This is a genomic window from Corynebacterium halotolerans (assembly GCF_050107895.1).
Classification (GTDB): Bacteria; Actinomycetota; Actinomycetes; order Mycobacteriales; family Mycobacteriaceae; genus Corynebacterium; species Corynebacterium halotolerans_B.
This window is the reverse complement of sequence record NZ_JBNILW010000005.1, coordinates 168209-209229: the sequence shown is the minus strand read 5'-3', so window position 1 is coordinate 209229 and position 41021 is coordinate 168209. Positions and strand designations below refer to the sequence as shown.

The window sequence follows — 41021 nt, the reverse complement described above, 5'->3', positions numbered from 1 at the left end:
AGGTAGTCGTCGGTGGCGACGTACAGTGCTGTTGCGAGAGTGTTGAGATCGTTGTCCACAACTTCGATTCTTCAACACTCTCGCTTTGTCTTATGAGCAGCGACTCTCCCTGGAATCAATCATCTAGGGCGTGCCTCATGGTCGGGACTTCTCACCCGGTCAGATCCGCTTCGAGTTTTGGCCGGAAAGCCAACTCCGTGTCCGCAAAGACATCTATCTAACTTAACTAGGGATAAACGCTCATGGGGAGGACAGCGGGACTGTGCTGATGCCAGCTCTGCAGGTGGCTGGATGATTTCACCCCAACCCTGATGCCGTCCGCAGTCTTGAGATCATAGGCGTCCCACTCCTGCCGGACGCTGGTGCCCACACAATCCAGCGCGAGCCCCACCAGATACTCGGCCACCAGTCCCCGCATCGTATTGTCCAGCAGGTCCGAGGAGCTCCACCGTCAACAGCCGAGGACACTGTCGAGGGGGTAGCCGGCAGCGTCAACGATTGCCTCATTACCCGTTTTACGGGCGGTGGCGGGGGAATCCTGGGGAGCGGTTTCCGGGTGCGGCGTATCGGTCGTCATGTGGGCGAGCGTAATGGGGTGCGTCAGCCCCGTGGCCGGCCGCGGCGCACGCTCACCGTCTTGTTGCCCGGGATCCAGAAGCGCAAGGGGGCGTCGGCGTTTTTGGAGATGCCGATCCGCGGACCACGTACCCACTCGGGCTCTCCGGGCCGCGGGGAGAGCCGGAAATCCGGCCCGGTGACCGGGGAGAAGTTGTCCGTGAGCTGGAAATTCAACGCCTGGCCGAGGTTGCCCGGCCCCTGGGCCAGGCGAGCGAAGGGAACATCACCGCGGCGCTCCTGGGCGAGCTCGAGACCGTCGATCACCTCCCCGGCGCGCAGCAGGCACCCCTGGCCCACGCCTTCCGGCGCACAGACGATGTTGCCTGCGCGGTGGATGCCATAGGACAGGTAGATGTACATGTGACCGCCGGGCCCGAACATCGCCCGGTTCCGGTCGGTGACCCCGCGGTGGGTGTGGGCGGCGGGATCCTCGGCGCCGAGGTAGGCCTCCACCTCGGTCAGCCGGACGGTGACTCCGGCGTGGGTCAGTGTGCACCCCAGCAGCTGCGGGGCGACGATATCAGCGGTGGCGGAAAAATCGATCATCACCTCCGAGTCTATGGGGTGGGCAGGTATGCCGGTGAGGCCGGTGGTGCCGCAGAACCCCTTAACGTCATCCAGAAATGTGCTGTCCGTCCCATCGTGTGCCATGACGTAGGTACTCTGGGGATATCTTTAACACCTGCCTGCTCCAAGGAGGGCCGTCATGACCAGTCTTCTCTTCGATCTCTACGGGGTGCTCATGCGCACCCAGTCGGAGGAGGCGAAACGCCGGATCGAATGGGCGGTGGTCAGTGACGCATCAATCTGGTCCCATTACTGGGATCTCCGCCCCGCCTATGATGCCGGCCTGGTCAGCGACGTCAACTACTGGCAGCAGCTCCGGCTGCGTGCCGGCCTGCCGGACTTCGATATCGCCGAGGCGGTTGCGGCTGATGAGGCCAGCTGGTTGGAGCCGGATCAGGATATGGTGGATCTGGTGCTCAGCTTGATCGGATCCGGCTGCCACGTCGGTCTCCTGTCGAATATCCCGGCGGGACTGGCGGATCGGGTGCGGGCGGATTTTCCGTGGCTGCGCGAGTTTTCCGCCGTGACCTTCTCCTCTGACATCGGCGTGGTCAAGCCGGATGAGAAGGCTTTTCACGTCGCTCTGGACGCGATGGGCGCCAAGGCGGCGGACACCGTGTTCATCGATGACCGGTGGGAGAATGTCGAGGCCGCGGAGCAGCTTGGCATGCAGGGCATCCTGTTCGCCGAGATCGGCCAGGTGGAGATGCTTCGGAAAGAATTGAGCAGCAGATGACCGGACCGCTGATTCTCCCGTTCCAGGGAAAGCGACCGCGTATCCACACCACCGCCTGGATCGCCCCGACCGCCACCATCATCGGTGACGTGGAGATCGGTCCGCACGCATCGGTCTTCTACGGGGCGGTGCTGCGCGGGGACGTCAACCGGATTGAGGTCGGGGCGCGCAGCAATATACAGGACAATTGTGTGCTGCACGTGGACCGGAATGCGCCCTGCATCCTGGGCGAGGACGTCACTGTAGGTCACCTGGCGTTGGTGCATGGGGCGACCGTGGGCAGGGGAAGCTTGATCGGCATGAAATCGGCGTTGCTCTCCCGCTCCGAAGTGGGGCCCGGTTCCCTGATCGCCGCCGGCGCCGTGCTGCTGGAGGGCCAGGTCATCGCGCCCCGGTCGTTGGCGGTGGGGATGCCCGCGACTGTCCGGCGGGAACTGAGCCAGGAGCAGTCGGCGGCCTTCATCCCGCACGCGAGGCACTACGTGGATGTGGCCGCCCGACAGTCGGATGAGACGTTGTGTCTCGAGGATGTGCGCTTCGACTGAATGCGCTGCCGCCAAAAGGCTCTGCGTTCATTACGGGGACTGCTTGCGGGCAGGTGACCGGTGACGTTCGGCTGCCGCTTCGCCAGCAGTCCCGCCCGGCTCTGCGGGGCTACCTCAGGGCTGCCTGATTTCTGGTGTCAGCTTGAGGGGTTCCCGCAGCAGTTGGTCCAGGGCCGCGGCGCGTGCCACAGCGCGCACGATTTCACGGTGCGTGGGGATCATCCGCAGATCCAGTCCTCTCCCGGCTGCGTTGCGAACCACTTCAGCGAAGAGCTTCGGGGCGTGGGGGTCTCCGGTGAAGGCCGATCCGCAGATGACGAGTGTGGTGGGCCGGTGGATCGTGACCAGTTCCGCGGCCACGCGTCCCAGCAGCCGGGCGCGTTCATCCAGCAGCTCCCTGACCTGCGGTGTGGATTCTCCGGCGCGCACGGTGGCGTCCAGGGTGGGGAGATCGTGGCCCAGGTCGCGCAGGCGCCGCAAGAAGCCTTGTGTGCTCAGGGTTTCCTCGGTGGCGAGGCCGGTGGTGTTGAGCAGTTCGCTTTCGGCTTCCGGGAGAGGGGCGATGGAGTGCACTCCCACGTCATCGCCCAGGGCGGCGCCCAGTGTGTCATCGGCGAAGAGATTGAGGACGGGCTCGCTCTCCCCGGGGGCGGGCAGCTCCGTCGACTGCATCTCCGCCGCCAGGAGGGCGGGCACGGCGGAGGCCACGATGACGGGGACGGAGAACTGGTAGCGCAGCCGGTCGGCCAGATCCAGGTTGTGCCAGCCCAGATTCGGCGCGTCCACCACCCCTTCGGAGCTGACCCGTCCGGAGGAGGTCACGCCGACGCTGACCAGGGGATTGGCCAGACCATTGGTCAGCTGGTGGAGGCCGGCGATCACGTACTCCACGAAATCCTCCGGGCTGACGTCGGCGACGTTGCGGTTGACGTGACCGTCCCGGAAAGTGCGTCCCTTGGAGTCGTAGAGGGCGATGTAAGTGCTGGTGGTGCCGATGGCGACACCGGCGTGCAGCCACGGACTGGGGGCCAGTTCGACCGGGATGGTCGGCCGTCCCCGGCCCCGGGCGCTGCTTAAATCAGTACGTTCGTGGACCAGCCCGGTGTCTATCAGGGCGCTGACCGCCCGGGTGACGGTGGGCTGGGACAGCCCGGTGGCAATGACCAGCTCACTGCGGGCGATGATCTGCCTGGTGCGGATCAGGTGCAGGCATTTCGCCGCCGGTGTGCGGGGACGGCTGAATACCGCAGTGGAAGGCTGATTCGCGGAGGTTGACATGAGCTAGATCATAAGCCAGTTTAGACCATGCTGTCTAACTGAGGTGGAATATTGGAGACAAAGTAGTCTACCCGGGGTGGTTTTCCCGGCGTCCGGGCCGCTGGTAACGCCGGAAGGCCGGAACTGCCAGCAGTAGTACCGCGGTGAGGGCCACCACCAGCACGCCTCCCAGGAGAGTTGTCCAACCGGCGCCCAGCGGGGCGGCGGACCAGCCGTGCAGGACGTCGGCAAGCCGCGGGCCACCGACCACAATGACAATATAAATGCCCTGAATACGTCCCTGAACGTGGGCGGCAGCGGATTGCTGCAGGATTGCGGTCCGCAGCGAAGCGGAGAACATGTCGAAGGCGCCGCCGAGCACGAGCATGATGATCACCAGCCAGGCCCAGGAGGTCACGGCGCCGGGACTGAGCAGCACACCCACGCCCGCGCCGATCACCGCGACACCCCAGGCCAGTACGCAGACCATCACCGCCAGTCCCTGGCGCAGCACCCGGGAGACCCAACCGGAGAACAGTCCACCGAGTACCGCACCGGCGGCCATGGCGGAGTAGAGGAAAGCCAGCATCATGCCACCGTCCTCACCGCCGCCGAAACTGATGTCCGAGATCTCCGGGTAGAGTGCCCGGGGTTGGCCGAAGGTCATGGCGATCAGGTCCAGCAGCATCGCCACCATCAACACCGGCTGAGTCCACAGGTAATGCAGCCCGGCGACCACGGAACGAAAGCCGGCCTTGACCACCTCGCCGCTCGGGCGCAGGGTGGGCAGGCTGACTACCGCGAACAGGGTGGGCAGCAGGAACACCACGTCCACCAGGTAGAGCCAGGTGAACCCGATCAGAGGGATCATCGCCCCGGCCAGGAGCGGGCCGACGATCGCCCCGGCCTGCATCAGCATCATGTTCAGGGAGGAACCGGCGGGCAGCAGGTCCAGGGGCAGGATGGCCCGGAACACGGCGGTCCGGGTCGGCTGGTTCACCGCAAAAAACGCCTGCTGCAGGGAGAAGGTGGTCAACAGCAGCCACACGTTCGTATTGTCCAGTGCGCTGAGCGCCAGGAAGAGGGCGGTGGTGCCGATCATCCCCAGGGTGGTGCCGATCAGCACCTTGCGTTTGTCGAAGGCGTCGGCGATGGAACCGCCGTAGAGTCCGAAGACCACCAGCGGCACCAGGCCGAAGAGCCCCGTCAGTCCCACGTACGCGCTCGAGCCGGTGATGGCGTAGATCTGGGTGGGAACCGCCACCACGGTCAGCTGCGCGCCGATCACGGTGACGATATTGGCGGTCCACAGCCGCTTATAGGCGGGTACCCGCAGTGGCCGGGTGTCGGCGAGAATGTCTCGGAAGCTCACTTGAGGAGACTCTAGCCCCCGGTGACCGGGGATTTCCACCGCAGGAGCAGGACGTCTTGGCACGTGTCCCAGCTCACCAGGGCCAGCGCTCCTGATCGATCAGATGGACGGAGGTGGTCTCGAAACCATCGGACGTCAGGTGCACCCCGGCACCGCCGTAACTGATGGTCACCCCTTCTCCCCGCGTGTCCACCACATAGTGCTCCACCCTGGTCAGCGCCTCATCGGGCACCGTTCGGCCGAAGGGGATGTCTGTCGCGGCCGCTGCATCCACCCGCGTGCTGGCCAGCATGGTGGGCAGGAAGGAGATCTGGAGATAATTGGTGGTGTTCTCTACTGCGGTGTCTGTTGCCGCAGGATTCTCCGTGGCGGGGACAAAAGGTGCGGGGTGGGGCTGGAACCCGTACTCGGGGCCCACCCGGGGCCAGGTGGCGTCCCCGTTCAAACAGCCCACCCACCCCCAGCTGGGCTGGTCCGAGGCAAACTGCAGGACGCAGCGCAGTTCCCGGCCCTCAGCCAGGGGCACCCGGAAATTCGAGGCAGGAAACGGTGCCAGCTCATATTCCGCCTCGAAGGGCTTGGTGCGGACGTTTCCGCGCGGCAGCACCGGGGCGTCGGAACCAGGTGGCGGGGTGGTCAGGTCCAGCTGCGGGCGGGCAGCGGCATACTCCGCGTACCAGGTGGGGTCGTCCAGCTGGAGCTGGTTGTCCTCCCACCTCAGATGGAGGGTGCGCAACTCCTGGGTAACTACTTCGCCGGGTGGGGCGTAATGACCGAACGTGATCTCCAGGGTGTTGTCTGCGGTGCGACTCACCTGCACATTTTCCGCCATGGGCACCGGCAGTGGTGCCGTGATCAGCTTGTCCCGGTGGAAGAGCACGATGGCGTTGCTGGTGCCGGGGGCGGCGCCCACGTCTTCGGCGGGTGTGTCCGATTCCGTGGTGCCGGCCAGACGGATCCAGCTGAGATCGGCGCAGGGATCAAAGCTGTTGTCGGCGATGGTGAAGCGGTACAACGGATATCCCGCCCAGAACTGTTCCTCGGGGGCACCGCCATTCGCATTGATCGTGGGGATCTGCCGCAACGCGGTGTAGGGGCCGAAGGCGGTGGAAGCCAGGTCGAGGTCACAGCCGTCGTTGGGAGCGGGTTGGGACGTCCCGGGAACCCCCGGCTCCCCGGTGACGTCATCATGTGATCCCGGAACCGGTGCTTCGGCGGTGCCCGAACAGGCGGAAAGCAGTCCCGCTGCTATCACGGTAAACAGGGTGAACGCCGTGGTGGAGCCGCATGTCCGCATGAATGTCCTCCTGGTGGTGCGGCGCCCACGGGAAGGCCCTGGGGGCGGGCTCCGGGAGCTTCGGCCGGGCTGGGCCGACGCCACCGAAAAGTAGTGAACCTGTGCCCTGATTCTAATATGTTCCAGAGGGAAAATTTGGGCCCAAACGGATAATGCGGTTTCCCGGTCGGCCGGCGTCCCCGAGAACGGGGGAGCAGGACCCCCGTTCAGCCGCTGACCCTCTCTCCCAGGGCGTTGACCAGTGCCGGAAGGGCGGTGGCGGCGGTGGCCCGCCAGGACAACGTCGCCACACCGCTGAGGTCGGTGGTGGTGGGGGAGATCTCCAGGATCGGGGTGCCCCGCCGGTGTGCCAACAGTGGCAGGGAGGCCGCCGGATACACCACACCGGAGGTGCCGACGATGACCACCAGATCCGCCGAGTGCATCTTCTCCTCCGCGACCTGCCACTGGCGTTGCGGCAGAGGCTCCCCGAACCACACCACCCCGGGTCGGATGAGGTTGCCGCACAGCGGGCACGGCGGTGGCGACAACCGCGGCACCGCCTCCGCGGGGTACTCCACCCGGCCCCGCCACGGTCGGGAGCAGATCGTGCAGCGGTAGTCGAAGAGGCTGCCGTGCAGGTGGGCCACCGCCCCCACCCCACCACGCTCGTGCAGGTTGTCGATGTTCTGGGTGGTCACGTGCACCTCGGTCACACCTGGCAGCGTGGCCCAGTCGGCGATCGCGCGGTGGCCGGCGTTCGGCTCCGCCCGCAACGCCAGCTGTGCCCGCCACAGGTACCAGGCCCACATCGGTTCCGGATCCCGCGCCCAGGCGTCGATGCTCGCCATCGCCTGCGGATCCACCTTCGACCAGAGCCCGGTCCGGGCGTCCCGGAAGGTGTCCAGCCCGGAATCCGCGCTCATGCCAGCCCCGGTGAACACCTCGACGCTCCGGGCGCCGCGGGCCAGTTCCACGGCCCGGATCAGATCCTGGTCGAACTGCTGCGAGGTCATGACTCCGACGCTAGCTGGCCGTCCGGGCAGCTGCCAGTGCCCGTCTGCGGATGACCGGCAGCGGGATCGTCGGCCGCGGCGATGTCCGGTGTCACCATTAATATCGTGGCCATGACTGCCGCAGCGATTCCTGGACTGGATCTGATCCCGATGACCCGTGCCCATCGCGGACTGCGGGCGGAAGCCACCATGCGCAACGTCAACCGCACCGGGGACCGGATCGGAGTGGCGGATCTGGAACAGGAACCCTGGTCCCGCTACCTGGATTTCCACCCCGAGCGCGGGGACCACGGCTTCGTGGCCGCCATTGACGGTCATCCCGCCGGAGCGGTCTGGGTGGTGTTTGACCGTGGCTACGGCCACGTCGCCGACACCGTCCCGGAGCTGGTGATCAGCGTGGATGCCTCCCGGCAGGGCCAGGGCATCGGCAATGTGCTGCTGGAGCTGATGGTCACCCACGCCAAGGACTCCCGCTGGCCGGGCATTTCACTGTCCGTGGAGGAGACGAATCCCGCCCGGCGGCTCTATGAGCGGCACGGCTTTCGTCCGGTCCCGGTCGGCGGGCCGGTCCTGCACCCCGGCACGATGCTGCTGGACCTCGGCGGAGCCCCGGCTGGCGGCGCCGCCCACGAAGCCCCGGTGATCCGTGCGGTGGCGGTGTACTGCGGTTCCCGTGCGGGTTTCGACGCCGCCTACCTGGCCGACGCCGAAGAACTCGGCAGGGAACTGGCACGGCGGGACATCCGGTTGATCTACGGTGGCGGAAACGTCGGCCTGATGGGCGCGGTGGCGAATTCAGTGCTGAGTGCCGGCGGCGAGGCGGTGGGGGTCATCCCGCAGTCCCTCGTCAACCGGGAGATCGCGCACCACGGGCTCAGCCGCCTGGAGGTCGTGGACACCATGGCGCAGCGCAAGACCCGCATGGAAGACCTGGCCGACGCCTTCGTGGTGATGCCCGGCGGGGCGGGCACCCTGGAAGAGGCGTTCGAGGTGCTGACCATGCAGCAACTCGGGGAGATCGACGGCCCGATCGCGCTGCTCAACACCGTCGGCTTCTGGTCCCCGCTGGTGGACATGCTGCAGCAGATGAGCGACCAGGGTTTTCTGCGCCGGAAGTTCGTGGACGCCCTGGTGGTCGCGGATACGCCACAGGAACTCTTCGCCGGCTTCAGCGCCTGGCGCGACCCTGGCGATAAGTGGGACTGACCTGGGGCCGCGGAGTGGCTGCTTCGACTGGCCGGTGGGGAATGACGACTGCGTCATCAACCTTAAGTTTGCTTCCGGCGATATTATGGCCCACCTGTGACTTCATGGTTTTCTCTCGGGTGGATTAGGTGGTGGGGGCGGGGCTACACTCATCACTCATGAGTTTCGAGAGTTCCGAACAGCGGTCTCCATCCCTGCTGGACGCCAGCTGTGAGGTGTTCGTTCATGACATGGCGGCACTGTCACCCACCGATGCCACCGCCTGGGGGATCCCCGGTTTCGAGGGCGAGCTTGAGGATTTCTCGCCCGAGCACTGGGAGTCCGTCGCCGAACGCTGCCGCGAGATGGTCGCGGACATCGACGCCTTCGACGACAGCACCGACGACAGCGATGACGAGGACGACTTCGACGAGGTCGACCACGTCACTGCTGCCGTCCTGCGCGACCGGCTCTGCCTGATCGCCGACAAGCACCACCGCGGCGAGTACCTCCGCCTGCTCAACAACATCGAGTCGCCGGTCCAGACGATCCGCGACACCTTCCTGCTCATGCCCAGCGACACGGACGAGGAGAGGGACGCCATCCGGACCCGCCTCGGCAAGGTGGCCAACTCCCTGGAGGGCTACCGCGAGTCCCTGGCCGAGTCCGCCGCCCACGGCAAGGTGGCCTCCCACCGCCAGGTCGATGAGGTCATCTCCCAGTGCGAGGACCTGGCGGACAGCGGCTCCATGCTCGAGGGACTCGGGGTGGACCCGCGCGATGCGGAGGTGGCCGCCGCCAAGCGCGCCTTCGGTGAGATGGCCGACTGGCTGGGCGAGCAGCTCGCCCCGCACGCCTCCCACGAGGATGCCGTGGGCCGCGAACGCTACGAGATGTTCTCGCACGAGTTCGTCGGCGATGTCGTCGACCTGGACGAGGCCTACTGTTGGGGTCTGGAGCAGGTGCGCGACATCGCTGCCCAGCAGCAGGGGATCGCCACCCAGCTCTACGGCGAGGGCACCAGCGTGAAACAGGCGTACCGCAACCTCAACCACGAGGAGCGCTACCGCATTGAGGGCGTGGATGCGCTCCAGCAGTGGATGCAGGAAACGGCGGACAAGGCCATCGCCGAGCTGGATGGGAAGCACTTCACCATCCCCGAGGAAGTCAGGACCATTGAGGCGAAGATCGATCCGTCAGGGACCGGCGGCATCTTCTACACCCCGCCGAGCGATGACTTCGTCCGGCCGGGACGGATGTGGTGGTCCGTGCCGGAGGGCCAGACCGTCTTCCACACCTGGCAGGAGCTGACCACCGTCTTCCACGAGTCCGTGCCCGGCCACCACCTCCAGCTCGGCCAGACCCTGGCGGAGGGCGATGACCTCAACCTCTGGCGTCGCGTGGCCTGCTGGAACTCCGGGCACGGCGAGGGCTGGGCCCTCTACGCGGAGTCGCTGATGGCGGAGCTCGGCTACCACGAGGACCCGGGTACCCGCATGGGTCTGTTGGATGCCCGGCGCCTGCGCGCCGCGCGCGTCGTGCTGGACATCGGTCTGCACCTGGGCAAGAAGAATCCGGAGGGCACCGGTGTGTGGGACTACTCCTACGCCAAGTCCTTCCTGCGGGAGAACACGGCCATGGACGAAGCCAACCTGCAGTTCGAACTGCTGCGCTACCTCGGCTGGCCGGGCCAGGCCCCCTCCTACGCCATCGGCGAGCGGCTCTGGCACCAGCTGCGCCATGACGCTCAGGCGCAGGGTATGAGCACCCGCGAGTTCCATGAGCAGGCACTGAGCTACGGTTCCATCCCGATGTCCATTCTGCGTGAGGAGCTGCTGGATTAGCTGATCTCGGGCGCGTACTCGCCCCACCACGTGGCCGTCCATCAGCTCGGCAAGGCCCCGGGCAGCCTGCCAGTCCGAAGATGGCGGCGGCCCGGGGATCCGGCTTTCCGTCCGCGACCAGCTCGGTGAGCATCGTCTTCAGTTCGCCCCGTGCCGCCTGATCGCGGTGCTTGCTGTTGGCCCGCGCCCAGTGCGATCTCGTGCACGAAGGACCCGGTGGTGAGCGGCGCACGGCGTCACGATCCGGCCGTTCGGCCCCCGTCGCACCGGGAGCTTTCACCCAGCTCATGGTTGCGTGCCGACGCCGTCCCGATTACTCGTGCCCCGCGCGGCGCCGCCACCCTGGCGCCGGGGCCCGGTGGCGGGTGCTCAAGGTTTTCAGCTGTCACCCGGGGAGCGGGTGTGAGAAGCTGTCTGCATGAGCATCTCCTGGAACCGTTCCTTAAAGACCGGCCTGGCCACCGCTGGTGCCGCCGTCGCCCTGTCCATGGTCGTCCCGGCGACCGCCTCCGCTGACATCGTCGATGACGCCCTGGCCCGGATCCCGGCCGGCCAGATCTCCTGTGAGCAGGCCAAGCAGTACTGGACCACCGAGTCCGAGTACAACTCCTACCGCACCCAGGCACAGGCCGCGGCCCTGTTCCACCCGCGCGGCGGCGAGATCCGGGACGCGCTGGCCCGCATCGATGAAGCCGCCAACCGCTGCGGCCTCAAGGGCGGCGGCAACACCGGTGGCCAGCAGACCGGCGGCACCAACACCAACGGCGGTACCAACAGCGGTGTCACCGACAACGGCGGCCGAAACACCGGTGGCGGTACCGCCGTCCCGACCAACAACGGCCCGGTGTTCACCATCCCGACCCCCTCCGGCACTCCGACCACCGCCATCCCGGTCGCTGATGTGGCCACCATTGTCGTGCCCGATGTCCAGCAGATGATCGCCGACGCGCGCAACGGTAACCCGCTGGCGGAGCTGGCCACCGTCTCCTCCCGCTAGGCTCTACCGGGCCGGCACCGCCTCAGTTGGTTGGTGCCACAGGGACGTTCCCCCGGTGGGGGAACCCGGCACCTAATCGCGTTCCCGGGGATGGAACCAGCGGGCCAGCAGCCGGATCAGGTCGGGGAGTTTGCTGGCGATGAGGATCACGGCAACCAGCCGGATCAACTGGATGGTGACCACCACGGGGCCGGCGCCACCTTCCGCGGACAGTGCGAGCACGGTGTCCAGCGCCCCCGGGCTGGTGGCCAGGTAGGCCTCGAAGTAGGTGATGTCCAGCCAGTAGGTCAGCGGGATGGCGCTGAGTGCACAGCCGGCCATCAGGATCACGATGAACAAGATGGTGGCCGGCAGCTGCTTGGCGAACACCTTCAGTGCCGCCAGGGACAGGGCACCACCGCACATCCACCCCACGACAAGGAAAGCGAAGATGGTCATGGGCTCCGGAGGCGCCATGCTGTAGCCCTCGGGCAGGAGCAACCCGATGAGCACGGCCAGCAGCATCGGGGTGAGCACCCCCGGCGCGGGGATGTGGACCAGCTTGCCGAGCGGATGGGAGAACGTGGCCACCGCCAGGATCAGCAGCACCATCACCCACGTGCCGCCGGCAGTGTCCGTGACGGCGGCTCCGTCCCCACCCGGCGGGGTGAACAGTACCGCGACCAGGGGCAGGGTCACCGAAACGGACATCATCCGCAGGTACTGGGTGAGTGCCACGTAGCGGAAGTCGGCGCCGACCTCCTGTGCCAGCGGTGGCATCAGGGAGGCGCCCCCGGCCAGCATCGACAGGATGCCGGTCTCCGGGCTGATCTCCCGCTGCGACCTGGCCAACAGCAGTCCGCCGGTGATGCCGATCCCCAGGGTCACCACCGCCACCAGGAGGCCGGGGAGGAGGAACCCGGCGATCTGCCCGGGCGGAACCCCGATCAGCGGTAGACCGGCGAGAATGCCGATGATGCCGCGGCCGATCCGGTTGAGGTAACGGTTGAGCGGTAATTCCCGGTCCAGGATCAGGGCCGCGCCGCCGGCGCCGATGATGCCCGCCAGGATCCAGGCGGCCGGGACAGCGAGCGTGGTCAGTCCCCATCCGAGCAACACGGACAGCGGGGCGACCACCAGCCAGGTGAGGATCGTCTGCCAGGAGAGCCCACCCGTCTTCTTCACTCCACTAACCTCCCGACACCGTCCTCTACGTTCAGACCCTGCTCAGTGTATGCCTGATTGGGGTGGGGCCGGGAGGTCGCATCGCGGTCAGGACTGGGGATCTTCGATGATCTCGTAGGAGTCGGGTGTGATCAGGAAACCCGCGGTGGGCGTGTGGATGGTCGCCTGGTCCGGTTCCGTCAGATCCACGATGGCGTCGCCGATCTGGAGTTTCGTCCCACCTTGAACCGGATCGTAGGCCTCGGCGCGGGTGGCGGTGGGGGTGGGGTCGGCGGTGCCCCGGACGTGCAGGGGATCAGCGGTGAAGATGATCCGGGTGGCCTGAGGATGCTGATTGCTCAGCATCTTCCAGGTGGTGGGGAAGTCCGCGAAACAGTCCGCGACCGGGCCGCCGGGCTGCCCGACATCACAGAGCAGATTCTGGCTGTCGTTGATCGGCAGACTATAACGTCCCGCCACTAAGGTCTGGGAGACCTCGGAGAGGTTGTAGGTCGGGGTCGTCGGGGGACTGGCGATGTCGATCCGGGCCGGATTCTCCCGTGCTTCCGGCGGCAGCTCCGTCAGGTCGCTGCTCAACTGTTCCCCGTCCCAGGCGTGGATGCTCGGGAGGGTACCGCCGTCGGGACGATCAGAGATGAGGCGTACCGTGCTGTCGTCGACACGCTCAACCGATGCCACACTGCGCACCAGAAACGGCAGGGGCTCCGTGATGAGCTGGTCCCGGTGGAAGAAAACCACGGCTTCCCTGGAAGTGTCGGCGCCACCCCGTCCGGCGGTGCCGTCCAACGAGCCCTCCAGGACGACCCAGCTGAGATCTGCGCAGGGGTTGAACTGGTCTTCGGCGATGCTGAAGGTGTAGAAGGCCTCCGGATCCGCAGCGGTCTGGACCCGGCCGACAGCCGCGTGCGGGCCGAAGGCGGTGGCGTCGACTCCGGTGTCCGTCAGCGCACAGCCTTCGTCCGCGGCAGGTGGGACCGTGGGTGTGGCGGCAGAACTGGGCATCGGAGCGGTCGCCGCTCCCAGTGCCTCTGCCGCCGGCGGGACGCTCTCCTCCGGGGCGGTAATGGAACCGGTGGGATGGTCGTCCCCGGTGGCACCGGTGGCGGTGATACTTTCGTCGCCGGGGGAGACCGTGCCGCCGGCACAGGCGGTGAGCAGGAGGGTCGCCAGCACGGCGGGAGCGGTGGCACGGGTGCGGGCACGGAGACGTCTCATGGTTATTCCTTTCCCGGCATGAGGTGGAAGACCTGTCAAAGTCCGGAGAAACCAGTTATCAACAGGATACGCTGTATGCCTGAGTGGCTCATGGTACAAAACCTTTCGCTCCGCTGAAGGTTTTCAGGTTGTCGATTTAATCTCCGCCGGTCAGAAGGGTTCGGAACGGGTGCTCAATAACGGTCCGGTGACGGCACGGTAAAGGGGGCGGCATGGAGTTCGGATTGTTGGACTGGTCGGTACTCCTGCTGGGGGCTGCAGCGGCCGGATGGGTGGATGCGGTGATCGGGGGCGGCGGGCTCGTGCTGATCCCGCTGATCCTCGCGGTGGCCCCGCAGCTCGCGCCGGCTACTGCCCTGGCCACCAATAAACTGGCGGCGGTGTTTGGCACTGCTTCCGCAGCCTTCACCATGGTGCGGCAGGTGCGGCCGTCCAGGCGGGTGCTCGCGGCGTATCTTCCGGTGGCTCTCGGATGTGCCGGTTCCGGTGCCCTGGCCGCCAGTCTGATCCAGGCGTCGGTGATGCGCCCGGTGATCATCGTGCTGCTGCTCGCGGTGGGCTCTTTCGTGGCCCTGCGTCCGGGCTTCGGGGCCGGGCCGGAAGTTGCCGTGCCCAGCGGTTGGCGCAGGTGGGCGGCGTTGGCGGGGGTTGCGGTCATCGGCTTCTATGACGGGGTCTTCGGTCCCGGCACGGGCATGTTCCTGATCATGGCGTTCACGGGGCTGCTCAGCCAGAACTTCCTGACCTCCGCGGCGATGGCCAAGGTGGTCAACACGGCGACCAACCTGGGGGCCCTGCTCGTGTTCGCCCTCGGCGGCCACGTGCTCTGGTTGCTCGGGCTGTCCCTGGCGGTGGCGAATGTCCTGGGGGCCCAAATGGGGGCGAAAACTGTGCTGGGTGGCGGGATAACATTCATCCGCGGGGCATTAATTACAACAGTTGTCATTATGAGCGGTTACCTGCTGTACCAGCAGTTTTCGGGGTTGTGACTATATTGTGATCTGCATCTCTGCTGATCACAGTATTTGTTCAGGAAAACTTCCGTTCTGATGCAGAAACGTTTATTAGGGTGAAAGTCATGATCACAACGAAGAACCCGGGATCTGACTCGGTCGAATCGGAGCCTGATAGTCCGATAGATTCCGTGATTGCCGTCCGCCTGCCCGACGCCGATCTGGGGCAGCAGGAGCTGAGCGAGCTGGTGAGCGGGGCGGTAACCGCCACGCGGCTGCTCGCTCTGCCCGAACTCTACCTCTTCGCCTCCGCGGAGCAGCTGCCGGGACTGGCCATGGCTGCCGCCACAGTGGACGACATCCCCGAGGGTTTCCAGCTGTGTCAGCTGGACGCCGAGTCCGGGGAGATGGTGGATCTCCCGGAAAACGTCACCCCGCTCTCCGTGGAGTCGCTGATCCGGCTCACCCGTGCGCGCGAAGCCGCCTAACTGGCACGCGGCACACAACAAAAGACCCCGAACATCCGATCCGAAAGCGGATCCCGGCCGGCCTCGTGAAGCGGCCCCGGGATCCGCTCGTGTTTTCCGGATGCGGGCGCGTACCGGTGTAAAAGAGGGGGAAGTTCACCTCTTCCGCTTCGTCCGCGCCGTCGCCGTCGCCGACCACGGATCCTCCGGCCACGGATGCTTGGGATACCGGCCCCGCATCTCCGCGCGCACCTGCGCATACGGACCGGACCAGAAGCTGGCCAGGTCATCGGTCACCGCCAGCGGCCGTCCAGCGGGGGAGAGCAGGTGAAACTGCACCGCCATCCCCGCCAGCTCCGGGGACTCCGCGAGACCGAAGCACTCCTGGAGTTTCACCGAGACCACCGGCCTGCCGGAGGAATAGTCCACCCGGTGAGTGTTGCCGCTGGGCACCGTCAGCCGCGCCGGTGCCAGCTCCTCCAGCCGCGTCGCCTCCGGCCAGGGCAGCAGCCGCTGCAGGGCCGGGTGGAGGTCGATCTTCGTGGCCGGGGTGCCGCGCGCCATCGCAGCCAACTCCGGACCCAACCACTCCAGCGGATCCGCGGTGGCGACGTCCGGCCAGGGCGCGCCGAGCCGGACGTGCAGGAAATCCAGCCGTTGCCGCAGCGCCACGGCCTTGTCCGAGGGGGAGAACATCGCCAGTCCCTGCTCCCGGATGCCGTCGGCCAGGGCGGCGGCCGCCTGCTCCGGAGGTACCCGCACCGGTGTGGCGGACAACTCGATGGCCCCGGCCCGCCGGATCTCCCGGCCCCGCAGCCGACCGTTCTCGACGTACGCGGACAGGACCGTCTCCACCCCGACCGCGCTGAGTGCGGCCGCTTCACTGATCCGCGCGGCCGCCCGGATCAGGGCCCGCTGGCCGGCCCGAGTCACCTCGGCGACCGCCAACCAGGGCTCCCCGGTCAGGCCCAGATCCGCCGGCAAGACGGCGCGGGTGCCGCTGGCCAGCAGATACTCCTGACTGTCGGGATCGGCCAGGGTGGCCACCTGGCCGGGAAACGCCGTGGCCACCACCGCCCCGGGATCCACCCGCGCCGTGTCGTGGTCGGCCAGCCGACGCAACCGGGACACCTCCCGCTGGAAGGAGCGTTCACCGCGACGCTGTCGGACCTGGGCGGCGAGATCGCCCCGCGGCGAATCTGCGAGACACGCCACCACCTCAGCCGCCGCCGAGCCATGCTTCAGCAGCGCGGCCCCCAACGGTGGGGCCACCGGCAACCCCGCTAACCGACGTCCGGTCCCGGTCACCGTACCGTCCTCGGCGACGGCCCCCAGCGAACGCAGCACGGCCTCGGCGTCGGCCAGGGCCGGTGTGGGCGGGGCGTCGATAAGCGGCAGCCCCTCCCCGCGGGGTGTGCCCCAGCAGGCCAGCTGGAGGGCGGCCTGGGTGAGGTCCGCGGTGGCTATCTCCGGCGTGATATGCGGGCTGAGATGGCGGAACTCGGATTCGTGGAAGGACCGGATCACCCGACCGGGCCCCTCGCGGCCGGCGCGGCCGGCCCGTTGCTCCGCGGTGGATCTGGCCTCCGAGACCGTGACCAGACCGGACATGCCGCGGATGGCGTCGCGCCGCGGCACGCGCGACAGGCCGGAATCGACCACGATGCGCACCCCGGGGACGGTCAGCGAGCTTTCCGCCAGCGCGGTCGAGACCACGATGCGCGGACCTTTCCCGGGGCTCAACGCCGCGTCCTGCTCGCGGGCGGTCAGCCGGCCGTGCAGCGGCAGGACGGCGAGCTCACTCAATTCCCGGGCGGTGGCCACCACCCGCTCGATCTCGCGGACCCCCGGCACGAACACGAGGGCGGAGTCCCCGGACCGTTCCACCGCAGTGACCGCCTGCCGGGCCAGATGATCCAGGAAGGACCATTCCACGCCCCGGCGCCCCAGGCGCCCCTCGGCCGGGGCGTAGGTGATGTCCAGGGGATGGATCACGGCCGGGGTATCCAGTACCGGTCCATTCAGTAATTCGGCATAACGGTCCGCGTCCAGGGTGGCCGACATCGCTGCCAGGTGGAGGTCCTCCCGCAGTTCCCGCAGCTCAATGAGCATGCCCAGCACCAGGTCGGTGTCCAACTGGCGCTCGTGGACCTCATCGACAGCCACGGCCGCGACGCCCTCGAGGCCCGGATCCCGGAGCAGGCGGCGCAGGAGCACACCCGGGGTGAGAAACTCCACCAGCGAACCGTCGTGGTGCTCACCGCGGACCGAGAACCCGACGCGGTCCCCCAGCCGGGAACCGTCCAGCTGGGCCAGGCGCCGGGCCGCAGCCCGCACCGCCACGCGCCGGGGAGCCGTCACCAGCACCTTGCCGGCCGTGTGATTGGCCAGGGCCGGTGGAACCAGGGTGGTCTTGCCGGTGCCGGGCGGGGCCTGGATGACCACCGCACCGGTCCGGGAGACAAGTTCCGGCAACTGGCCGATGGTGTCAGCCACCGGCAGGCCGGCACCGATGCGCTCGAGATTGAAGGGGGAAGTGTTCATGACGTCCACCAGCGTATCCGGCGGGGTCGGCGGCGCGTGCGTGGCTGGTACGGGATGGCACCGGGAGAAGTTCCGGGGTTGGGGGAGACGTTGCGGCAGCAACTGCGGTGATATGCAATTTCCGTCATGTCGCGGCGATTCGCTCTAGGGTGGGGCTGGAAGCTGCCCCAGTTCGGCGCCCAACTCTCACCCGCATCCCGATTCGGAAGGCACGGTAGGAACCATCATGACCGGCTCCGCAAAACTACGTACCGAGCAGATCCTCGAGCTGCTCAGCTCCGGCTACCTCTTCACCTCACGGGTCCGCAGCAAGGCCAAAGTCGCCCCAGGTTCGGACGTCCCCGTCTCCATGCGGCTGCTGGGGAAGCGGGCGACACTCGTCCGGGGCGAGGAGGGTGTGAAACTCTTCTACGACACTGACCGGATGAGCCGGGCGGGTGCCATGCCGAAATTCATCCAGATCCCGCTCTTCGGCAGCGGAGCCGTCCACACCTTGGACGGCGAAGCCCACCGGGTGCGCAAGAATCAGCTGGCGGATCAGGCCTATGAAGACGAACCGGTGGCCCGCTTCCAGGCACTGGTGGCCGAGGAACTGGAAACCACCCTGGAACGCTGGCGGAACACCCCGGGCAACATCTATGACGATGTGGCCCTGACCTACGGCCGGGCGGCGTTGCGGTGGGCGGGTATTCCCGCATCCGTGCGGGACATGGAACGCCAGGCGAGGCGGCTGAGTCGGCTTCTCGACACCTTCGGCCGCCCCAAGACCAACCCTGTGGCCTGGTTCGAGCGGTTCCGCGTGGACCGCTGGTACAAACAGGTGATCACCGACGCCCGGGCGGGCACCATCGACGTCCCGGCCGGCTCCGCGCTGGCAGGCATGGCGCAGCTCAAGGATGAGAACGGCGAGCTGGTCGATGAACACACGGCGGGCGTGGAATTACAGAACCTGACCCGCCCGACGATCGCGGTCTCCCGCTTCGCGGCGTTCGCGGCCGTCGCCCTGGTGGAGCACCCCGAGTGGGCCGAGCGGATCCACGCGGCGGCCGGGACTGAGCTCACCGATATCCCTGAGGCCACGGCCTTCGCCCAGGAGGTCCGGCGCACGTATCCCTTTGTGCCGGTGCTCCCCGCCCTCGCGGACACCGACACCCAGGTCAGCGGCTGCCCCATCAAGAAGGGGCAGCGGGTGCTCATCGACATCCTCGGCACCAATACCGCAGAGAGTGAATGGCATGAGCCCGAGTCCTTCGATCCGGCGCGTTTCCTCGAGGTGGATGATGCGGAGCAATTGACCTGCTTCATTCCGCAGGGCGGCGGCGGAGTGCGCACCGGGCACCGGTGTCCGGGGGAACGGATCGCGGTCAGCGCGCTCTCTGCCACGGTCGCCGCCTTGAGCCGGTCCGAGGTGGAGATCTCCCCGGAGCCGGCGGACCTGACGTTCTCCTGGACCGAGATGCTGACCCGCCCGGAGACCGGGGTCCGGGTGCGGGTGCGTCAGTGACGGATGTCAGGACCGGCTGAGCCGGGTCCGGTTCAGCCGGTCAGCGCTGCGAGGGCGATCCACAGGATCACGCCGAGCGGGAGAATGACAAAGAACAGCAGGGCCAGCACTTTGCCGGCGGGGCGGCCGATGTTGAAGGTGAAGTTGGTGCCGCCGCCGGTGTCCACCAGGATGCGTCTGTCGTCCGGATCATTGTGGAAGATCCCCCAGGTCTTGCCGCGCTCCTCCGGCGGCTTCGGGTTTTTCTCCTCTGCCGCCTGCTGCTCGCGGATCTGGACCCAGAGCAGCAGCCCGGTCAGTCCGAAAATGGCGATGAGGAACACCGTCAGTTCCAACGGGTGGGTGTTCCCGCTGTAGGAGCGCAGCAGCAGGAGCATGACCACCAGATTCAGGGTGAACATGTACCAGCCCAGGTGCTTCATCATCGCCCGGTAGCCCAGCCAGGTGCGGTGGGCCTCATTCGGGGTCTTCGCTCCGCCCGGCTCCGTGATGTGCCCGGACTGCATGGAGATGAACCCCAGCGAAGCCAGCAGCGTCAGCAGCAGAATGCCGGGACCGAGCAGGATCATGCCGAGGAACCCACCCATCGTCTTGTCCTGGAACCTGTCGGCTTCCCCCGCGGCGTTCCAGTGCACCGGCATGGGATCCGGGAGCTGCGGGTAATACACCGCCAGGAGGAGGCCCGTGATCGCAGCGGTGGACACCAGGGTGGCCAGGATCCACCGCCGGTTGACCGGTATTCTGGGCAGGTCAGGCATGTTCTCGGTCGATGGGCTCACAGGGTGTGAACGTACCAGTGCCGTCGGGGACGAGACAGTTTTCCGGATTCGGCGGGCAGCCGCGCACCCGGTCAGGGGTGAACTTCAGGGTCCGGTCAGGACAGCGCACGGGGCCCGGTGTCTTCTCCCTGCCGCCGCCGGGGTTTCCAGATGAAGTTCCCCAGGAACCACGCGAGGGCATAGGCGAAGGGCGCCGCGATCCAGACCTGGGGCGCGAACTCCCCACCCAGGAGAAAATAACTCCCCAGCGCCGTGAGCCCGAAGATCAGGGAAACCGCCACTTTTCGGCCTGTGTCCGCAAGGTCCATCACGTCACCTCCAGCACCGGTCTGCCGGCCAGGCTAACGCTGACCACGACGTACCACCACTGCCTGGGCCACTATTTTCCGGTCCTCCGCCGGATCAGCTTGTCCAGCTCGACAGCGGCGAAGATGATCACACCGACGGCCAGCGGCACCAGCCACCACTGTGCCGGCACGGCGGTGGTGCCGAAGGCGAGCTGCATGAACGGCAGGTAGCCGAAGGCCAGCTGCAGTACAAGCATGATGCCCACGCATCCCCAGGAGATCGGGTTGGTGGTGACCAGTTCCGCCCGCAGCGAGGTCACCTGGGAGAAGCGGCTGGCGAAGAGATAGAAGATCTGCCCGACCACCAGGGTGTGCACCGCGATGGTCCGGGAGGCCGCCAACTCCTGGCCGGTGTCCTGCGCCAACAGAAACACCGCGATCGTGGCTCCGCCGATCAGCAGGGAGGTGTAGATGATCCGGATGACGGCTGCCGAGTTGAGCAGCGGTTGTGCCGGGGCCCGGGGAGGCCGGTCCATGATGCCCGGTTCGCTGGGCTCGAAGGACAGGGCCAGTGACAGGGTGACCGCGGTGATCAGGTTGACCCACAGCACCTGCAGCGGGGTGATCGGCAGCGTCATGCCGATCAGCATCGCCACGAAGATCACCAGTCCCTGGCCGCCATTGGTGGGCAGCAGGAACACGATGGCCTTGCGCAGGTTGTCGTAGATCGTGCGTCCCATCTTCACCGCGGCGCCGATGGTGGCGAAGTTGTCGTCGGCCAGCACCACATCGGCGGCGTCCTTGGTGGCCTCGGTGCCCTTGATGCCCATGGCCACGCCGATGTCGGCCTGCTTCAGCGAGGGGGCGTCGTTGACGCCGTCACCGGTCATGGACACCACCTCACCGTTGGCCTGCAGCGCGCGGACCAGCCGTAGCTTGTGCTCCGGGCTGGTGCGGGCGTACACGTGGTGGCCGCGGACGATGCCGCGCAGCTCCTCGTCGGTGGCGGCCTCCAGCTCGGCGCCGGTGACCGCCTTCTCCGCGGGGATCCCGATCTCCCTGGCGATGGCCGCGGCGGTGGCGGCGTGGTCGCCGGTGATCATCTTCACGTCGATCCCGGCACGGTGCATCGTGGTGACCGCCGCAATGACTTCCTGCCGGGGCGGGTCGATGATGCCGTAGAGACCGAGGAAGCTGAAGCCGCCGGCGTCCACGTCCGCGCGGTCCAGTCCGCTCGCAGTGGTGTCGGCGGGGCGTTCCGCGGCGGCCAGCACCCGCATGCCGGCAGCGCCCAACCGGTTGATTTCGGCCTCCCAGCGGGCCCGGCCCAGCGGCACGGTGGAGCCGTCGGCAAGGCGTTCGGTGTCGCAGCGGTCCAGGAGCCGGTCGGGCGCACCCTTGAGGTGGACCACCAGGCCGTGACGGTCGGTGTGCCCGTCCAGGGTGGCCATGTACTTGTACTCGGAATCGAAGGGAACCACCGCCACCCGGTCGCCCTCATAGGCCACGCCGGTCTTCATCGCGAAGGTGCGGATCCCGCCGTCGGTGGGTTCACCGACCAACCGCCAGTCCTCCCCGCGCCGTTCGATGTCCGAGTCATTGGCGTAAGCGGCGACTTTCGCGATTCTTCGCAGATCGGGATGGTCCCTCAGATCCGCCGCTTGCGGGGAGACGGCCTCGGCGCTGCCGTCCCCGGCAGTGGCGAGGAGCCGGACGTCGCCGTCCGGGGCGTAGCCGGTGCCGGTCACGCGGTAGCGGCTGGTGGGCGTGACCACTTCCCGCACCGTCATCTCGTTCCTGGTCAGGGTGCCGGTCTTGTCCGAGCAGATCGTGGTCACGGACCCGAGGGTCTCCACGGAGTTCAACCGCCGGGTGATGGCGTTGCTGCCGGCCATCTTCTGCACGCCGAGGGCCAGGGTGATCGCCATGACCGCCGGCAGGCCCTCCGGGATCGCGGCCACCGCGAACCCGATCGCGGACATCAGCAGCTCAGCGAAGGCAGTCTGGTAGAGCACCGCGGAGACGGCGATCATCAGGACGGCGAGGACCACCGCCACCACCGCCAGGAGCGAGGAGAACCGGCTCATGGACCTCGTCAACGGGGTCTCCACCTCGGCAACGGTGTCGAGCATCTTCGTGATGTGCCCGATCTCGGTCTCCGTGCCGGTGGCGGTGACCACCCCGGTCCCCGATCCGGCGGCCACGGTGGTGCCGGAGAACGCCATGCAGCTCCGGTCGCCGAGGGCGGCATCCGCCGGCGCCGGGTCGGGGGTCTTGTCCACCGGCACGGATTCACCGGTGAGCGCGGATTCCTCCATACGCAGGCTGGCGACCTGCAGTAGCCTCAGGTCCGCCGGAGTCTTGTCACCGGGGCGCAGGCGGACCACGTCCCCGGGCACCAGCTCCTCGGCGGGGACGGCGCCCCACTGGCCGTCGCGCAGGACGGCGGATTCCAGGGAGAGCATGTTGCGGATGCCCGCCAGGGCATCGGCGGCCCGGCCCTCCTGCAGGTAACCGACCAGGGCGTTGATGAGCACGACGGCAGCGATGACGATGGTGTCCACGACATGACCCAGCAGGGCGGTGAAGCCGGCCGCGGCGATCAGCACGTAGATCATCGGGTCCCGGAACTGCCGCAGCAGGCGCTGCAGGTTGGACTCCTGCCTCGTCTCCGGGAGCGCATTGGGGCCGTGGACGGCCAGGAGCCGCTCCGCGGCGCTGGCGCTCAGCCCCTCTTCACTGGTGTGGAGCCGGGACAAGACCGCCGGGACCGGCAACGTATGGGCGGTGGTTCCCACGTCCGGGGAGGGTGCCGGGTGGGTTCCCGGTTGCTCCTGCTGGGCCATCCGGTCACCTCGAACTCTCGGTTGAAGGGGCGCCCTCCACTTTAAACCCGCCCCCGGACATTCGCCGGGGCGGTGGGACAAGGCGCAACTGACCGACTGTCCCCGGCACCACCCCGCCGTCCGGGAACCCGGAGGAGCTGAGGGGTAAAACCATTGCCCCCTAAAACTCCTGGTTTGTCCTGCCCCGTTCCTAGGCTTGGTGTCCAAGCACAACAACCGGAGGTAATCATGGGACGCCTGGTCCTGCACATCATCGTCGAGACGTTGCTCGCCATCGCACTCTTCCTGGTGGGGGCCTGGCTCTTCGAGGATCACGCGGTGACCGCCGTGGCCTTCATCGTGGTCGGGTTCCTGGTGATGTCGCACCTCATCCTCGCCGCCGCCTTCGGCAGACTCGGCACCCCCTTCGATTTCGGGGCCGGACACCGTGTCCCCGGCGACGGTGCATCCCCGGCCACCGGTGGGGCGCGGAAGACCGCCGGGATCGCTGAGCATTAACCCACCTATGGCCCCTCCCACGCGCCGGGGAACCGAACCATAACTCCTGGTAGAATCGCTCCTCGGCAGTTCGGCGACGAGCCAGCGTGGCGCAACGGATGACCGCTGTACTGCCCGCAGCGGAGGGGTCCGTGACCCCCGCTGCTTGTCGTCATGAAACCGTGGACAGGTAGAAGGGGAGATGGTTTGGCCAACCGTGCGGCACAGAATCAGTGGGGGAAACCGCAGCAGAAGCAGGCGGCGGAAGCCTGGGCATTCCTGGTCCTGGCGATTCTCACCGAGGTGACGGCGTCATTGTCGCTGAAGGGCGCGCTGGACAACCCGGCGCTCTACCTCGTGGTCGTCGTCGGTTATACGGTTGCCTTCGCCAGCCTGGCGCAGGTCCTGCGCGCAGGACTCAGCCTGGGCGTGGCCTACGGCGTGTGGGGCGCATCCGGTGTGGCGTTGACGGCGGTGGCCTCCATGATCGTCTTCGGGGAACCGATGACCCCGCTGATGGGCCTCGGCATTGTGCTGATCATCGCCGGTGTGGTCTGCATCGAATTGGGCGCGCAGGCCGACAACCGGAACAGACACGCCTCCCGGGAACCGGCCGTGCCCAGCGCTGGACCGAACCCCGGAACGAAAGGCGGTGCGTCATGAGTCTGGTGTCCTGGGCCCTGCTTCTCGGGGCGGTGGTGTTTGAGGTGGCGGGCACGCTGTCCCTGCGGATGGCGGTGCACGCCCGCAAACTCTGGTACGTGGTGATGGGGGCGAGCTACGTGCTCGCCTTCGGTCTGCTGTCGGGGGCGTTGGCCACCGGCATGCCCCTCGGTGTGGCCTACGGCATGTGGACGGCCATCGGGGTGGCACTGACCGCGTTGCTGGGAAAGATCCTGTTCAAGGAACCCTTCACCTGGGTGATGGGGATCGGGGTCGCCCTCATCATCGGCGGGGTGCTGCTGGTGGAGGTGGGCGCCGCGACCTGAGCCGCTGCTCAAGCCCGCCAGGGGTTGACCGGAGCACCCTCCGGCAGCTGATCCCGCTCCGCCCGCTCCGGGTCCAGCTGCCGCAGTGGGCGCGCCGGGGTGCCCATGGCCACGCAGTCGGCGGGGATGTCCCGGCTGACCACCGACCCGGCTCCGATCACCGCACGGTCGCCGATGCTCACTCCCGGCAACACGGTCACCCCGGCCGCCAGCCACACGTCCTCGCCGAGGGTGATCGGCCGGGCCTGTTCCCAGCCGCCACGGCGCATCTCCAGGTCATCCACCGGGTGGCTGACGGTGATCAACTGACAGTTCGGCCCGATCAGCGTCCGGGCGCCGATGCGCACCTCGGCACTGTCCAGGATCGTCACCCCGAAGTTGATGAACACCCCCGCGCCACAGTGCGTGTTGACGCCGTATTCGATCTGCGCCGGGGCGTTGACGGTGACGGTGGCGTCGCTGGTGCCCAACAGCTCCGCGAGCAACTCGCGGGCGCGCTCCGGTTCAGAGTTGGCCAGCCGGTTGAACTCCCGAAGCCGCACCGCCGTGTCCTGCCGCTGCCGGGCCGCCGCCGGATGTTCCGGTTGGTGCCAGGCACCGGCGCGCATCAGGTCGAGGCCGCCGTGCTTGTTAAGGTCATAATCATCCATGGCCCCATTGTCCCGGAAGGTGGACTCCGCCGTGTCATCCCTGTTCGACGCCGCAGACCTCCCGCGCCCGCCCCGCGAGGTGGCTCCGGGAGTGGTGCACCTGCCCGGCCTGCTCGATCTCGCCGAGCAGGCGGAGCTGGTGCGCCAGGCCCGCGCGCTCGCCCGTGCGGTGATGGGCACCCCGGTGGCGATGCGGCGGCCGCAGGTGGGTACCGGACAGATGAGCGTGCACGTGCTCCCCCTGGGCTATTTCTGGCAGACCCGGCCCTACCGGCTGGTCCGCGAGGTGGATGGCTACCCCGTACCGCCGGTACCGGAAAACTACCAGGAGCTGGCCGGCCGGGTCCTCGACACCGCATCCCCGTACTCCGCGAACCTGGCTCCCTGGACGCGGCGGTTCCGCGCCGAGGGAGCCCTGGTCAACTACTACGGCCCGGGTGCGCAGATGGGCATGCACATCGACGCGGACGAAGCCGCCGACGCCCCGGTGGTCTCCCTGTCGATCGGGGACACCGCCGTCTTCCGCATGGGCAACACCGCAACCCGCAACCGGCCCTGGGTGGACACCGCCCTGCTGAGCGGGGATGCGATCGTCTTCGGCGGCCCGGCGCGCCGGGCGTACCACGGGGTACCGCACGTCACTGCGGGCACCGCCCCGGAGGGTTGCGGGCTCACGGAAGGCCGGATCAACCTCACGATCCGGCAGATGGTGCCCGGCCCCGGCTGACCGGTGCCACCGACACCCCAGTGGACTGCGCAGCTGCGCACGTCGTCCGCGGGCACGGCTACGGGGGTTAGAATCTCCTCCCGTGACGATATCGGCGCTACTGACCCTGACCGCTGTCTGGATCGCGGCCATCGCCTCTCCCGGCCCGGATCTGGTTCAGATCATCCGCGTGGGCACCCGCAGCCGCCGCGCCGGAATCTGGTGTGCGGTGGGCATCATGGTGGGCAACACCATCTGGATCATCGCGAGTCTCGCGGGCCTGTCCGCCCTGATCAATGCGGTCCCGCAGATCCTGCACGGGCTGCAGCTGGTGGGTGGCGCGTTCCTGGCCTGGATGGGATACGCCTCGGTCCGAGGTGGGGTGAACACCCGGCGGCAGGCCGCCACCGCGGTGGCGCAGGGGGAACCGGGTAGCGGCGACGGGAGCCGCGGCGGGACGGAGGCGGCGTCGATAAGCGATGACCTCCCGACGTGGCCGGCCCTGCGCACCGGCATCCTGACCAACCTGGCGAACCCGAAGGCCGTGCTCTTCTTCGGGGCGGTCTTCGCGCAGTTCATCCAGCCGGACATGGGGTTCGGGATCAGTGCCCTGCTCGCGGCCGTGCTCATCGTGATCGGGGTGGTGTGGTTCGTCGGCGTGGCCCTGGCGGTGCGCGGCCTGGCGACGCGGCTGCTGCGCAACAGCGCACTGATCGACATCATCGCGGGCGTGATCTTCCTGCTGCTGGCGGCGTTCATGATCTACGAGGGGCTGGTGGGCCTCATCCTCTGAGCAGACCGTCGGGTCGGGATGTCCGCGGCGGCGATAGACTGACGGCATGCAGATTGAGGACGTCGCGATCAGCGGCGAAAGCATCAAGCTCGGACAGTTCATCAAACTGGCGAACCTGGTGGAGACCGGAGGCGCGGCGAAGGCGGCCATCAGTGAGGGCACGGTCACCGTCAACGGTGCGGTGGACACCCGCCGCGGTGGCACCCTCGCCGTGGGTGACGTGGTGTGCGTCGGACAGCACTGCGCCCGGGTGGCCGCCGATGACGGCGCGGAGGACTACTTCGATGAGGCCACCGCCGATGATGACTTCGACCCGGAAAAGTGGAGGAACCTGTAATGCCCGCGTTTGAAGCAGTCGGCGGCATGCCGTACTGGATTGATCTCACGACCTCGGAGCCGGCGAAGTCCGCCCACTTCTATTCACAGCTGCTCGGCTGGGAGATCACGGAGGAGGTGGAGGGGTCCGATTACCGCATCGCCCGGGTTCAGGGGCTGCCCGTGGCCGGGTTCATCCGCCAGCCGGAGCAGGCCAGCTTCCCGGACACCTGGATCACCTATTTCCTCGCCGACAACCTGGATCAGCAGCTGGACAAGATCCGCGACCTGGGCGGCCGGGTGCTCGCCGAGCCTGCCGAGGTCCAGCTGGGTCGCATGGCGGTGCTGGTGGACACCGCCGGCGCCATGTTCGGCCTGATCGAACCGCGCGGCGAGGACGCCTTCATCGCCGCCGGCGAACCAGGCACTCCGGTCTGGCATGAGAACACCGTGGTCACCAGATACGACGAGACCGTGGAGTTCTACCGGGAACTCTTCGGCTGGATGGTCTCCACGATGGACGGCGGCCCCAACTTCCGGTACACCACCGCCCTGCAGGACGGGGCGGCCTTCGCCGGCATCTTCGGCGCCGAAGGCCAGTTCCCCCCGCAGGTACCCAGCTTCTGGCAGTCCTACCTCGGGGTGCCCGGCGTCGACGCCGCCGTGGCGAAGGCGCCGGAACTCGGCGGCGAGGTCATCCGGGAACCCTGGGACTCCGAGTTCGGGCGGATGGCGCTGATCTCCGACTCCACCGGTGCCACGGTCATGCTCTGTGAGATCGATGAGCCAGTCGAGGAAGGCGATGAGGCGGACCCGCTGCACAACATCGATCTCTCCCAGTTCCGGTAGGACCGGACGGTTGTTGTGGCGGGCTCCAGAGACCACGACGACGCCGCGTTGGAGCTGGATGACCTGACATCGCGGGTCCTGGACCTGGTGGACCAGGTGCCCGACGGAAAGGTCCTGAGTTACGGCGATGTGGCCGCCCGGGTGGGCACCGGTCCACGCCAGATCGGCCGGCTCATGGCCCGGTACGGGCACTTGACCGCCTGGTGGCGGGTGGTGCGTGCCGACGGCACGAGCGCGGTGTCCGACCGGGCCGCCGTCCACTGGGACGCGGAGGGGATCAGTCACCGGGGCGGCCGGGTGGATATGAAGTCCTGCCGCTGGGACCTGGGGTAGGGGACCCCGGCGCGGAAAACCTGGTAGAAGTCGGTGTAACCGGCGCCACACCGAGTGCCGGTACCGGTATCCGGCACCAGGAAAGAAGGACGGTCATGTCCGCCAAGATCAGGATCGCCGTGGTGGGTCTGGGAACCACCGGATCCATGGCCCTGTGGCGGCTGAGTCAGCTCCCCGGAGTGGAGGTCAGCGGATTCGAACAGTTCGGCCTCGGCCACGGTTACGGGGCCTACACCGGCGAGACGCGCCTGTTCCGCACCGCTTACCACGAAGGGGCGAAATACGTCCCCCTGCTGCTGCGAGCCCGGCAGCTGTGGCAGGAGCTCGGGGACACCACCGGCCGGGCCCTGCTCCACCCCTACGGCGTGCTCACGACCGGCCGGGAAAGCGACGCCCCCTTCCAGCGAATGCTCGAATCCGCCGCCGCCCACGGCCTGGCGCACCAGCGGCTGGACGCCGCGGAGCTGCGGCGCCGGTACGCGGGACTGGATGTCCGGGACGACGAGGCCGGGGTCCTGGATGAACTAGGTGGAGCGCTACGCCCGGAGCTGGCGGTACTCAGCGCCACGGAACAGGCGCAGCGTGGCGGCGCAGTCGTCCATGACCACGAACGGATACTCGCCATCACAGACAGCGAAGCCGGGGTACGGCTGAGCACGCAGCACCGGGAACTGGAAGTTGACCGGGTGGTCGTCACGGCCGGCAGCTGGATCGACCAGCTGGTCCCGCAGGTCGCCGACCTCGTGGAGGTGCGCAAGATGGTGCTCACGTGGTTCCTGCCGCGGACCTTCACCGACTTCGAGCCGTCACATCTGCCCTGCTTCATCCGGGACCGCGACGGCTTCCACATCTTCGGTGCCCCGAGCGTGGACGGCTACAGCGTGAAGATCGCCGGCATGGATATCTGGGGCGGCGCGGACGCTGACCGCGTGGAGAATGCCAACCTGCACCTGGACCCTGACCGGGTCTCGGCGTTCGGCTCCCGGGTGCACGAGTTGTTCCCGGGTGTCCAGCCCGAACCCAACCGATTCTCGGTCCACTTCGACGCGTTCACCGCAAGCCGCGATCCGATCATCGACAGGTTCGGCGATATTGTCGTGGTGACCGGACTGTCGGGCCACGGTTTCAAGTTGGCACCGGTGATCGGGGAACTGGCCCGTGACCTCGCCGTGGACGGGCAGGCTCCCGGCTACCACCCGGACTTCGCGGTCTCGGCCCATCACCCGATCGGGGCGGACCGAACCGGCTGACCGGGCGGGATCGCGCGGGGATCCGGTTGCCGCCCGGGTTCTTCTTGCGCATCCCGGCGGAGGAATTAACCTGGTCGCATGACCACACCGAGCCAGAACTCCGCACCGACCTCCAGCCGCGCCTGGGCCAGCACCTCCTTTGCCGCTCCACTGGAACCGGTGACCATCGAACGCCGGGCCCTGCGCACCGATGACGTGCGCATCGCCATCGAGTACGCGGGCATCTGCCACTCGGACATCCACACCATCCAGGGTGACTGGGGCGAGCGGCAGTACCCGCTGGTCCCGGGCCATGAGATCGTCGGCCGGGTGGAGGCCGTGGGCCACGGGGTGACCGGTGTCAAGCCCGGGGACCGCGTGGGAGTGGGTTGCTTCATCAACTCCTGCGGGGAGTGTGCGGCCTGTGGGGCGGGGGAGGAGAGCTACTGCGAGAACGGCCCGATCAACACCTACGGTGTCGAGGACCGCTACGCCGACGGCGAGTACTCCCAGGGCGGCTACTCCCAGGCCATCGTGGTGCAGGAGTCCTTCGTCGTCACCATCCCCGAGGAGCTGGACCCGGCGGCCGCCGCCCCGCTGCTGTGCGCCGGGATCACCACCTACTCCCCGCTGAAGAAGTGGGGCGCCGGACCGGGCAAGCGGGTGGCGATCGTCGGCATGGGCGGTCTGGGCCACGTGGGGGTGAAGATCGCCGCCGCCATGGGCGCGGAAGTCACCGTCTTCTCCCACTCCAGCCGCAAGCGGGAGGACGCCCTGCGTTTCGGCGCTGTCGAACACGTCTCGACCGCGGACCCCGACTTCGCAGAGCGGTACCGGAACCACTTCGACCTGATCCTCAACACCGTCTCCGTGGATCTGGACATCGACGTCTACCTGAACCTGCTGCGGCTCGACGGCGCCCTGGTCCTGCTCGGCCTCCCGGGCAAGCCCCTGGAGACGATGACCCGCACCTTCACCCAGAAGCGCCGCGTCCTCACCGGCTCCCTGGTCGGCGGCATCGCGGAGACCCAGGAGATGCTGGACTTCTGCGCCGGGCACGGGGTGTCCGCCGAGATCGAGCTCATCGACGTCGACCAGGTCAACGCGGCATACCAGCGCACTCTGGACGCGGACGTGCGCTACCGCTTCGTCATCGACGCGGCCACCATCTGACCTGCTCCGGCCGGCCCGGCGGCTGCGCCCGGTCGGGTGGCGGGTGTGGAAAGATGTGCCCTTGAGCGGTGAGAGCAGGCGGCGACATGCGCCCGGCCTGCCGACGCGGAGACGAGAGGCCGGAAGATGCAGCCCCACGAATACATCGACGCGACCCTGGAGGCGGTGGACACGCCCCGGCCGGAGCAGCTGTCCAAGCGTCGTAACCTGACCAGGATCACCTGGCCGAGCTGGCGTTACGCCTTAAAGCGGGTCTTCCGCGGCTTCTTCACGGACGGCGTCATCGACATGGGTGCCCTGCTCACCTTCTACACGGTGCTCTCGCTCGCCCCGGCGCTGCTGGTGATCTATTCGGCGATCACTCTCGTGCTGTCCGGGTACACCGAGGAGATCACCGGACAGGTGGAGCAGCTGCTCCAGCAGTCCCTGCCCGCCGAACACCGGCAGCCGGTCCTCGACCTGATTGACGCCGTCGCGGGCTCCGCCGCCGCCGGCACCATCGGCCTGGCCGTCGGTGTGGCTGTGGCCCTGTGGACCTCCTCGGCATATGTGCGGGCCTTCTCCCGCTGCGCCAACACCATCTTCGACCGCGCGGAAGGCCGGGGCTTTTTCCTGCAAACCGCGGCGATGGTGCTGGTCAACCTCTCGATGCTGGTCGGCGTGATCCTGATCCTGTTGTCCCTGGGACTCAATGAAGCCGTCGTGTCCGGACTGCTGGGCCCCGTGGCCGATCCGCTGGGACTGGGCACCGTCCTGGACTATCTCACCGGCACCTTCCTGCCGGTCTGGGCGTGGGTGAAGTGGCCGGTGATCCTCCTGGCACTGGTGGGGTTGGTCGCCATGCTCTACTACTTCACCCCGAACGTGCGTCCGCCCCGGTTCCGCTGGCTGAGTCTGGGGGCGGGCGTGGCGATCCTGGGCATCATCCTGGCAGCCGCGGCCCTGTACGCCTACTTCTCCTTCTTGCCGGTCTTCAGCGCCTATGGGGCGGTCGGCTCGGTGATGGCACTGTTGGTGGCGCTGTGGATCTTCAATATCGTGCTCCTGCTGGGGGTCAAGATCGACGCCGAGGTGGAACGCGCCCGCGAACTCCAGGCGGGGGTCCCCGCGGAACAGTACATCCAGCTGCCACCCCGATCGATCAAACGGGTGGTCAGGATGAAACTGGGGCAGGAGGAGCTCACCGCCGAAGGCCAGGAACTGCGACTGAGACACACAACCCCGCCCACGGGGCACGCCCCGGAAACCGCGGACGACGGCTCGGGTGCGGCGGATGGCGCCGCCGCGCGGGACACCGGAAACCGCACGCCCTGAAGGCAACGACATGTCCGGCCCACCGGCTAAGGTGAGTTCCATGAGGAAACTAGCCATCGCGCTGGCCACTGGCGCACTCGTCCTGTCCCTGGCACCGGCCGCGGGGGCGATCACCCTGGATGCCGGTGCCGTTCCCGACCGCACCCAGCTGACCCTGCAGCTCCAGAACGGCACGAAGGTGGCCACGCCCAACTCGGGTGAATCCCGCCCCGCATTATCGATGTCCAAGCTCTACCTGGGGCACTGGGTGCTCCACCACGGAGCACCCGAGGACAAGGCCCGGGTGGAGGAGATGATCCGGGTCTCGGACGACAACGCGGCCAGCCAGCTGGAGGCCAAGTACCCCGCCGCCATCCCGGACACGATCGCGGCGTTCGGGCTGCACCAGACCCACCACAACGGCTACTGGGGCAATACCACGACCAGCACCGATGATCTGACCCGGTTCCTCTCGGAGACCCGGGGTGACCCCGTGGCCGTGCCGCTGTTCCGGGGCATGGCCAACGCCGCCCCGGTGGCCGCCGACGGCTACGCCCAGGACTACGGCACCGCACAGATCCCCGGTGTGCAGGGCACGAAGTTCGGGTGGTCGGATGACCGCTCCATCAACGCCACCGCCTCCATCGGTCCCGGCTGGACCATCGCCGCCAACACCTACGGTCCGGCGGCCGCGAACACCGTCGACGTGCTCGGCGCCATCACCGGCGCCCCCGTCGCGCCCGGTGCTCCCGGCACCGGCTCGCCGGGCACCCATGAGCTGAATCTGGGTTCAATCTCGGTTCCGGCGATCACCGGGGCCCAGGTCAAGCAGCAGGTGGCCTGCCGGGATCCGCACAATCTGCGCCAGGTGATCCCCGATGACGTGCTGGTTCCCACCGCGATCACGGACGCGGTGCCGGCCTGCTAGCTAGCCCTTGAGGAACTCCGCGATATCGCGGATCCTGGTCCGGGCGACCTCCGGGGTGGAGAGCCGGTGGCGGGCGACGTACTCACGCACGGTGACCGCCGGGGCGTCGGCAAGCCCCTCCGGGTGGGCCGCGATCTCATCCTGCAGGGCCAACTGCACCAGGGTGCGCGGCCACTCGGCCGGGGCGGGGACGACATGGCTGCCACGGATCTGGTCGGGCAGTTTCGCCACGGAGTCCAGGTCCGGGAACGTCAGCACCAGGGCGTCGAACTGGGCGGCGGCCAGCGTCGCCAGTGCGGCACCGGAGGAGTAACCCCAGCCGGCGATGCGGCTGGCGTTGTGGTGCTGGGCGTAGCCGACGGCCTGGCGCACGCTGGCGAGCATGTCGTCCAGGTCATGCTCCGGGGCCAGCGGGTGGTCCAGATCGAGGATGATCGTGCCGGACAGCGCCGCGGCGGCCGCGACTTCCGGGCGCCACGAGAACTCGAGGGCGTCGCCGGAACCACGCCACCAGCCCCCGGAGTGCAGCGACACCGCCCAGGCTCCCGTGGGATCCGGGGGCGTGAACATCTGGGCGCCCAGCTCCGGGACGTCCGTGACCTCCACGTCCCTGGTGTAGGCCACGCCGGGCATGGAATGATCCACCGCGGAACCGAGCATCAGCATGGCGGCGTGGGTGGTGCGGTCGGGCAGCCGGGCGATGTAGGAGTCCGCCGGATCGGGGTCGCCGGCGCCCCCGGCCCACGGCGGGCGGAAATCGGGCAGTTCATAATGGGCGTCGATATAGGAGGCCAGCTGTTCGAGCTGTTCCTCCGGTGCCAGCTCCTGTTCGTGGCCACCGACCCGGAATTCATTGCGTTCATCATCGGTCCGGCCCTGTGCATGTTCAGTCATGACCCCAGCCTAGGTTCAACGCCGGGACCTTGCCGCGACCTTGCCGGGGTCTTGCCGCGGCCTTGCCGCGACCACCGCGAGAGTGCCCGTCGTCTCAGTGACGGCGGCCGGATCCGGCCATTACGCTGGAGGAGAGCAGAAAGCTGCTCGCCGGAGAAAACGAATCCTGAAAAACCTGAAGAAGGAGCCCCGCAGTGAGTGGAACCGCCCAGATTTATGATGCGCGCCTGGACCCGGACAAGGACTATATCGCGCGGACCTTCGGTGGTATCACCGAACAGCTGGGCTCCTACCGGCTCGTGGACGGCGACGGTGAGGTGGGCATTGAGTCCCTGGTCGGGCGGGACACCGACGGCCGGTTGATCCAGCTGCCGTTGAGCTACCGGGCTGAGCAGTACTCGGCGGACCAGACCCTGGTGGAGCTCGAACACAGCGTGCTCGGACACCGCTATGTCAGCAATGCCCTCGGGGACCCGGTGGCGGTCCGGGAGCTGATCCGCACCATCGTCACCGCCGACGACGGTGCCGCCTACAGCACCGGCGAGCAGCCCTACCTGGCGGTTCAGGGCTCGGGTTCGGCCTATGACGCTGATACGGAGGTGGGCCGGGTCACGCTCACCGAGGTGAGCCGGCAGAGTGCGCAGGGCATCGTGACCATCAACAACCGGGTCCGCTCCTTCGGGCTGCGGCTCCCGCGCACCCTCAAGGCCAAGAAGGGGGCGGGGGCGGACTATGACGCCACCCGCCTGTACCTCTCCGCCCCGGATCCGGAGCACCCGGGCACGCAGCTGCGGGTGGCCGAGCTGTTCTGGATGGACCTGCCGGTCTAGGGAACCGCTTCACGACGCCGCCGGGGTGCGGCGCCGCGGCCGCCGCGGCGCCGATGGTTCAAGCCAGCATGCCGAAGGCGAAGGCCACCAGCACCATGATGATGGAGAAGGCCCAGGCGATCGGGAAGGCGAACTTGATGTGCTTGCCCATGTTCGCCTGCGCCAGCCCGATGGCCAGCCACAGGGCCGGGGAGAAGGGGCTGACGAAGGTGCCGATGATGTTGCCGATGATCAGCGCGGCAGCCGCGCCCATTCCGCTGACGCCGTAGACGCCCGCCGCCTCCTGGACGATCGGGAGGATCGAGAAGTAGTAGGCGTCGGTGGAGGTCATCAGGTCCATCGGCACGCCGAGGAGCCCCACAATAACGTGAATGTAGGCGCCGACAGACTCCGGCATGATGGAAATCAGGCTCACCGCGATCTGCTCGAGCATGCCTGCGCCGTTGAGCACGCCCAGGAACATGGCGGCGGCGATGATGACGCCGGCCATGGACAGGGCGTTGGGGGCGTGGCGCTTGAGGGTCTGCGACTGCTGCTGGTTGCTGGGGAAGTTGACCAGCAGTGCCAGGGCGGTGCCGATGAGGAAGGCCGGGGCCGGGGGCAGGATGCCGGAGACCAGGCACACCAGCACCGCGAGGGAGAGCACGATGTTGAACACCGTGACCCATGTCGCCCTGCGGTAGATGTAGCCCTGTTCCTCCTGGTGCTCCCGCTGCCGGGTGGCGAAGTCCTCGGCGATCTGATTCACGTCCACGGTGCCCTGGCCGACGAACTCCGGCGACTGGCGCAGCTTGGCGATGCGCCGGGACTCCTTCCAGCCGAGCAGACCCGCCATGATGAACACCACGACGATCGAGGCGCCCTGGATGGGCAGCAGATGGTGCCAGATCTCCACCGGGTCCTGCGCGATGACGGAGGCGGCACGGCCGACGGGGCCGGCCCACGGCACCATGTTCATCACGCTGGCGGCGATCGCGACGATGGCCAGCAGCACGTAGCGGCTCATGTGCAGCGCCTTGTACAGCGGCAGCAGGGCGGGGATGGTCAGCAGGAAAGTGCTGGCCCCCGCGCCGTCCAGGTGGGCGACGATGCCGATGGCGGCGGTGCCGAGTGCGGCGAGGATGACGTTTCCTCTGGTGAGTCTGATCAACCCCTTGACCAGTGGGTTGAAGAGGCCGACATCCTGCATGATGCCGAAGTAGATGATGGCGAAGATGAACATCACCACGACGTTCATCACCGACTCCAGGCCGGTGCCGAAGAAGTCACCGATGGCAGTCAGTCCGTAGCCGGCGACGAGGGCGCCAGCCACCGGCACGAGGGTCATGACCACCATGGGGTTGGTGCGACCGCGGATCAGGATGCCCACCGTCACGGCGACGATGGCCAGCCCGATGATGGTCAGGGCGAGAGGGGATTGCATGGAAATCGTGTCCTGTGGGCGGGTCTCCGGTTCCGCCGGATGCGGCGGAACAGAAGACCTGCTGTGGGTTGCTGTGGGCGTTACTCAGCCAGACGCTGGGGAAAGGTTGTGGCCTGGCTGTCCGTGGACACCCTAGAGTGTGGTGGAACACTGCTGGTAACGAAGGGATCATTGCGTTCGGTTTGGCGCACATTCATCTTTCTGTGCAATCTGCTCAAGGAGGGTGTGGTGCTGGTCGGGGCGCGACCGAGGGGCGGTGGGCCTGGCGGGGGAAAGCCTATGATCCCAATCACCCAATCCGGCTAGAGTGGGCCGGGTACGCTTGGAAGGCAACCTTCCATGAGCGCTTCCTAGGAGAAACGGAGATCATGAGCGCCCCCTGCGACGCACCCAGTGACAGTCCCGGTCGATGTTGTCTGACCGGAAAGAGTGATCCGGCGGGAGGTGGACGATGACCCCCTGGCTGCTATTGCTGGCGCTGCTCGTGTTGATCGCGGCGAACTTCCTGTTTGTGGCCGTGGAGTTCGCCTACCTGACCGTCAACCGCAACGAGGTCCGGCAGCGTGAGGCGGAGGGGGACCCGACCGCCGCCGCCATTGAGCGCGAGCTGAAACGGACCTCCTCCAACCTCTCCGGTGCCCAGTTGGGCATCACGGTGTCCAGTCTGGTCGCGGGTTTTCTCACCGGCCCCTCCGTGGGCGCGCTGCTGACGGAGCTCTTCGGTCTGACCGGTCTGGCCCGGGGGGCGGCGATCGGTATCGCCGGTGCGCTCGCCTTCGTGCTCGTGACCATCCTCCAGATGGTCTTCGGCGAGCTGGTGCCCAAAAACTGGGCGATCGCCGAGCCGATGAAGGTCTCCCGCTTCGTGCTCTATCCGCAGCGGATCTTCATGTTCATCTTCGGATGGCTGGTCAGCTTCCTCAACAACGCCGCCAACTGGGTGCTGCGCCTGCTGGGGCTGACCCCCAGCGAAGAGGTGTCCAACGCGCGCACCGGTGAGGAGCTGCGCTCCATGGTCACCCGCTCCGGCGTGGAGGGCACCCTCGACGCCGGCACCGCCGAGCTGGTGGCCCGTTCCATTGAATTCGGGGAACAGACCGCTGCCGACGTGATGACCCCGCGTCCCCACGTCACCTTCCTGGATGAGCACAGCGTCCAGGAACTCATCGACGCCGCGACCGAGACCGGCCACTCCCGCTTCCCCGTCTCCGGCGAGAGCGTCGACGAGATCGTCGGCCTGGCACATTTCAAGCACGCCGTGGCGGTGCCCTTCGAACAGCGTTCGCAGACCCCGGTCCGGGACATCACCGTGCCCGCGACCGTCGTGTCGGACTCCATGACCCTGGATCCGCTGCTGCGGGAGCTGCGCACCGCGAATCTGCAACTGGCGGTGGTGGTGGATGAATACGGCGGCACCGCCGGAATAGTCACGCTGGAGGATCTGATCGAGGAGATCGTCGGTGAGATCGACGACGAACAGGACGAGAGCGAGCAGCGTTACAGCCGTCTACGGGACGGTGCGGTTCAGGTGTCCGGCCTGCTGCGCCCCGATGAACTCGGGGACCTGATGGACCTGGAGCTTCCCGAAGGCGAGGAGTCCGAGACCCTCGGCGGCCTCATCGCCGAGGAGATGGACCGGCTGCCGGAGGTCGGGGACGAGGTCCGGCTGGACGGGATCGACCACCAGCACCGTGATGAGGACAACCTGCCGACCATCACTGCGGTGATCCTGCAGGTGGCCACGATGGACAGCCACCGCGTGGACCAGATCCTCGTCGCCCGGGAGGACGGACACGACGCCATCGGCCCCATTGAGCCGGCCGACCCCTTTGCGGAGGAAGCCTGATGAGTACTGGATTAGCTCTGTTTCTGTTGATTGTCCTGCTCGCCGGCAACGCCTTCTTCGTCGCCGCCGAGTTCGCCATGGTCACCGCCCGCCGGGACCAGATCGAGCCCCGGGCCGCCGCCGGCAGCGGGGCCGCGAAGTGGGCATTGAAGGGCATCGAGGATGTCACGACGGCCCTGGCCGCGACCCAGCTGGGCATCACGGCCTGTTCGCTGCTGATCGGCGCGGTGGGTGAGCCGGCGATCGCCCACCTGATTGAGGTGCCGCTGATCTCGATGGGCGTGCCCGAGGGGTTGATTCACCCCATCGCTCTGGTCATCGCCCTGCTGATCGTCACCTACTTCCACATGGTGCTCGGTGAGATGGTGCCCAAGAACATCTCCATCGCCAAGCCCGCTGAATCCGCCATGCTCCTGGGACCGGTCCTGCATGTGTTCGTGGTTGTCTTCCGACCGCTGATCTGGTTCATGAACCACCTGGCGAACCTGGTGGTGCGCCACCTTTTCCGCGCCACCCCGAGGGATGAGGTGGCCAGCACCTTCACCAGTGAGGAGGTTGCCGGATTCGTGGCCGAGTCCGGGCGGGAGGGACTGCTGGACGAGGATGAGATTCATCTTCTGCAGGGGGCGCTCGGCTTCGAGTCGCTGACGGCCACCGACGTGGCCATCCCGGCCCGGGAGGTCCGCACCGTCCCGGCGGATGCGACGGTGGCGGAGGTGGAGGCGATCTGCGCGGACACCGGTTTCTCCCGCTTCCCGGTGCAGCAGCCGGACGGTGCCCTGAGCGGGTATGTCCACGTCAAGGACCTTCTGGAACTGGCCTCCCGGGAGCGTACCGCGAAGATCCCGGCCGCCGAGGTCCACGAGCTGATCCGCGTTCCCGCGGACGCGAAGCTGCGTCCGGTGGTCAGCCTCATGCAGCGCCACAACGCCCACCTCGCGTTGATCGAGGGGGAGGGCAACCAGGTCAATCAGGTGGCCGTCATCGCCCTGGAGGACGTGCTGGAGGAACTGGTCGGTGAGGTCACGGACGCGACCCGGGGCTAAAGGCCGCGCCTCGGTTAGGCCGCCGCGCGTCCCTGCTTCGCCACCTCGTGGCGCCCGTGCACCAGGTGATAGAGGACCGCGGCGATGACCGCCACAGCGGCCAGCAGCGCGTACATGGTGCCGTAACTGGTCGCCGACACGAGGATGCCGAGCACGATCGGTCCCACCCCGAGTCCGACGTCCATGAACAGCAGCATCGTGGAGATGCCGGTGCCGAGTTTGTCCGCCGGGACAGCGCTGACCGCGATCGCCTGGCAGGCCGGCATGAGGGTGCCGTAGCCCAGCCCGGTCAGCGCGCCGGCCAGGACGATCTGCCAGTCGGCGGTCGCGGCGGCGAGCAGTGCCAGGGCGAGAGCGAAGCTGACCAGCCCGAGGTACACCACCACGTTGTCGCCGTGGCGGTCCTGCACCCGGCCCAGCACGAAGCGCATCACCAGCATGGTCGCCGCGTAAGCGAGGAAGAACAGGCTGGCGCCGGTGACCACGTCGCGTTGCTCCGCGTAGGCGTTCAGGTAGGTGATCACTCCCGCGTAACACAGGCCGACGAGCAGCATGAAGGTACCGATCGGCACCACCGCCGGGTGTGCGATGTCGCGGAAGGAGAAACGCGGCGCAGGTGGTGTCCGGCCCTCCTGTCGGGCGGCGGAAGCGGCCGCCGCCGCTGCCTGGCGCTGTGCGGCCGGCTGCCGCAGGAACAGGCCGAGGACCAGGCCGAGAACCGCGGTCCCCAACGTGACCCAGAACAGGATGCCGTAGGTGAAGGACTGCACCAGGAACAGGCCCAGTGCCGGTCCGACCGCGGTGGCGAGGGTGGAGCCGAGAGCGTAGTAACCGGTGCCCTCGGCACGGCGCCGCGGGGGGATCGCGGCCTGCGCGATCGCCATAAGGGCGGTGCTGGCGAAGGCATAGCCGAAGCCGTGGAGCAGGCGCACCGCGATCAGCAGCGGCAGGGTTCCCGCCACCAGGTAGAGCGCACAGGCCACAGTCACGATGACGATGGCGGAGACCATGACCCGGCGCCGGCCCAGCACGTCCACGACGTAACCGGCGAACAGCCGGGCCACGGTGGCGCCGATGACGAAGGAGCTGGCGGCCAGGCCGCTGGCCGCGTCCGAGGCGGCGAACTCCTTGACCGCGTACAGCGCCACCGTGGTCACCAGCAGATAGAACAGCAGGTACTGGAAGAAGTTGACCAACCAGGCCAGCACGAAGGTGGGGGTGATCAGCGGCGGATCCGGCACGGCCGACGGGGATGGGGCGGCAGCTTCCGGGGATGGAGCAGCGTCGGAACTGGTGGAACGGGGCTGGTCCGATTCGGGGTGGGCCGTCACCGTGGTGCCTCCTGAGGGAACGGGGTGAATTTGTATAATGCAAATCGTACGCCTCCGTTCCGGGGGAAGGACAACCCAGCAGGATGAAGCCATGACTGACCGCCGTCTCGACGCCCTCGTGTACGAGCAGATGCTCCTGACCCGCCATGCGCTGCACGGGGTGGCGCCCTGGGCACGGCTCGACCCACTCGATCGCAGTGCCACAGTGCTGCTCGCCAGGTTGGCGGCGTCGGGCCCGATGACCGTGGCGCAACTGGCCGAGGCCTTCGAGCTGGATGTCTCCACCGTGCACCGGCAGGTCGCGGCGGCGATGAAGCACGGGCTGATCGAACGGATCGATGACCCCGACGGTGGGGTGGCGCGTAAGCACCGGCCGAGCGACCTGGGGCGGGAGCGGTTGACCACGGAGCTGGCCGGGCGGCGATCCTCCCTGGAGCGCGTGATGGCGGAGTGGTCGGACGAGGACCTGACCACGTTCGTGGCGCTGCTGCGCCGCTTCAACGAGGACGTCGAACAGGTCCGGGGCAGACCCTGGCCCCGGCGGGACTGACCCGCCTCCCGGAACCAGGGCCACCCGCGGTTCTCCACCGGAAGGGCCGCCGCTGTGATGTGATGATTGAAGTCATTTGAATCGTCGGGTTTTGCGAGGAAGCATGCAGATCGTCACCACCGCCATCGTTCCCATCCTCGTCGTGATGGCGCTGGGGTTCGTGCTCAAACGCCGCTGGCTGCCCAGCCCCGCGT

The 41021-nt window shown here is 67.6% G+C and carries 41 protein-coding genes (1 of these 41 cut by a window edge); 25 read left to right on the top strand and 16 right to left on the bottom strand.

Annotated elements, in window-relative coordinates:
* Nucleotides 1–451 precede the first annotated feature (451 nt).
* Together ACQCVD_RS07300 and ACQCVD_RS07295 are read right to left on the bottom strand one after the other, a co-directional pair.
* On the bottom strand, nucleotides 452–577 hold the full coding sequence (locus ACQCVD_RS07300) for a hypothetical protein (protein ID WP_426823060.1): 126 nt from the start codon (nucleotides 575–577) through the stop codon (nucleotides 452–454).
* Between the two features lie 23 nt (nucleotides 578–600).
* Complete coding sequence (locus ACQCVD_RS07295; RefSeq protein WP_426823059.1) at nucleotides 601–1164, bottom strand: DNA-3-methyladenine glycosylase; 564 nt, start codon at nucleotides 1162–1164, stop codon at nucleotides 601–603.
* Between the two features lie 160 nt (nucleotides 1165–1324).
* Between ACQCVD_RS07295 and ACQCVD_RS07290 the strand changes: the two genes are divergently transcribed.
* Both ACQCVD_RS07290 and ACQCVD_RS07285 read left to right on the top strand, forming a co-directional pair.
* The gene (locus tag ACQCVD_RS07290) at nucleotides 1325–1921 is read left to right on the top strand and encodes an HAD family hydrolase (RefSeq protein ID WP_426823058.1); all 597 of its coding nucleotides are present in this window, start codon (nucleotides 1325–1327) and stop codon (nucleotides 1919–1921) included.
* Nucleotides 1918–2466 carry a gamma carbonic anhydrase family protein gene (locus ACQCVD_RS07285; RefSeq protein ID WP_426823057.1) on the top strand — a complete coding sequence of 183 codons (549 nt, stop codon included), beginning with the start codon at nucleotides 1918–1920 and terminating at the stop codon, nucleotides 2464–2466. The genes ACQCVD_RS07290 and ACQCVD_RS07285 overlap by 4 nt, the downstream gene beginning before the upstream one ends.
* Before the next feature lie 114 nt (nucleotides 2467–2580).
* Here the strand turns inward: ACQCVD_RS07285 and ACQCVD_RS07280 are convergent, their stop codons facing one another.
* From ACQCVD_RS07280 to ACQCVD_RS07265, 4 genes are all read right to left on the bottom strand, one after another.
* On the bottom strand, nucleotides 2581–3744 hold the full coding sequence (locus tag ACQCVD_RS07280) for an ROK family protein (protein ID WP_426823056.1): 1164 nt from the start codon (nucleotides 3742–3744) through the stop codon (nucleotides 2581–2583).
* Nucleotides 3745–3811: 67 nt separating this feature from the next.
* Complete coding sequence (locus ACQCVD_RS07275) at nucleotides 3812–5095, bottom strand: MFS transporter (protein WP_426823055.1); 1284 nt, start codon at nucleotides 5093–5095, stop codon at nucleotides 3812–3814.
* A gap of 73 nt (nucleotides 5096–5168) precedes the next feature.
* Nucleotides 5169–6392 carry an LppP/LprE family lipoprotein gene (locus tag ACQCVD_RS07270; protein WP_426823054.1) on the bottom strand — a complete coding sequence of 408 codons (1224 nt, stop codon included), beginning with the start codon at nucleotides 6390–6392 and terminating at the stop codon, nucleotides 5169–5171.
* Between the two features lie 206 nt (nucleotides 6393–6598).
* Nucleotides 6599–7387 (bottom strand): NAD-dependent deacylase, encoded by a 789-nt coding sequence (locus ACQCVD_RS07265; protein WP_426823053.1) that lies wholly within the window; start codon nucleotides 7385–7387, stop codon nucleotides 6599–6601.
* Between the two features lie 111 nt (nucleotides 7388–7498).
* On the opposite strand from ACQCVD_RS07265, the gene ACQCVD_RS07260 reads away from it, so the two are divergent.
* The 3 genes from ACQCVD_RS07260 to ACQCVD_RS07250 all read left to right on the top strand — a co-directional run bounded on the left by ACQCVD_RS07260 (nucleotide 7499) and on the right by ACQCVD_RS07250 (nucleotide 11413).
* Nucleotides 7499–8593: a TIGR00730 family Rossman fold protein gene (locus ACQCVD_RS07260; protein WP_426823052.1), complete on the top strand. Its 1095-nt coding sequence runs from the start codon at nucleotides 7499–7501 to the stop codon at nucleotides 8591–8593.
* A gap of 158 nt (nucleotides 8594–8751) precedes the next feature.
* The gene (locus ACQCVD_RS07255; protein WP_426823051.1) at nucleotides 8752–10416 is read left to right on the top strand and encodes a DUF885 domain-containing protein; all 1665 of its coding nucleotides are present in this window, start codon (nucleotides 8752–8754) and stop codon (nucleotides 10414–10416) included.
* Between the two features lie 418 nt (nucleotides 10417–10834).
* Entirely contained in the window at nucleotides 10835–11413 is a 579-nt protein-coding gene (locus ACQCVD_RS07250) for a hypothetical protein (protein WP_426823050.1), read from the top strand.
* A 72-nt stretch (nucleotides 11414–11485) separates the two neighbouring features.
* Here ACQCVD_RS07250 and ACQCVD_RS07245 read toward each other — a convergent pair whose 3' ends face one another.
* Both ACQCVD_RS07245 and ACQCVD_RS07240 read right to left on the bottom strand, forming a co-directional pair.
* Nucleotides 11486–12577 (bottom strand): AbrB family transcriptional regulator, encoded by a 1092-nt coding sequence (locus tag ACQCVD_RS07245; protein WP_426823049.1) that lies wholly within the window; start codon nucleotides 12575–12577, stop codon nucleotides 11486–11488.
* Nucleotides 12578–12664: 87 nt separating this feature from the next.
* Nucleotides 12665–13792 (bottom strand): LppP/LprE family lipoprotein, encoded by a 1128-nt coding sequence (locus tag ACQCVD_RS07240; RefSeq protein ID WP_426823048.1) that lies wholly within the window; start codon nucleotides 13790–13792, stop codon nucleotides 12665–12667.
* Between the two features lie 212 nt (nucleotides 13793–14004).
* Here ACQCVD_RS07240 and ACQCVD_RS07235 point away from each other — a divergent pair, with 212 nt between their 5' ends.
* Both ACQCVD_RS07235 and ACQCVD_RS07230 read left to right on the top strand, forming a co-directional pair.
* Complete coding sequence (locus tag ACQCVD_RS07235) at nucleotides 14005–14781, top strand: TSUP family transporter (protein WP_426823047.1); 777 nt, start codon at nucleotides 14005–14007, stop codon at nucleotides 14779–14781.
* An 89-nt stretch (nucleotides 14782–14870) separates the two neighbouring features.
* Nucleotides 14871–15233 (top strand): hypothetical protein, encoded by a 363-nt coding sequence (locus ACQCVD_RS07230; protein ID WP_426823046.1) that lies wholly within the window; start codon nucleotides 14871–14873, stop codon nucleotides 15231–15233.
* 135 nt (nucleotides 15234–15368) lie between these two features.
* Here the strand turns inward: ACQCVD_RS07230 and hrpB are convergent, their stop codons facing one another.
* Nucleotides 15369–17756 carry an ATP-dependent helicase HrpB gene (gene hrpB / locus ACQCVD_RS07225; RefSeq protein WP_426823045.1) on the bottom strand — a complete coding sequence of 796 codons (2388 nt, stop codon included), beginning with the start codon at nucleotides 17754–17756 and terminating at the stop codon, nucleotides 15369–15371.
* A 226-nt stretch (nucleotides 17757–17982) separates the two neighbouring features.
* On the opposite strand from hrpB, the gene ACQCVD_RS07220 reads away from it, so the two are divergent.
* Nucleotides 17983–19260: a cytochrome P450 gene (locus tag ACQCVD_RS07220; RefSeq protein WP_426823044.1), complete on the top strand. Its 1278-nt coding sequence runs from the start codon at nucleotides 17983–17985 to the stop codon at nucleotides 19258–19260.
* A gap of 32 nt (nucleotides 19261–19292) precedes the next feature.
* Here the strand turns inward: ACQCVD_RS07220 and ACQCVD_RS07215 are convergent, their stop codons facing one another.
* The 3 genes from ACQCVD_RS07215 to ACQCVD_RS07205 all read right to left on the bottom strand — a co-directional run bounded on the left by ACQCVD_RS07215 (nucleotide 19293) and on the right by ACQCVD_RS07205 (nucleotide 23172).
* The gene (locus tag ACQCVD_RS07215; RefSeq protein WP_426823043.1) at nucleotides 19293–20039 is read right to left on the bottom strand and encodes a DUF1648 domain-containing protein; all 747 of its coding nucleotides are present in this window, start codon (nucleotides 20037–20039) and stop codon (nucleotides 19293–19295) included.
* Nucleotides 20040–20134: 95 nt separating this feature from the next.
* Nucleotides 20135–20347, bottom strand: a complete 213-nt coding sequence (locus ACQCVD_RS07210; protein ID WP_426823042.1) for a hypothetical protein — start codon at nucleotides 20345–20347, stop codon at nucleotides 20135–20137.
* A gap of 71 nt (nucleotides 20348–20418) precedes the next feature.
* The gene (locus ACQCVD_RS07205) at nucleotides 20419–23172 is read right to left on the bottom strand and encodes an HAD-IC family P-type ATPase (protein WP_426823041.1); all 2754 of its coding nucleotides are present in this window, start codon (nucleotides 23170–23172) and stop codon (nucleotides 20419–20421) included.
* A gap of 228 nt (nucleotides 23173–23400) precedes the next feature.
* Between ACQCVD_RS07205 and ACQCVD_RS07200 the strand changes: the two genes are divergently transcribed.
* From ACQCVD_RS07200 to ACQCVD_RS07190, 3 genes are all read left to right on the top strand, one after another.
* Nucleotides 23401–23670 carry a hypothetical protein gene (locus tag ACQCVD_RS07200; RefSeq protein ID WP_426823040.1) on the top strand — a complete coding sequence of 90 codons (270 nt, stop codon included), beginning with the start codon at nucleotides 23401–23403 and terminating at the stop codon, nucleotides 23668–23670.
* A gap of 258 nt (nucleotides 23671–23928) precedes the next feature.
* The gene (locus tag ACQCVD_RS07195; protein WP_426823074.1) at nucleotides 23929–24312 is read left to right on the top strand and encodes a DMT family transporter; all 384 of its coding nucleotides are present in this window, start codon (nucleotides 23929–23931) and stop codon (nucleotides 24310–24312) included.
* Nucleotides 24309–24638 carry a DMT family transporter gene (locus ACQCVD_RS07190; protein WP_426823038.1) on the top strand — a complete coding sequence of 110 codons (330 nt, stop codon included), beginning with the start codon at nucleotides 24309–24311 and terminating at the stop codon, nucleotides 24636–24638. The genes ACQCVD_RS07195 and ACQCVD_RS07190 overlap by 4 nt, the downstream gene beginning before the upstream one ends.
* Before the next feature lie 8 nt (nucleotides 24639–24646).
* Here the strand turns inward: ACQCVD_RS07190 and ACQCVD_RS07185 are convergent, their stop codons facing one another.
* On the bottom strand, nucleotides 24647–25288 hold the full coding sequence (locus ACQCVD_RS07185) for a sugar O-acetyltransferase (protein ID WP_426823037.1): 642 nt from the start codon (nucleotides 25286–25288) through the stop codon (nucleotides 24647–24649).
* Nucleotides 25289–25319: 31 nt separating this feature from the next.
* Between ACQCVD_RS07185 and ACQCVD_RS07180 the strand changes: the two genes are divergently transcribed.
* The 9 genes from ACQCVD_RS07180 (at nucleotide 25320) to ACQCVD_RS07140 (ending at nucleotide 32907) form a co-directional block, all read left to right on the top strand.
* Nucleotides 25320–26015, top strand: coding sequence for an alpha-ketoglutarate-dependent dioxygenase AlkB (locus tag ACQCVD_RS07180; RefSeq protein WP_426823073.1), 696 nt, complete (start codon nucleotides 25320–25322; stop codon nucleotides 26013–26015).
* An 82-nt stretch (nucleotides 26016–26097) separates the two neighbouring features.
* Nucleotides 26098–26787 carry a LysE family translocator gene (locus ACQCVD_RS07175; protein WP_426823036.1) on the top strand — a complete coding sequence of 230 codons (690 nt, stop codon included), beginning with the start codon at nucleotides 26098–26100 and terminating at the stop codon, nucleotides 26785–26787.
* A gap of 46 nt (nucleotides 26788–26833) precedes the next feature.
* On the top strand, nucleotides 26834–27124 hold the full coding sequence (locus ACQCVD_RS07170) for an RNA-binding S4 domain-containing protein (protein ID WP_426823035.1): 291 nt from the start codon (nucleotides 26834–26836) through the stop codon (nucleotides 27122–27124).
* Nucleotides 27124–27951: a VOC family protein gene (locus ACQCVD_RS07165; protein ID WP_426823034.1), complete on the top strand. Its 828-nt coding sequence runs from the start codon at nucleotides 27124–27126 to the stop codon at nucleotides 27949–27951. The genes ACQCVD_RS07170 and ACQCVD_RS07165 overlap by 1 nt, the downstream gene beginning before the upstream one ends.
* 15 nt (nucleotides 27952–27966) lie before the next feature.
* Nucleotides 27967–28284, top strand: a complete 318-nt coding sequence (locus ACQCVD_RS07160; RefSeq protein ID WP_426823033.1) for an MGMT family protein — start codon at nucleotides 27967–27969, stop codon at nucleotides 28282–28284.
* Nucleotides 28285–28379: 95 nt separating this feature from the next.
* Complete coding sequence (gene solA / locus ACQCVD_RS07155) at nucleotides 28380–29534, top strand: N-methyl-L-tryptophan oxidase (protein ID WP_426823032.1); 1155 nt, start codon at nucleotides 28380–28382, stop codon at nucleotides 29532–29534.
* Between the two features lie 78 nt (nucleotides 29535–29612).
* Nucleotides 29613–30686, top strand: a complete 1074-nt coding sequence (locus tag ACQCVD_RS07150; RefSeq protein WP_426823031.1) for an NAD(P)-dependent alcohol dehydrogenase — start codon at nucleotides 29613–29615, stop codon at nucleotides 30684–30686.
* A 126-nt stretch (nucleotides 30687–30812) separates the two neighbouring features.
* Complete coding sequence (locus tag ACQCVD_RS07145) at nucleotides 30813–32000, top strand: YihY/virulence factor BrkB family protein (protein WP_426823030.1); 1188 nt, start codon at nucleotides 30813–30815, stop codon at nucleotides 31998–32000.
* Nucleotides 32001–32040: 40 nt separating this feature from the next.
* A complete protein-coding gene (locus ACQCVD_RS07140) occupies nucleotides 32041–32907 on the top strand; it encodes a hypothetical protein (protein ID WP_426823029.1) in 867 nt (288 codons plus the stop codon).
* Here ACQCVD_RS07140 and ACQCVD_RS07135 read toward each other — a convergent pair whose 3' ends face one another.
* Nucleotides 32908–33801 (bottom strand): alpha/beta hydrolase fold domain-containing protein, encoded by an 894-nt coding sequence (locus tag ACQCVD_RS07135; protein WP_426823028.1) that lies wholly within the window; start codon nucleotides 33799–33801, stop codon nucleotides 32908–32910.
* A 194-nt stretch (nucleotides 33802–33995) separates the two neighbouring features.
* Between ACQCVD_RS07135 and ACQCVD_RS07130 the strand changes: the two genes are divergently transcribed.
* Nucleotides 33996–34631 (top strand): CG0192 family protein, encoded by a 636-nt coding sequence (locus ACQCVD_RS07130; protein ID WP_426823027.1) that lies wholly within the window; start codon nucleotides 33996–33998, stop codon nucleotides 34629–34631.
* Between the two features lie 58 nt (nucleotides 34632–34689).
* Here the strand turns inward: ACQCVD_RS07130 and ACQCVD_RS07125 are convergent, their stop codons facing one another.
* Nucleotides 34690–36054, bottom strand: a complete 1365-nt coding sequence (locus tag ACQCVD_RS07125) for a CitMHS family transporter (protein ID WP_426823026.1) — start codon at nucleotides 36052–36054, stop codon at nucleotides 34690–34692.
* Between the two features lie 451 nt (nucleotides 36055–36505).
* Between ACQCVD_RS07125 and ACQCVD_RS07120 the strand changes: the two genes are divergently transcribed.
* Both ACQCVD_RS07120 and ACQCVD_RS07115 read left to right on the top strand, forming a co-directional pair.
* On the top strand, nucleotides 36506–37900 hold the full coding sequence (locus ACQCVD_RS07120; RefSeq protein ID WP_426823025.1) for a hemolysin family protein: 1395 nt from the start codon (nucleotides 36506–36508) through the stop codon (nucleotides 37898–37900).
* Nucleotides 37900–38946 (top strand): hemolysin family protein, encoded by a 1047-nt coding sequence (locus tag ACQCVD_RS07115; RefSeq protein ID WP_426823024.1) that lies wholly within the window; start codon nucleotides 37900–37902, stop codon nucleotides 38944–38946. The genes ACQCVD_RS07120 and ACQCVD_RS07115 overlap by 1 nt, the downstream gene beginning before the upstream one ends.
* Nucleotides 38947–38960: 14 nt before the next feature.
* Here the strand turns inward: ACQCVD_RS07115 and ACQCVD_RS07110 are convergent, their stop codons facing one another.
* Nucleotides 38961–40187, bottom strand: a complete 1227-nt coding sequence (locus ACQCVD_RS07110) for an MFS transporter (RefSeq protein ID WP_426823072.1) — start codon at nucleotides 40185–40187, stop codon at nucleotides 38961–38963.
* Nucleotides 40188–40368: 181 nt separating this feature from the next.
* Here ACQCVD_RS07110 and ACQCVD_RS07105 point away from each other — a divergent pair, with 181 nt between their 5' ends.
* Entirely contained in the window at nucleotides 40369–40827 is a 459-nt protein-coding gene (locus ACQCVD_RS07105; RefSeq protein ID WP_426823023.1) for a MarR family winged helix-turn-helix transcriptional regulator, read from the top strand.
* Between the two features lie 103 nt (nucleotides 40828–40930).
* A protein-coding gene (locus ACQCVD_RS07100; protein WP_426823022.1) for an AEC family transporter crosses the window boundary here: on the top strand, nucleotides 40931–41021 show its start. The gene runs 824 nt beyond the window's last position; 91 of the gene's 915 nt are visible here — the first part of the coding sequence; it begins with the start codon at nucleotides 40931–40933; the stop codon falls past the right edge of the window.

Coding starts and splice junctions, on each gene's coding strand:
- ACQCVD_RS07300 (WP_426823060.1), bottom strand. CDS start 577: ATGACGACCGATACGCCGCACCCGGAAACCGCTCCCCAGGATTCCCCC.
- ACQCVD_RS07295 (WP_426823059.1), bottom strand. CDS start 1,164: ATGATCGATTTTTCCGCCACCGCTGATATCGTCGCCCCGCAGCTGCTG.
- ACQCVD_RS07290 (WP_426823058.1), top strand. CDS start 1,325: ATGACCAGTCTTCTCTTCGATCTCTACGGGGTGCTCATGCGCACCCAG.
- ACQCVD_RS07285 (WP_426823057.1), top strand. CDS start 1,918: ATGACCGGACCGCTGATTCTCCCGTTCCAGGGAAAGCGACCGCGTATC.
- ACQCVD_RS07280 (WP_426823056.1), bottom strand. CDS start 3,744: ATGTCAACCTCCGCGAATCAGCCTTCCACTGCGGTATTCAGCCGTCCC.
- ACQCVD_RS07270 (WP_426823054.1), bottom strand. CDS start 6,392: ATGCGGACATGCGGCTCCACCACGGCGTTCACCCTGTTTACCGTGATA.
- ACQCVD_RS07265 (WP_426823053.1), bottom strand. CDS start 7,387: ATGACCTCGCAGCAGTTCGACCAGGATCTGATCCGGGCCGTGGAACTG.
- ACQCVD_RS07260 (WP_426823052.1), top strand. CDS start 7,499: ATGACTGCCGCAGCGATTCCTGGACTGGATCTGATCCCGATGACCCGT.
- ACQCVD_RS07255 (WP_426823051.1), top strand. CDS start 8,752: ATGAGTTTCGAGAGTTCCGAACAGCGGTCTCCATCCCTGCTGGACGCC.
- ACQCVD_RS07250 (WP_426823050.1), top strand. CDS start 10,835: ATGAGCATCTCCTGGAACCGTTCCTTAAAGACCGGCCTGGCCACCGCT.
- ACQCVD_RS07240 (WP_426823048.1), bottom strand. CDS start 13,792: ATGAGACGTCTCCGTGCCCGCACCCGTGCCACCGCTCCCGCCGTGCTG.
- ACQCVD_RS07235 (WP_426823047.1), top strand. CDS start 14,005: ATGGAGTTCGGATTGTTGGACTGGTCGGTACTCCTGCTGGGGGCTGCA.
- ACQCVD_RS07230 (WP_426823046.1), top strand. CDS start 14,871: ATGATCACAACGAAGAACCCGGGATCTGACTCGGTCGAATCGGAGCCT.
- hrpB (WP_426823045.1), bottom strand. CDS start 17,756: ATGAACACTTCCCCCTTCAATCTCGAGCGCATCGGTGCCGGCCTGCCG.
- ACQCVD_RS07220 (WP_426823044.1), top strand. CDS start 17,983: ATGACCGGCTCCGCAAAACTACGTACCGAGCAGATCCTCGAGCTGCTC.
- ACQCVD_RS07210 (WP_426823042.1), bottom strand. CDS start 20,347: ATGGACCTTGCGGACACAGGCCGAAAAGTGGCGGTTTCCCTGATCTTC.
- ACQCVD_RS07205 (WP_426823041.1), bottom strand. CDS start 23,172: ATGGCCCAGCAGGAGCAACCGGGAACCCACCCGGCACCCTCCCCGGAC.
- ACQCVD_RS07200 (WP_426823040.1), top strand. CDS start 23,401: ATGGGACGCCTGGTCCTGCACATCATCGTCGAGACGTTGCTCGCCATC.
- ACQCVD_RS07190 (WP_426823038.1), top strand. CDS start 24,309: ATGAGTCTGGTGTCCTGGGCCCTGCTTCTCGGGGCGGTGGTGTTTGAG.
- ACQCVD_RS07185 (WP_426823037.1), bottom strand. CDS start 25,288: ATGGATGATTATGACCTTAACAAGCACGGCGGCCTCGACCTGATGCGC.
- ACQCVD_RS07170 (WP_426823035.1), top strand. CDS start 26,834: ATGCAGATTGAGGACGTCGCGATCAGCGGCGAAAGCATCAAGCTCGGA.
- ACQCVD_RS07165 (WP_426823034.1), top strand. CDS start 27,124: ATGCCCGCGTTTGAAGCAGTCGGCGGCATGCCGTACTGGATTGATCTC.
- solA (WP_426823032.1), top strand. CDS start 28,380: ATGTCCGCCAAGATCAGGATCGCCGTGGTGGGTCTGGGAACCACCGGA.
- ACQCVD_RS07150 (WP_426823031.1), top strand. CDS start 29,613: ATGACCACACCGAGCCAGAACTCCGCACCGACCTCCAGCCGCGCCTGG.
- ACQCVD_RS07145 (WP_426823030.1), top strand. CDS start 30,813: ATGCAGCCCCACGAATACATCGACGCGACCCTGGAGGCGGTGGACACG.
- ACQCVD_RS07140 (WP_426823029.1), top strand. CDS start 32,041: ATGAGGAAACTAGCCATCGCGCTGGCCACTGGCGCACTCGTCCTGTCC.
- ACQCVD_RS07135 (WP_426823028.1), bottom strand. CDS start 33,801: ATGACTGAACATGCACAGGGCCGGACCGATGATGAACGCAATGAATTC.
- ACQCVD_RS07125 (WP_426823026.1), bottom strand. CDS start 36,054: ATGCAATCCCCTCTCGCCCTGACCATCATCGGGCTGGCCATCGTCGCC.
- ACQCVD_RS07120 (WP_426823025.1), top strand. CDS start 36,506: ATGACCCCCTGGCTGCTATTGCTGGCGCTGCTCGTGTTGATCGCGGCG.
- ACQCVD_RS07115 (WP_426823024.1), top strand. CDS start 37,900: ATGAGTACTGGATTAGCTCTGTTTCTGTTGATTGTCCTGCTCGCCGGC.
- ACQCVD_RS07105 (WP_426823023.1), top strand. CDS start 40,369: ATGACTGACCGCCGTCTCGACGCCCTCGTGTACGAGCAGATGCTCCTG.